This is a genomic window from Thermococcus argininiproducens (assembly GCF_023746595.1).
In the GTDB taxonomy this organism is placed as follows: Archaea; Methanobacteriota_B; Thermococci; order Thermococcales; family Thermococcaceae; genus Thermococcus_A; species Thermococcus_A argininiproducens.
In genome coordinates this window covers 57,672-115,030 of record NZ_CP080572.1, presented here as the reverse complement: position 1 = coordinate 115,030, position 57,359 = coordinate 57,672, and the positions used below count along the sequence as shown (strand labels likewise).

Below are 57,359 nucleotides of genomic sequence, written 5' to 3'. Positions count from 1 at the left end.
GGTTTTTGGGAGGCTATAAGGGCCTTAGGACAACGCTTGGAAGAGGGGGGAGCGATTATACTGCAACGATCTTGGGCTCGCTCTTGGAAGCAAGGGCCGTTTTGATAATGAGCGACGTCAGAGGAATATACACTGCTGATCCAAGGATAGTTAAGGATGCCAAGCTTCTTCCGTTTGTATCATATGAAGAAGCTTTGAATGCTTCAGCGCTTGGAATGAGAGCTTTGCACGAGAAGTCTATCTGCCCCGTAATGGGTAGACTGCCGGTAATCCTTGGGAAAACAGATAGTTATCGCCTGGGGACGTTTGTCTCAGATATCAGTGCTGAAGTTCCAATATTGACCTACAAGCCTGTTAATGAAAATTTTGCGTGTATAGGGGTTGTGGGCCTTAGAGAAGTGAACTTCAACGCTCCGATCTATAAAAAAGGTAAGAATTGGATTTCCTTTCTAGTGAAGAGAGAAGAACTTGAGAATAGCTTAAATGATTTACACGAGGTGATCTTTAAATGAAAGTATCTGCTCCTGCTACGATAGCAAACTTTGGACCAGGATTCGATGTTTTTGGCCTTTGTCTGGAAAAACCAATGGACGTGATTGAGGTCAAATTAGCCGATGAGGTTGAGGTGAAGGTTGAGGGTTATGAGGTTCCAGAGGATCCGAGTAGGAATGTTGCCTCTGTTTCGGCTTTATCTCTATTAGGGGAAGTTGGAGTTGAGAGTGGCTTTAAAATGAAGATTAAGAAAGGAATAAGACCAACGAGTGGGCTTGGCAGTTCTGGAGCCTCTGCTTTAGGTGGCGCCTTAGCAATCGCAAAGCTCTTAGGGGTAGAGGATAAGGAGACAATTCTAAGGGCAGCTTTGGAAGGAGAAAAAGTGGCTTCTGGAACTCCTCATGGAGATAATGTAGTTCCTGCCCTATTTGGGGGATTTGTAGTTCTGAACTCTCTGTTCCCCCTTAATGTGGTTAAAATTGATGTAAAGCTCAAACTAGTTGTAGTGCTACCTGAAGTGAAGGTGAGTACTAAAAAAGCAAGGGAACTCTTACCAAAATACGTACCGTTGCGTGATGCCGTCAAAAATTTAGCCCTTGCCAGTTCTTTGGTGTTAGCTTTGGAAGAGGGGGATATAGAAGAGGCAGGGAGATTATTGGATGATTATCTGGCAATTCCATATAGGAAACCCCTGATCGCATGGTTCGATAAAGTTAGAAGGGCGGCACTGGAGAATGGGGCTTATGGGCTATCAATTTCTGGTTCTGGGCCCGCGGTATTTGCCCTTGGAGATAATCTTAAAGAAATTGGAAAGGCTGTTGTAGAAGCCTTTGAAGAGGAGGGTATTAAAGCTGAATACTTTATAAGCGGAGTTGGAGGAGGAGCAGAATGATTTTGCGGTGTATAGAATGTGGAAGAGAATATAGTTCAGAAGAAGTCAGATACAGGTGTGAATGTGGTGGTCTGCTTGAAGTCCTCGTAGATCTAGGGGAAGTTGAGAACATCTTCGATGGCAAAAATATAACGCTCTGGAAATACAAGAGCTTCATTCCGGTTGAAAAAAGGGTCTCACTTAACGAAGGTGGAACACCCATCTACCGCTTAGAGAACCTGCAAACTGAGCTTGGGATGAAAGAAGTCTACGTGAAAAACGAAGGTGCCAATCCAACGGGCTCTTTTAAGGATAGGGGGATGACTGTGGGAGTTAGCAAAGCCCTAGAGCTTGGCATGGATAAGGTGATCTGTGCCTCTACAGGCAATACCTCAGCATCTTTAGCGGCCTATGCTGCCAAATCAAACATAAAAGCCTATGTTTTAGTCCCAAGCGGAAAAATTGCATTAGGAAAGCTTGCACAGGCAATAGTTTATGGTGCGAAAGTGGTTCCGGTTAGAGGGAACTTTGATGATGCGCTAAAGGTCGTGGTGGAGGCCAGCAGTGAGTTGGGCGTTTACATGCTCAATTCCATAAACCCCTTCCGGTTAGAGGGCCAAAAGACCATAGCTTTTGAAATCTTCGATCAGCTTGGGTTTGTTCCTGATAAGGTTATCCTGCCCGTGGGAAATGCGGGAAACATCTCGGCAATTTGGAAAGGATTTAAAGAGCTTTACGAAGCTGGTTTTATAGATAAACTCCCTCAAATGATTGGAATCCAGGCGGAGGGAGCATCACCTCTGGCTAGAGCGTGGAAGGAGAGGAGGGAGTTCAAACCCCTTGAGAAGCCCGAGACAGTTGCAACTGCTATAAGAATTGGAAATCCAGCCAACTGGCCAAAAGCCTGGCGGGCCGTTGAAGAGTCTAGAGGGGTTTTGGAGAGTGTGAGTGATGAAGAGATACTGAAAGCCCAGAAAATGCTTGCATCGAAGGAAGGAATATTTGTTGAGCCAGCATCTGCTTCCTCTCTTGCCGGGTTAATGAAGCTAAGGAATGAAATCGAAGAAGATGAGAGCGTGGTTCTGATAACGACGGGACACGGGCTAAAGGATCCTAACATAATTCTTGAGGGCTTTGAGCTTCCAGAACCAATAGAGCCAAGCTTAGAGGCATTCAAGGAGGTTCTTTAATGGAGATAGCAATTTTAGGAGCAACGGGATTGGTGGGCCAGAGCTTTATAAGACTCCTGGAGAACCATCCTTGGTTTGATGTGAAATACCTCATAGCTTCCCAGAGATCGAGAGGGAAGAGGTTTAGAGAACTCGCTACGTGGGAGGTATCTGAGGAGATAGGAGAGATGAGGATAGAAAGCCTGGAAGAGTTTGATGGAAATGCAGATTTAGTCTTCTCGGCCCTTCCCTCTTCAATTGCTGGAAAAGTTGAAAAAAAGCTTGCAGAGAAAATTCCAGTATTTTCCAATGCCTCCTCACACCGATATGAAGAAGATGTTCCTATTTTAGTTCCTGAGATAAACGGGGAACACCTAAGTTTGGTTGAAGTGCAGAGGGAAAAGCGTGGCTGGGAGGGGTTCATAATCACGAATCCGAACTGTTCTACGGCCATACTCGTGTTATCTGTTAAAGCACTCTCGGGCTTTGGGTTAAAGAAAGTTAACGTTGCAACCATGCAGGCAATCTCAGGAGCGGGTTTTAAAGGGTTAAGTGCAGTACAGATTTTTGATAATGTCATACCCTACATAGAGGGAGAAGAGAAGAAAATTGAGAATGAATCGAGGAAAATACTGGGAAGATTTGAAAAAGATAGGATAACTCCAGCAAGGCTCAAAATCTCGGCCTTGACCGTGAGGGTTCCGGTTTTACATGGACACACAGAAGCTGTTTTCATAGAACTTGAGGAAGATGCCGAAGTTGAGGAGCTTAAAAAAGTATTAGGTTGCTTTGACCCATTGAAAGAGCTGAAACTGCCCTCATATGCAAAGCCGATTGTCTATGAAGAAATCCCACAGCCGAGGCTTCATAGGGATTTGGGCAATGGTATGACGGTTACGGTTGGAAGATTGGAAAGAATTGGTGAAGGGGAGTTTAAATATGTCACTTTAGGACACAATCTTATTAGGGGAGCCGCTGGGGGTTCAATTTTAAATGCCGAGCTAGCTTATAGAAAAGGAATTTTGTAAAGGGAGGGTGTGAAATGGAGATCAAAACTCATACGGCTCTTCATGTCCTTAAAGGGGCCGTTGTGAGGGTTTTGGGTGAAGGGGCCAAGTGGACGGCAAGCGTTCATGTAGATGGTAATCATGGGAGATTAACGGTTAAGTTCAACAGAAAGCCTACGAAAGAGGAGATTACAATGATCGAAGGGCTTGCTAATAGGAAAATCAAAGAAAATGTTCCAATTAAAGTATATGAGCTCCCAAGAGAAGAGGCAGAAAGCAGATTTGGGGAGGATATGTATGACCTCTTTCCAATTCCATCTGAAGTGAGAACGCTCAAGATAGTTGTTATTGAGGGATGGAACGTGAATGCTTGCAACAAAGACCATACAAAAACAACCGGAGAAATTGGGGAGATAAAGATCAGGAAAGTTAGGTTTAGGAAAAGCAAAGAGCTTTTGGAGATAAGCTTCGATGTAGTCTAAGGTACTATGTGATGTTTCCTGCATCTTGCTTCATAGGCCTCCATTCCACCCACGAGTATTCTAGGTGAGTCACGGGGAGCTGGTTTTCCATTTATGAGTCTTTGGGTTCTTGTGGCCTCTCCTCCACAAACACTGCATATTGCTGTTAGATACACTATGTTATCCGCCATTGCCAGTAGTTCTTTCGTAACCTCAAAAGCGTCCCCTTTGAAATCTAAGTTAAGTCCAGAAGCGATGACATAAATGCCCTCATCGGCCAGTTTGTTGAGAATTCCTACTATTGACATAGGGAAGAACTGCACTTCATCGACGCCTATAACCTCAAAGCCTTCTTCTTTAGTTTTCCGGTATATCATCTCAACTCCTTCTTCCGTTGTCGGCACAACAAAAGCTTCGTAGCTTAGTCCGTTATGGGCCACGACTTTATCTTCACTGTAGCGATTATCTATAGATGGCTTGAAAAGGGCCGCTTTTCTTTTTGCAAATATTTGCCTTTCAATCCTCTTAATGAGCTCGCTTGTTTTTCCGGCAAACATGGGACCTGTGATAACTTCTAAGAACCCTTCTGGATGCATGAGCTTTCACCATTTTCAAATTAATGGAAGGTAATAAATGGCTTTTGGGAGTAATGTTCGAATAAGAGACAAAAAGAAGAGAGAAAATCCGTCAAACTGGAGTGACATGGCCCCACTTTTCGAGGGCCCTTGCTAGCTCTTTGTGAGTCTTTGCGTACTCATCCAGTGAGATTCCTTGGATGATGGCATCCAATGCCTGTCTAACTGCTTTGGCTCCAGCAGCTGGCCCATCTGGGTGTCCCAATGTACCTCCACCCAATTGGAGGACTATATCAGTTCCAAGGGCTTCTATGACTGCAGGCAAGTTTCCAGGGTGAAGTCCACCGGAACTTGTTGGGAATGCTGGCTTAATGTGGTAGAACTTCTGCTCCAAGTGGAATACATCATTATCTTCCGGTTTATAGTGCTTCTCCCTTAAGATTCTGGCATTTTGTATAACATCCCACTTTCCACCCTCGAGCTTTCCAGCCCCAGCAGTTCCAACGTGAAGCTGATCAAGGCCGATTATCCTGTAGAGTTTTGCAAGGACGAACATTGATATTCCGTGGTAGGGGTTTCTTGTGAAGGTGGCATGCATGGCTCTGTGGGCGTGTAAAGCGATGTCATAGTCTTCTGCTAGATCTCGTATATATTCTAAGTTGCCCCATCCGACTATTACAACATCGACCATTGCGTGGGGCAGGCCGTATTCGGCTAGAATCTCAAGTCTGTTTTCCATTTCCCTGATATCAGCGGTTATGTTTGCGAACCATGTTTTCTTTTCTCCAGTTTCTGATTCCACTTTGTCTATAACTCTTGCCATTACGTCAGCCCTTTCTTCAAAGCGGTTGTACCAGGGGCCAGTCAGGTTTTCGTCGTCTTTCATATAATCTGCCCCTGCAGATAGAAGTTCATAAGATAGTTTTTCTAGCTCTTCGGGGGAGTAGCCAACCTTTGGTTTGGGGACTACACCATAAATGGGCCTGTCTCTGATTTCAAGTATTTCTCTTACTCCTTCGATACCCTTATTGGGTCCGCTAAAGTCTCGGAGCACTATTTCCGGTAGGTAAAGGTCTTCGAGCCTTAATCCCTTTACTCTCTTCATCCCAAAGACATTACCTGCTATTGATGCAAGAAGGCCGGGGAGGTTCCATTCTTCAAAGGCATGGGCCGGATAGGCTATTTTCACTATCCAGCTTCCGTCTTCCATGTCATGGAAATCATAGGCCTTTGCTGAGAGATCGCTCCATCTTTCCTCTTCATACCATTGGTAAAGAGTAGTCCATGTCCCGGTGGAGCTTTCGGCTGCCACAGCACCGGCGGCTTGTTCTATAGTGTAGCCATCTGCAGGAGTCACTCTGAAAACAGCTACAATATCTCTTTTGAAGTTGGGCTCGTAGGTCTTGTCGACATAGTAGTCGTATATCTTATCAAACTTCTCTGGCATTTTTACCACCTCGATACTTTATAGAATAGAATTTGCAGAGGATAATATAACCATTGCGGGACATATATGTGGAAAAGAAAAATAGTAAAGGGGACCCTATTCCACTCCAATATAGGCCGCTCTGCCCCATGATTCATTCTTGCTAAACTGCTACATACTTTGCAATGTTTTTCTGGATCTGTATGGTCAATAATGCTAAACATCAAATCAAAGGGTGATAAATATAAAAGAAATCAGCAACTGTGGGGATTCCTCTATTTTCGAACTGTAGAGACCAAACCCTATAAAATTTCTCACTCTCTTTATCCACTGGTGAGATGTTTTAACTGTCCCCAAATGTATGGTGACTATCCGAGTATTTGCCTAAAAGGGCCTCTTTTCCGAAAGGTTTATATATAACTTCTTTCATAAAATAAAATGCAAATACCAATTTACACAACTTTAGGAGGTGTTGGGTATGGCTGAGTTGCCAATTGCCCCAATTGATAGGTTGATTAGAAAGGCTGGTGCACCAAGAGTTAGTGAAGAGGCTGCAAAGGTTATGGCCGAGCACCTTGAGGAGAAGGCTATGGAGATCGCTAAGAAGGCCGTTGACCTTGCAAAGCACGCCGGCAGAAAGACAGTCAAAGCAGAGGACATCAAACTCGCTATCAAAGCTTGATAGCCTTTCTTTCTTTTGTCTTTTCTACAATTTGGGCAAATATTTTAAAACCCTCTTCTGAGTTTTTATCATGCATGGGATAGCTATTAGAATGACACGCCGCAATCACAATGCTTTTGTGCATCTCTTGGGAGCTTTAGAAGCCCAGGGTTTCGATATTGGCGAGCTTCTGATAACAAAAGATTTTGCCGAGATTTTAAAGGCAAGGCCCAAAGTAGTTCTTTACTCTTTCTTCACTGAAGAGATATGGGACGTTCAGGAAGAAGTTAAAATCCTAAAAGAAAATACCAATGCTCTTTTAGTTGCTGGTGGTTATCACGCAACTGCAATGCCAAAGCACACCTTAAATCATCTGGGTTTTGACATAGCGGCCATTGGTGAGGGAGAGGAGATCATATTTCAGCTCTTGAGTCTGCTAAAGAGGAGCGATTTTAGACTGACGAGAGATTTGTTAAATATTCAAGGGTTGGCTTTCTATTTAAACGATGAGTTTACTTTTACAGGCTTTGCTAGGGTTGATGACTTCACAAAGTTCCCTCCGTTTGCCGAAAGTTCCCGCTTAATAGCTCCAATAGAAATAAGTCGGGGATGTCCCTTTGGTTGCTATTACTGTCAGACTCCCTACGTCAAAGGCTTTAGAATGCGCCACAGGCCGATAGATCAGATAGTGAAGTACTCCAAGAGAATGAAAGACATGCGCTACATAACTCCAAACGCCTTCGCCTACGGATCTCCTGGAGCTATTTTAAACCTGAACAAACTTGAAGCCCTCTTAAAGGCCCTTCAACCCCTCAGGGAAGAAGGAAGGAGATTGTTCTACGGAACTTTCCCAAGTGAGGTAAGGCCGGAATTCATCAAACCTGAAACGCTAGAGCTTCTCTTGAAGTATGCCGACAATAGGAGACTGGCCATAGGAGCCCAAAGTGGGGATGATGATATGCTTAGAGCAATGCATCGCGTGCATACAACGGAACATGTAAAACAGGCTGTCGAATACATGCTTGAATACGACATAGAGCCAGTGGTGGACTTTATAGTGGGCCTTCCAAACGAGAACGAGGAAAGCCAGAGAAAGAGTATTGAGTTCATGAAATGGATAATGCGCAAAGGAGGAAAAGTGAGAGCCCATTACTTCATGCCCCTGCCGGGAACGCCCTGGGCTAGATGCAAGCCTTCTCCATTAAGCGAGGAGATGAAGAAGTTTCTTGGGAGGATGGCAGCCAAAGGATACATCGAAGGTTCGTGGGGAGTCCAAATTGAACTATCAAAGAAACTTCAGAGGCTTATAGAGGAGTTTTATGAGGTGAGTCCAAGCTATGTAGGTGAAGTTAAGAAAATCTGCTGAGAAAATGATTTAATCTTTTGTGACAATTAAATATCATGCTGATTGGACTCATAAGCGACATCCATTCAAACCTAGAGGCCCTAGAGGCAGTCTGGAGAGAGGTTAAAAAAGCAGATGTGATTTTTTGCATGGGCGATTTGGTCGGTTATGGGGCCAACCCAAACGAAGTTGTGGACTTTTTTAAAGAGCAAATGGAGAAGAGGGAAATTCTATGCGTTAGGGGAAACCATGATAATGCAATTGCTTTTGGTATAAGTTGGGGATTTAACCCCTATGCAAGAGAGGCAATAAGATGGCATGAGAAAGTTATGACCATTGAGAACCTTGAATTTATCCGGAAACTCCCTGTAAGGCAGTTATTTGACGTTGATGGCGAGAGTTTTCTTATAATCCACGGTTCCCCACGGGCCCCTCTGGATGAATATGTATTTCCCTGGTACCCTGATAGTGAATTTTTAGAGATTTTGAAATATTTTAAGCAGAGAAACCTTATTTTGGGCCATACACACATGCAGATGCTTAAGGAGATTGGAAATAGGAGAATAATAAACCCCGGTGGAGTGGGCCAACCGAGGGATGGGGACTGGAGGGCGGCCTATGCTTTCATAGACACTGATAGTAATGAGATTATCTTTGAGAGGGTGGAGTATGACATTGATGAGGCTGTAAAAAAGATAATTGATGCGGGCCTTCCAAAGTTTTTGGCCTACAGGCTTTATGAGGGTTATTGAAAATTTTTCGATACTTGTTCGGAAGCCTTATTTTTTGGTTTTCTCTTTTTTGAGTGTTTGTTTTTGGATTTAGGGTATTCTGGGTAATTTGGAAGTCTTTAGTTACCATTTGTTACTATCACCCAAATGGTTACAAGAATTCTAAATTTTTGTAACGAATTTTTTTCGAAATTCTGAGTGGAGGGTTCTTGAGACTTCTTTAATACTTTCTCCTAGTGGAAAATGAATCTTTTCACTTTTAAGATTTTATAATGCATTTAATTTTAATTTGGAATTCCATATGTTCTCTGGAAGTCTCGTGAACAATATCGTACCTTAAAATTTTCCAAATTTTTGAGGGGGTTAATTCGCTTGGGGTTTAATGTAGGCTCCTGAATTAAAGGCTCGTGGGGACCCAATTATTGACCCTTTGGAGAAAACCTTATATAATTCAAGTATTCTAATAGTTTTATAGGGGATTTAGAGGAAAATTCGCCCCTGTTCCAATAAGACTTTAGAAGAATTGAAAGATTAGTGCGGAGGGAATGAATAAGGCCCAAAAGCTAGGTTCCAATAAGACTTTAGAAGAATTGAAAGATCAGAATGTGAGCTTTCAGCAAATCTGAAATTTTCGTTCCAATAAGACTTTAGAAGAATTGAAAGCTAAGTGGGATTAATGCACTCATGATCCCGAGATAAAGTTCCAATAAGACTTTAGAAGAATTGAAAGATTCATTATCAATAAGCTCTATGACCACGAAGGGAGGGTTCCAATAAGACTTTAGAAGAATTGAAAGAAGAAAGTTGATAAGGCCAAACTTATCGAGTTGGCCAGGTTCCAATAAGACTTTAGAAGAATTGAAAGTCACATACCTAGCTCCCATTTTTGCTATTTCTAAAAGTTCCAATAAGACTTTAGAAGAATTGAAAGGCTTCTAGTTCAGAATGCTGATACTCTTTTATCTCAAAGTTCCAATAAGACTTTAGAAGAATTGAAAGTTGTATGTTTGCTGTACCCTTATGTAGATATACGTTCCAATAAGACTTTAGAAGAATTGAAAGATAAGGAATATACAAGACTGAAGTAGTAATTTTGCTCTTCGTTCCAATAAGACTTTAGAAGAATTGAAAGTCGTTAACAGTCATTTTAGTAAAATCTAATTTGTCTTGTTCCAATAAGACTTTAGAAGAATTGAAAGCAGGTATTTCTTTGATGGTCTCAGCCAATTCGTAACCGTTCCAATAAGACTTTAGAAGAATTGAAAGAAAATTAGTGCTACTTCAGATTTTTTGAATTCGTCGTTCCAATAAGACTTTAGAAGAATTGAAAGAAGCTTTGAGCCAAACTCATCGCTCAAAGCCCAATAGTTCCAATAAGACTTTAGAAGAATTGAAAGATTCATTATCAATAAGCTCTATGACCACGAAGGGAGGGTTCCAATAAGACTTTAGAAGAATTGAAAGAAGAAAGTTGATAAGGCCAAACTTATCGAGTTGGCCAGGTTCCAATAAGACTTTAGAAGAATTGAAAGTCACATACCTAGCTCCCATTTTTGCTATTTCTAAAAGTTCCAATAAGACTTTAGAAGAATTGAAAGGCTTCTAGTTCAGAATGCTGATACTCTTTTATCTCAAAGTTCCAATAAGACTTTAGAAGAATTGAAAGCACGACTCCACTGTAATATACTATTAATGAGAAGTATGTATAAGCCTTGAATTCTATCTCTTTTTCACCAAATTTTTAAATAATTAATGCAAAAGTTAGAATGGTGAGTTGGGTGGCTACAAAAGTAAAAAACTCGGAAGGTGTTAGACTTCTCATTAATGAAGTTGCAAAGGCTGTTGGCGTTTCGCCTAAAGAGCTTATTGAGTATTATGAATGGAAAGCCAACTTAAAGAAGATTAAGACCAAGAAGATAAGTAAGAAGGATGCATTAGAATTCCTTAAGTCTCAGGAAGGAAAGAGAAAGATTAGTGAAGGAGAGGCCGTTAGGATTTATTACGAGGCTGAGGAGGAAATCAAGAGATGGAGAGAAATCGAAAGAAAGCTCAAAAAACTCGGTTTAGAGTAGTCATTGATACCTCTGTTTTAATTGCTGGTGCGATTTCTACTAGAGGATATGCTTTTGATCTTCTAAAACTATTAGTTGAAGGCAATGTTGTTAATTATGCTTCTCTAAAAACACTTCGTGAGTATAAAGCTAAAATACAATCTAAGAAGGTTCTCAAACATTTATCCATGGATGAAGCCATGAGATACCTTGAAATCATGCTAACATTTTCTAAGAGGATCCCCGTCAAAAAGAGCTTCCAACGGAGTAAACGCATTAAGGAGCTTGTGAAAGATGAAAATGATATTCCGTTTCTTGATGTTGTTTACAATGCTAAAGCTGGGTTCTTGATAACTTACGATAGAAAACACTTGCTTAAAATCAGGGATAAAACAAGAAAATTCAGGCTGAATTCCCATGAGTTCTACATCTTAACACCAAAAGAATTCATCGAGGAATTTTTATAACGCAGGCAAACAGAAAAAGAAACGTTAATAGGGGTCTGGAAGTTTTCTAACTTCTTTTGTATCACATTTTCGCTGATCCCACTTTGTCTAAATAGCGCACTGAACCAGTATTAACACTTTTCCAAGGCCTTTTGGCTTGCCTTTTTTAGGGGTATTCCTTTGGATCTGCGGTATCTTTTGAAGGACTCTCTTGTCCCAGTAATAATATAGTTAAAATATCCTCATTTATTGGGTTCTTTTTCCGTTTTATATGCTTTCTCTAAGATTTAAAATAAAACCCATCTCCTGCAGTTAGAGGCTTTTTCAAACCATTTTCGTAAACCTTAAATATATTGAGAGGGTAATGTCACTTTGAGCTATCCTCTTAATGGAGGTATGAGCTTGAGGTTCCTGATTCGCTTTGCTCCTGAGAATTCGGAGTTTAAGGTGCCTTACAATCATCAGCATTACCTTCAAGGCCTCATTTATCGAAGGATTCAAAGCGTAAATCCCGAGTTGAGCCTTGCCCTTCACAGGCCAAAAGTGCCTAAACTTTTCACGTACTCTCTTTTTATGGCTGAAAACAGAAGATTTATCGATGGTTTACCCTATTTCATTGGAGCTGGAAAAGCGTTCTTTTATTTCTCGACACCCATTCCAGAGATAGCAGAGGCTTTTATTGGCGGTCTTCTCCAAAACCCAGAAGTAATTCTATGGAGGGAGAAGTTTTATGCGGAGACTGTCAGAGCACTTCCCGAGCCGAGTTCATATAGTGGAAAGACTTACTCGACGCTTTCTCCCATAGCAGTGACAACATTAAAGCCCTCGTTTGGAAAGCTGAAGATTTATGATTTGGGCCCAATGGAGGATAAGTTTTATGAAAACTTGAAGGAGAATCTAAAGGAAAAATACGTTCTTCTTTATGGAAAAAATCCCCCTGATGAGTTTGAGATCAAAGTGCTCAAGGCGAAACCAAAAAAGTTTGAAGTCAAGCCGGGGATATATCAAAGAGCATGGCATCTTGTTTTCAAGGCTTATGGGGATGAGGAGCTTCTGAAAGTTGGTTATCAAGCAGGTTTTGGTGAAAAGAACTCGATAGGATTTGGGATGGTGAAAGTTGATGGGAGGAGAGAGAAATGAGGGAAGAAATCACATTAGAAAAGATCGAGAAATTAATTGATAAACGAGTTCACTGGGTTGGTAAGATTTCACAAAATGGGAAATCGAGGAAGGTACCATTGAATTTCGATGGATTACTAAACGCTGTTCTTGCTGGAGCGATACCGAATCTGGCTCATCGATTTAAAGATGCAAATACACCAAAGGAAGCCATAGAAATAATCCTGAATTATTTGATGACAACAAAGAATATAAGCTCTTCTCATTTTCCCACACTACTCCAAAAGAGTGAAGCTCCCAATTATCAGTTTTACGACTACAAACTAGGTTCAGATGAAAAAACTAGAAAAGACGTACTATATTGGCTTTTGACTTTCTATTATGTTGACTTAACAAAGTTTGAGGGAAGAAGGCTAAAACAACGTGTTATCATCGGTATTAGGACAAATAATCCAGGAATTGAAAAAATAATTAGAGATTACACCTTACGAGGGGGAATTTTTGATTTTGAGATTAAGACAGGTAGAATTGAAGAGGAATATTTTGATAAAAAGATCACGTATTATTTACCCCCTCGTCCATCGGCAGCATATTTCACTCTCTTACTTTTGCTTAGTACCATCTTAAACACAATGCAATTCGAAGATCAGGATAAACTTTTTGAAAATTTATCATTTGAGGCATTAATTTTAAGCAATAGCGGAGGAAACAAATGGTCTGCAGTATATCATCCAATCGGCAATCTTTCGCGATTATATGACTTGTTTTTCGAAGAGCTGGAATATCCAAAGCCAAAATTTATAACATTCTTAGAGTCCCTTGTACCACCATCTCTTCAAAATAAGAATATTGTAGATTCTTACTATTCATTACTTTCTGATTTAGCATTTTCAATACTTGTTGAAGGTTATTTAAACGTAAATAAGCTTTCAAAAGTAATAGGGGAGAAGATATCCCTAGAATTAAGAGCAAAAAGAGAGAACAAAACATACAAGCTTAGAAAGATTTATTACGTGAATTATGTCCAAACAAAATTTTTTGGAGGTGAAACTGTGAATGAGGATTTTGAAAAATTGAAAAAACAGATAAAAGCAATAGCTTTGAAAATTGGGGAACTAGCAAAAAAAGGAGAAACCCAAAAAAGCCTCTTAAAGAGAATAATAATGGACATAAAAAATGAAGAAGTTCCAGTATACTTTGTTGAAACTCTTGTCTCATACTTACCAAGGCTAGAGAGAGAAGGAATAAAAATTACACTGCCTGAAAAGCTTGTTACCTTGCCAATAAGAGAATTTTTGATTTTAAAGAATGAATTTGTTGTTACACTATGGAATTCGTATGCTGGAGGTAGTAACAAAACTAATGGGGGGTGAAAAACATGAGAAAAATCGTTATTGGGCTATTAACTCGTGTCTCTGGGAATGTAAATGCAAATGAAGTTGATGGGGACAGAATAAGGATAAAGAAGTTAGTATCTACAAGTGGAGAAGTCTATCCGTTTGTCTCTGCAAGAGCTGTCAAAAGAGGAATAAGAGAAAAGCTTGCAGAATGGGGATTTGAAGTTGATCCATTTAGAATTGGAGAAGGTAACAAACTTGCTGATAGTGGTGACCCAATAAAATATGTAGATAACGACTTATTTGGGTATCTTTATATCAAAGGAAATCAACAAAAACCAAGACAAGCCCCGGTTTCATTGTCTCCAGTAATTGCAGTAGAACACACGCCAATACAAATTGACTTTGGAGGCAGATTTCCAAAGAAGGTAGGTAGTGTGAATCCAACACCATTTGAGACAGAAGTTGCCGACTTTATTGGTCTTATGAAAATTGTAATTACAGAAAGAGTGGGAATATTTGCTGAAAATGAAAAGACTGACCAAGTTAAAAAATGGGATGAATACACTAAAGAAGGCAGGATAACAAAGCAAGATAATACGTATATCCTTCCTGACGAAGAAAGGATAAAACGGGTAAGTGCATTATTAGAAATTTTGCTAAATGAAGGCTGGGCATATCCTAGAAGAACAAACTACTTCGCTATGGCAGAGCACATCTCAACAATTATCTATGCCGGAGAAAGATTGTATCCTGTTTGGAAAGCATCTGAAGAATATCAATTCAAAAAAGAGCTTGTGCCTTACCAAATTAATGAAAAAAAGGAATTTTTAGAAACATATGAATTGAAAAAAGGCTTAGTTCCTAAAAAAGATATTGAAAAACTGGCAACTTGGCTGGTGAGTGGAGTATGGAAAAAGGGTTAACAGTTGATGTTTTATTTGACTTGGCACACTTTAGGGTTCACACAACCATGAAAAGCAGGACATCCTACTTAATACCATTACCAACAACAGTCCTTGGGTTCTTCTTTTCTATTCTTGGAAAAAGTAGAGAGGCGTACATTAGGGAGAGAGAACAATTTAAAGCAGGTGCTAAGCTGCTTAGCATAAATGGAATTGCAAGGGAAAATGCACAGTTATTAAAGTTAAAGAGAGGAAGAGAAGATAGGACTACTGAAGAACTTATGCTTTTAGTAAAGCCAAAATACCGCTTTGCAATTTGGGGTAAGCAGAAACTCATTAATAATCTCTATGAGCGAATTCAAACTTTTGATTTTGAGTTTGTACCATACGGTGGAATAAGTGAGTTCATTATCTCAGAAATTGAAAACCCTCAGCTGTATGATGAGTATGAAGAAAAAGACACTATAAAAGATTCCTATGTGCCTCAATCATTATTAAACTCACTGAGAATATTAGACAACGGAATCGTTTACAATCTCCCTTATGTGTATTCAGGTGAACCTAAATTCGTTATTATGGGATGGAATGTTGAATTAAACCTAAAACAAAAGATTTCGACTATAGATGGAGTTCCATTATATCCACCATTTATGGTGATTTAATGATAAATGAAAAGATGTTGCTAAATTTAGGATTGGATATACTCTCAAAAACATCACATAAAAACGAGCAACAAGAAAAATCATTAAAGCAACATATTGAGGAAATTATTAGAGTTTCTAAGATTCTGGCACAGAAGCATAGGCTACAAGATCATGAAAAAATATTAAAAACATTGGCATGGTGGCATGATTTAGGGAAGTTGAATCCAAGATGGGACATAACTAAAAAGAAAAAACCACCTCATTCTGCGCTTTCAGCTTATCTGTTTTTAAGATATTCTAACATTAAAGATCCTAAAATATTTTATTTCATCTTAAGGCATCATTCCCATTTAACTCCAATTCTTTCACATCCAAATTACCTAGCTAAAAATGTCCTTGGAAGAATACAGTTCCCTATTGACTACAATAGTGTATTTCGTTTAATTTATCAAGAAACGAAACAACTTAATGAATTCATTGAAAGGAACAAAAGAGAAAATGTGATTTATGTGGATCTCTTTGGAATTTTTAAGACCACAGACATTGTTTCAGCAATGTTTGAAAGTGAAAACGAAATTATTAAAGAGAAACCTTCTTTTAGGGAAACAGATATTAAACAAGGATTACAAAGATATGTAAAAGATAAAGGGTTACAATTTAATGAGAAAAAGTGGGAGCTATTCCTGAATATGGCAAACTCTGGTGAACATATCTTATTCTCAGCTCCTACTGGATGGGGAAAAACGTTTGCCTCTTTAACAATAGCCTCTACCAAAACTCCAACTCATATAATCTATGTTCTTCCGACAATAACATCAATAAGGAAAATGAAAGAAACAATTAAAAAAATCCTGAAAATGAAGGTTGAGGATAATTATTATTTTGCCGATGTTGAAAAAGTAACAAAACAGAAAGATTATGAAAGAAGTGTTGATTGGGAACTTTTTATTTCAAGATCATTTATGAGTCCTGTTACTTTAACAACGCTTGATCAGATAATCTTAACTTTCCTTCACGTAGGGAAATATTTCCTCAAAAGATTTCACTTTAGAAATTCAATATTTATCTTCGATGAGTTTCATCTTTATCCGATAAGTGGACTCTACATCCTCCTGAATTTCATACAGAAATATAACCAAGAGTTCAACTACAATATCAAAACAGTGTTTATGTCAGCTACTGTGCACCCAGCGTTAGAAAACTTGGTTAGCTTCTATATATCTCCGACTTCATTTGATTTTACTGAAGAATATAAAAGAAGAAGGAGATATATATATTCTATTAGTGAAGAAGATATTACTGATCCTACTACTCTCGAGAAAATAGCAGAAAGAACACAGGATGGAAATGTATTAGTTGTATGTAACACAGTAGAAAAAGCCATCAAAATCTATCTTTTACTAAAACATCACTATAAGATCAGGGAGATACTTATCCTACACTCAAGATTTACATACAAGGACAGAAAAGAAAAAGAAATCCAATTAGAAAAGTTCTCAAGGATGTCTAAAGGTTTTGTTTTTGTTTCTACACAGGTTGCTGAAGTAAGCCTTGATATGTCTTTTGATTATCTATTCACAGAACTTGCGCCACTATCTTCCTTAATTCAGAGGTTCGGAAGAGTTAATAGGTATTCAACTTTCACAAATAATGAAAATGTAAAAATCCTAAAACCGTCCGAACTAGATGATAGAAGACGTTATCCTTACAATTTAGATGAATTAAGCTTAGCGAAAACCATTTTAGAGGAGTTTGATGGAAATATTAAAACAGAATTTGAACTAATAGAGCAGTTTAAAGAGAGTTCATTAAAACTAGATAAAACCAAGTTAAAAGAGATTGACAAATACATTCAAAAATGGGATAATGATACAAGATACTTTTTCTCAATAGATTTAAACGATAAAGAGCTAGATAAAATCCTTAATTTCAGGGAAACAAACACAATCCTAGTCATTCCAGAATGTTTTATTGACAAGATTGCCGATATACTGGCTAGCAGTAGTAAGTACAGACTTCAAAAAATAAAGGAATACCTTACTCCAATCCCAATATGGTGGTTATTTTCCGAGGATAGTTTTCCAAGTACGTATCACAACTTCCCAACACTGTCTAGTTCAAGATTTCTCTATTCGAATGAAGTTGGTTACTTTGATTCCAAAAGGTTATCTGAATTTATTGATGAGATTAACGTCTGTGAGAAAGAGGAAATAGTGTAGATTAGAATGTAGTAATAGAAATTACAGTTGTTGGTGTTCCAATAACAAGTGTAACGCAAGTTATAGCCAAAACTATAATGAAAATTACAGTTTCATTTGTTATAAATCAATTTATAATACTCATTGGTGATTAATATGGATCCCTATCTCCCAGACGAACTTCTCATCCGCGGCACAGAAATAAACTACCTCTTCATCTGCAAAACAAAGCTCTGGTACTTTTCCCACGGAGTCACAATGGAGCAGGAGAGCGAATGGGTAGATCTAGGAAAATTCCTCCATGAAAAAAGCTACTTTGGTGAAGAGAAGAACATTAAGATCGGCCCAATTGCCATTGATTTCATCAAGAAGGGGGATATCATTGAGATCCATGAAATCAAAAAGGGAAGGTCAATGGAAAAGGCCCACGAAATGCAGGCTCTTTATTACCTCTACTACCTCAAAAGGCTGGGCATTAAAGCAAAAGCCATTCTCAACTATCCAAAGCTTAGGGAAACAAAAGAAATAATACTCAATGGTCATGAAGAGGACGTGGAAAGGGCTATAAAAGAAGTTGAAGAGATAAAGTCTCTTTCTATACCTCCAACTCCGGTAAAATCAAAGAAATGTAAAAAGTGCGCTTATTACGAACTATGTTGGGTGTGATACAATGAGAAAGCGCTCCTTAACTTTACTCTCGGATGGAACCCTCTCCCGAAGGGAAAATACACTCTACTTTGAGAACGCTCAGGGGAGAAGGCCGCTGGCAATTGAGGGTATTTACGACATCTACGTTTACGGCCATGTGAACATAACCTCGCAGGCCCTTCACTTTCTGGCCCAAAAGGGGATAGCAATTCATTTCTTCAACCATTATGGTCACTATGATGGGAGTTTTTATCCAAAGGAGAGTCTCCATTCTGGAGATCTGCTCATTAAACAGGCGAAACACTACCTTGATAAAGAAAAAAGGCTTAAACTGGCAAAACTCTTTGTTGTCGGCGCGGGCAGGAACATGGAGCAGAATCTGAAGCGCTGGAAAGTGAAAGTATCTTTTGATGGACTTTTGAAGGAGCTTGAGGAGGTTGAAAAGATAACCGATATAATGAACGTTGAAGCAAGAATAAGACAGAAATACTACGCTCTCTGGGATAGTGTTCTCCCAAAGGGGTTTAAAATTATAAAAAGAACTAGAAGGCCTCCCCAGAATGAAATGAATGCACTGATAAGCTTTCTCAATTCTAGGCTTTATGCGACAATAGTTAGTGAGCTCTACAACACACAGCTAAGCCCGACCATTAGCTATTTACATGAACCCGGTGAGAGGAGGTTTTCTCTTGCCCTCGATCTTAGTGAGATTTTCAAGCCGATAATTGCTGACCGCGTGGCCAATAGGCTTGTTAGGCAAGGTGTAATTAAGAAGGAACATTTCAGGGATGATCTAAATGGAGTTTTGCTCAACGATGATGGCAAGAGGATTGTTTTGAGAGCAATCAACGAGGAAATGAGAAAAAGCGTGAGGCATCCAAAACTAAAGAAAAACGTCACCAAGCAAAGGCTAATAAGACTTGAGGCATATAAATTAATTAAGCACCTCGTTGGGGGTCAAGAGTATGAGCCGCTGGTGGCGTGGTTTTAGGGGGTGGGGAACATAGAGGAGTTTGGAAAGCGATTGGAAAACCTTCTTAAGTATGGGAATATCAGGGGACCTAAAAGGACCATCAGAGTGACTTCTGTTTCTTTTTGTCCTTTGAGGGCAGCTTTAACCACTCGGTACGACGTTAGGTTTTTTGGAGAGAAAAATAAGGAAAAGATACTAGGCCAGGTACTTCACATGGGCCTTTTAGGGCTTATCAAGGATTCATGGCCATATTTGCAGGGCGATATTGAGGCTAATCCTGAGATAGAAAAAGAAGTCTCATACGACTTGGGAGAAGGATGGCTTTTAACTGGTAGGATTGATCTTGTAATAGGAGAACACGTGTTCGAGTTTAAGTTCTTTAGTGAGTTCTCTTACGAAAAAATACCTGAAAACCTTAGTGATGTTGAAGAGGATAGTGTGTTGAACGCGTATACAGAGCAGCTAAATGCGTATCTAAACATGCTTCCTGATGCAGAATTTGGACACCTATGGATATTTCGACATAATGAGCTAATTCCATGGAAAAAGCTAGAAATTAAAAAAGATTCAAAGGCATTTAAGGCGTTTTTGAAGAGAGCCAGAGGCATCATTGAGCTCATTGAATCCATAGAGAATGGAGAATTCCCCAAAGACCCGAAACTACGCTTTAACTGGGAATGTAAAAGGTGTATTTTTAGGTCAATATGTGCTAAATAATTCCTCCACCGGATTCTTCTCTATTCCAATACTCTTTCTTTTTGGCCTTGATCTTAACTTGTAAATGATCACGGAGTCTTCATCCTCATCAATAAGCTCTTTAATTCCTTTTTTAATTCTCTCGTATTCGGCTAGTGTAACTTCCCCTTCAAAGACGCTATTTTGAACCCAGATTAAATGCTGTCTCAAAAACTTCTTCACTTTATTTACTCGAGAAACGTTCACATCGTAAACTACGATGATATACATAACGGGTACACCATTGAAATTATAATTCTTGTCATTTTTAGTCTTTTTGTTGGTTAAACCTTTAGTCTAGCAACCTTGGGTTAAAAACTCTTCATTAGTTTTTAACTTTTGGTTTTGAAAAGGTATAAATGCCCTTTTTTCGATTCTGGAATAGGTGGGAGTAGTGAAAACTTATCATATTCACGTTGAGGGGATAGTTCAGGGAGTCGGTTTCAGACCCTTCATCTACAGAATCGCTCATGAACACGGTTTGAGAGGCTATGTTAAAAATCTTGGTGATGCGGGAGTTGAAATTGTTGTTGAGGGTAAAGAGGAGAATATAAGAGCATTTTTGAAAGATCTCAAGGATAAGGCACCTCCTCTGGCAAGGGTAGAGAAGATAAAAACAAAAGAGCTTCCGCTTCAGGGTTTTGACAGATTCTACATTGAGAAAAGTTCCAATGGCGGTGGAGGAGGGGATTCGGTTATACCTCCTGATGTTAGCATATGTGATGATTGTCTTAGAGAGCTTTTTGATCCGGCGGATAAAAGGTACATGTATCCATTTATAGTGTGCACCAACTGCGGGCCCAGGTTTACTATAATAGAAGATCTGCCCTATGACAGGATTAATACAACAATGAGAGAATTTGATATGTGTGATTACTGTGAGAGCGAGTATAAGGATCCGTTGAATAGAAGATATCACGCTGAGCCTGTTTGCTGTCCTGTATGTGGCCCAAGCTATCGTCTCTACACCAACGAAGGGGAAGAGCTAACAGGTGATCCCCTAAAAAGGGCTGCAGAATTAATAGACAAAGGCTACATAGTGGCCATAAAGGGGATTGGTGGGATACACATAGCGTGCGATGCCGCAAATGAGGAAGTTGTAAGAGAACTCAGGAAGAGAATTCTCAGGCCCGAACAGCCATTTGCAATAATGGCAAGGGATTTGGAAACAGTTGAGGAATTTGCCATAGTAAATGAAGTTGAAAAGCAAGAACTTTTAGGGTATAGAAAGCCAATAGTGGCTCTAAGGAAAAAAGAACCGTTCCCATTGCCGGAGTCTCTGGCTCCTGGACTCCCAACAATCGGAGTCATGCTACCATATGCGGGTACACATTACATACTTTTCCACTACTCAAAGAGCCCGGTTTATGTTATGACATCTGCAAATTATCCCGGAATGCCAATGGTCATAGATAACGAGAGGGCATTTAAAGAACTGAAAGAGTTGGCCGATTACTTCCTTCTTCACAATAGGAAAATACTCAACAGAACCGATGATAGCGTGATAAGATTTGTTGATGGAAGGAGGGCTGTAATAAGAAGGAGCAGGGGGTTTGTACCCCTTCCAGTAGAGATTCCCTTTGAATATAATGGGATAGCAGTTGGTGCAGAGCTTATGAATGCCTTTGGTATTGCAAAGAACTCCAAAGTTTATCCAAGCCAATACATTGGAAATACGTCAAAGGTGGAAGTTCTGGAGTTTATGAGAGACGCGGTGACACACTTCAAGAAGATTCTCAGAGTTAAAAACTTAGATCTGGTAGTCGCCGATCTTCATCCCCTTTACAACACCACAAAGCTCGCCATGGAAATGGCGGAAGAGGAGGGGGTGGAGTTCCTCCAGGTTCAGCACCATTATGCCCACGTTGCCTCTGTGATGGCCGAGAATAAACTTGATGGAGTTGTAGGCATAGCTCTGGATGGAGTTGGTTATGGAAGTGATGGGCACACTTGGGGAGGGGAAGTCGTCTACCTCAGCTATGAAGATGTTGAAAGATTGGCACACATAAGCTATTATCCTCTTCCTGGTGGTGACTTAGCCAGCTATTATCCACTAAGGGCTTTAGTGGGTATTTTAAACAAGATGTACAGTGTGGAAGAGATAGAAGAGTTAGTCAGAAAATGCTGCCCAAGGGCCATTGAGAACTTAAGGTATGGAAAAGTTGAGTTCAATGTTATCCTAAATCAGCTAGCCAGAGATATAAACGTTAGCTATGCCTCCTCTACGGGAAGGGTTCTTGATGCATTCGCCGTTCTTCTTAACGTTGCTTATAGAAGGACTTACGAGGGAGAACCTGCGATGAAGCTTGAAGGCGTTGCATTTAGAGGAAAGAATGACTTAGGATTCAGTATTCCAGTTGAGGGAGAGGAACTCAAGATTGAAGAACTCTTTAGACAGGTTTTAGAAAGCAAAGCAAACCCCGCGGATATTGCGTATTCCATTCACCTGGCTCTGGGAAGGACCTTTGGGGAAGTAACGGTTGAGAAGGCCAAGGAGTTTGGTATTAAAAACGTGGCTCTCAGCGGTGGAGTGGCTTACAATGAACTGATTGTTAAGACAATTAGAAAGATTGTGGAAAGCAACGGTCTCAGGTTTTACACAACTCACGAGGTGCCAAGAGGAGACAATGGCATAAACGTTGGACAGGCTTTCCTTGGAGGTCTTTATCTTGAGGGATATCTAACCAGAGAGGATCTTATCCTTTAACTTTTTTCATTTGAATTTTAGGTATACTGTGGTGTTTTCGAGGGAGTGCGGGAGTTTGTAAACACTCAAAAACTTTGTACTGTTTTCGTAATCCTTGTATGGGTTATCGAGGCCACAATACCAGATAAAGATTTTAATGGATGTGCTGTTGGTGGGAGGGATATCAATCCAGATTGTTGTGGAGTTTTTGACCCAATAATAAATGGGTTGAGTGCCGTTTTCATCTAGGGTTGCATACACATACCCCCGTTTGCCCCAGAGCGGAACTGTTTCTGGGTCTATTAAAATCTCTGCGGAGTATTCTTTGTTTGCTTCTGGGAGGGATAAACTAACAGGAAGTTTGCATATATAAAGTCTCCCTTCTCCAAGTTGTTGGGGAATTATCTGGATATAGGTATAGGAAAGGACAAGAGAACATACCAGGAAAAGCATGAAAATTATAAAGGGAAGCATGGCCCGTTTCATAGTTTTCCCACTATGTGTTGCCCCTTTCTGCTATTATAAACCTTGTGACAAGGTTTTGGTTTAAGTAGCTAAACAAATTTTGGAATGTTTATTAATGTAAATCGTGTATTCTTTACTATTATTAGTTAGATAACTTTTTAAAGGGAGACCTTTAGTCCCTTTTGCTGAATAACGCTGGGGAGGTGGCAGAATGAGGGAGGTAAGATTGATTGGGGGAAATAAGAAAGTTTTGGCCCTGTTATCAGCTCTTACATTTTTGTTAGTAAACGCCGCTCTGGCAGTTCCAGTGATAAACCTAAACGTCCAGAACATTGGTGAAGGTTCTGCCCCTGTGACCTCTCCTGTGGATAATGGGAACATTAAATTCTTGCTTAACAGCACAAACCCTGACTATATAACCGGAGTGGAGGTCTCATTTGATAAGGATGTTTCAGCGGGCTCAACAATTTATGTAAAGCTCTATGATAATTCGAGTAATCTACTTGCAGTTGGAAGTTATACTCCAAGTGTTGATCTCCCAATGGGAACATCTCTGCCAATAAATTTTCCAACTCAGGTTCAAATAAGCCAAGTGGAAAACGTTGCAGTTGTTGTTCAAGGGCCATGAATTCATTATCTCTTTTAATTTTTTGAGGTGCGGAAAATGAGGCAGTTCTTGGAAACCCTCTTAGGTTACATTTTATTTTTTGCGTTGATATTGTTTGTTCTTCTTCACTTGCTTGGATTTAAGAGTGTGATAGTTTTAACGGATTCTATGGAACCTATGATAAAGCCCTTTTCCTTGGTAATAGTGTCTCCAAGAAACGACATTAAGATTGGTGATGTTATTCTTTACGAGGTGGAGCTTTCAAAAAAGAAATACAAAGTGCTCCATAGGGTGGTGGATATAAAAGAGATGGGGAAAGGAGTTATTTACATAACAAAGGGAGATAACAGAGAGCATGCCGATGCCTGGTATGTGAACAAGGAGAACATCATAGGAAAGCTCTTCATTTCTCTTCCATATGTTGGATATGCTTCCTATTATGGCGTACACTTGTTGGGTTTGATTTATCCTCTGGTTTCCACGTATTTATTTTACAGAGTGCTTCTCCGGATATTGACTGAAAGTGAGGCTTAAAATGGCCCTCAAAAATGCCTCTTTCAGAAAGTATTTAAACCGTCTGTTGGTTATAAAGACCAGGCAAAGTGTAAGGAGAATCACACTTGAGAGGGTGATAACTCATGAAAATTAAGCTGGAACATGGAGCTGGTGGAGAATTAATGGGAGAGCTTATTAAAGAGGTCATTTTAAAGAATGTAACCTTGAATTCGGCAGGCGGAATTGGGTTAGAGGCTTTGGATGATGGAGCAACGATTCCTTTTGGAGATAAACATTTAGTATTCACCATAGATGGTCACACAGTTAAGCCCTTATTTTTCCCTGGCGGAGACGTGGGAAGATTAGCGGTAAGTGGCACGGTGAATGACTTAGCCGTCATGGGGGCAAAGCCCTTGGCTTTAGGGAATTCAATGATAATTCAGGAAGGATTCGATGGCGAGGATTTTGAGAGGATCTTGAAATCAATGGATAAGACTGCTCAAGAGGTACCTGTTCCGATAGTGACTGGGGATACAAAAGTCGTGGAGGATAAAGTTGGAATATTCGTGATAACTGCTGGGATTGGGATAGCTGAAAGACCAATAAGTGATTCAGGGGCAAAAGTGGGAGATGTTGTTTTGGTAAGCGGCACTGTGGGAGATCACGGGATAGCTTTAATGAGCCATAGAGAGGGCATAGGATTTGAGACAGAGCTGAAAAGTGACGTGGCACCAATATGGGAGGTTATAAAGAGCGTTGCGAAAATTATAGGGTGGGAGCATATCCATGCAATGAAGGATCCCACAAGAGGCGGGTTAAGTAATGCCCTAAATGAAATAGCAAGAAAGAGCAATGTTGGGATTCTCGTAAGGGAGAGTGATATCCCAGTAAAACCCGAAGTAAGGGCTGCAAGTGATATGCTTGGTATAAACCCCTACGAAGTGGCAAACGAGGGGAAAGTGGTAATGATAGTTGACAGGGAATTCGCTGAAGATGCCTTAGAGGCCATGAGAAAGACCAAACTTGGAAGGGAAGCGGCCATAATAGGCGAAGTAACTGACCAGTATGTTGGAAAAGTCCTTCTTGAGACAGGCATTGGTGGAAAGAGATTTTTAGAGCCCCCTGTTGGGGATCCGGTGCCTAGAGTTTGCTGATTTTGAATTTGTTGTCTTCCTCTAGAGCTTTTATTTTATTATTTGGGCGTTTGGTAGTGTGCATTGAGACTTGATTTTTCAGAGCTGACATCCTCCCCGCAGTGAACGGCGAGGCCTGAAAAAGAAAAAGTCAGTCTCGAATACATGTCTAATCTTTTTCAAGGATTTTTCCTTCTTCTATTAACCTCTTCTTAGCAATTTCACAATATTTTGATTCTATTTCAACACCTATTCCCTTTCTTCCTAGTAGAGTAGCAGCTACTAATGTTGTCCCACTGCCCATAAATGGATCTAAGACAGTATCTCCGACGTAACTAAAAAGTTTTATACACCGTTTAGGCAATTCAAGAGGAAATGGGGCTGGATGTTTTACTCGTTTGGGGTTTTCTCCGGAAAATTCCCATAAGCCAAGTGTCCACTCTATGAACTCTTTCTTGGAGATATCTGATCTTCCCCCATGCATTTTTTTCCAAGTTTCTTTGTACATCACCACTATCATTTCAACGGGAGCTATGACGTAAGGTGCCGAAGCTTTTGCAAAGCTACCCCACGCTGTTCTACGGGATATGTTACTCTCATTCCAAACAATAGTCGTCATGTACTTCCAACCTACCTTCTTTGCAAGGGTAACTATATCAGCATAGACACTTTGGAACCCTTCATTACTCCTCCCCCTGCTCTTATCGAGTGGAATATTCAGGCACATTCTCCCATCGGGTTTCATGAGATCCAAAGCCTTACTTAACCATTTTTGAGTAAATTCTAAATACACTTCATAGGGTATATTATCTTTGTAGGACTCATAACTGATATCTACATTGTACGGTGGAGAAGTTATCAACAAATCAACGCTATTTTCAGGAATTAGATCAGTAGTTAGAAAGTCGTCTTTGATTATAACAATGCCTTTTTCACTATTTTTAAAGAATATCCTCCCATTATCCCTTTTCACTAACATTACCTATCACGCTCCTATTTTAGTTAGTACATGCATTTCCCTCTTTCTCCTTTTAATTTATCTTTTGGCACTGTTACTAGCTTTTCTTGTTTAGATTGGATATTTAAAACGGAGTGGAAAAGGTGAGTTTCCAAAGTAATGGAATTCATCCTTCTCACTTATCAGGGATGTTGCTCGGATAATCTGCGTATTTCTCCCAGAGCTATATGGATTTAAGGCTATATTGATTTTGGAAGTTTATTTTTGATTCTCTTAAGCTTCCAGTTAAAGTTAAACAGAATCATTTAGACAATAAGGTTTAAAAAATAATTGAAGTGATGTGTACATGTCAGGGAGTGTCAGTACACATGGAAAGCGTGTAAAAGCGTCTAATAGTACAAAAAGAACTTGGAAAAGGCTTCATGAAAGGCATCAGATAATAATTGATGGTGAAGTGTGGGCACTTGCTAAGGAGAAATTCGCTAACGTGAGCCGAATTTATATATGATTGTAATTGGTATTGGGGGTGCCGGGGTAGCCTAGCCAGGGAAGGCGGTGGACTCGAGATCCACTGGGCTTTGTCCCGCCGGGGTTCAAATCCCCGCCCCGGCGCCAACGCCGAGTGACTTTTTCTACTTTTAAGGGTGAGGCTTTCAAAAGAAAAGGGGAAAATAGGCACTTCATGTGATTATTGTAACTCCATCTTTCTCTACTATTACCGTATGTTCTGCTTGAGAAACAAGGCCTCCTCTTATTTCCTTTAAGATGGGATAAGCGTACAAGGCACCGGCTTTTTCCAGCTGGATCAGTGCCAGTTTGAGTTGTGTCTCTGGCATAAGCTTTTGTACCCATCTGTAAGCAAATGGTAAAGTTGAGAAATTATTTTTAACATGTTTCAAGAGATTCCTTGCTTGTGGTAGTCTTACTGGTCTATCCCTAATATACATATATATTAAAATAGGTGGTGTTTCGATAACCTGTCCTGCACCTGTAGTTGCGAATGGTTCAATGGCTACAATGTCTCCCTCTTTTAGTACATAATTGTCGTGAGGTCTGTAAATGTTTGGAATTGAAATTCCTGTATGGAGCTTGTACCTTTCTATAACGTGACCGCTCAGATTGACTATTGGATTAAACCCATACCTCCTGATGGTCTCCTCAATAACTTTCCCAATTTCACTTATTCTTATACCGGCCTTGATAACGCTTATTGCATTCTCCAGTGCCTCTTTTGAAGCTTCGATAAGGTCATCATCATCCATCCCTACTCTTACAGTGAATGCAGTATCTGCAATGTAACCGTCCACATGAATTCCTAAATCGACTTTAAGGTAGTCTCCCTCATTTAATGATGTTTTATCGCCTACATAGGGAGTATAATGGGCTGCGATCTCATTGATCGAGAGATTACATGGAAAAGCGGGTTTTCCACCAAGTTCAATTATTCTTTTTTCTACGAATTCAGCAATTTCATAAAGAGAAGCTCCCGGTTTTATTAGACCTAAAACTTCTTTTTTAACCTGCTTGGCAATTTTCCCCGCTTTAACTAGTTTCTCAATTTTTTCTTCCACCATTACCACCTGACTTAAATTTTAAGTTCATTTTTAAAAGACTTCGCCCTAGGCCTCTCGAAAATTTTTTAATTCCCTTTTCTCCTTAACCTATGTGGTGACTCAATGCTAGAAGTCAGAAAATACATCAATATTGCAGATGATATCTTTGTAATAAGAAACTTAATTGGAGCACTTCTTCAAGGTATTGGCGTTGCCTATCTGATTCCGGTTTTGATTACATGGATTTATGTAGAAGAAATAAGGTACGTCTATTACTTTGTCCTTCCTGGACTTGCGTGCATCCTATTTGGTGCGTGGCTTGCAAGGCATTCGGAACATGTAGAAGATGTCAACTTAAGACAGGCCATGATATCAGCAGCGTTTGTTTGGCTTTTTGCATCTCTTGTAAGTGTGGTTCCCTTCATGAGGATAGCTGGCATGAGTTTTATAGATTCCTACTTTGAGAGCATGTCTGCTTGGACTGGTACAGGGTTAACAATGATGCGCAACTTGGAGAGTTATCCACGTATAATACTCTTTTGGAGAGCTTGGATGCAGTGGTTGGGCGGAATTGGTATTGTCCTCGTTGCTCTTACTATTCTCATTCGTCCAGGGGTTGCAGCTGCAAGACTTTACAAAGCCGAGGCAAGGACAGAAAGGATTCTTCCTAACTTGGCAAATACCTCGAAAATAATATTCCAAATTTATGCTGTCATAACACTCTTAGGGGTCTATCTCTATTATATAAATGGAATGGGCCTTTTTGACTCTGTAATACACTCAATGGTGGGAGTTGGAACAGGTGGTATGAGTTCCCACGATCTCAGCATAGGTTTCTTCAACAGTTTAAGCATAGAGGCCATAACTATCTTCTTAATGATTATGGGTGCCACAAACTTCACGGTTCACTATAAGATGTTTAAGGAGAAATCTCTTGTTCCATTTTTCAGGGATATTCAGGTTAAATACATGTTTTTCTTTTTGAGTCCTGTTGTGGCTTTAATAGGATATGCTCTGACTACTCAAAATGGTTTTTCAATAGCTAGTTCGTTTAGGGAAGCAATTTTCCATGCTGTTTCTGCAGTTACTTGTACTGGGTTTTCCATCACCGATTTGAGCAAATATCCAGAGCTGGCTAAACTCCTTATAGGTTTTCTCATGGTCGTGGGTGGAGGTGCTGGAAGTACCGCTGGTGGTATAAAGCTTATCCGTATAACATTAACTTTCCAAACCTTAAAATGGACTATACAGCAGGCAATACTTCCAAAAGGCGCAGTTATAAAGAGAAAAATTGGGGAGTACATATTCACAGAAGAAGATCTCCAGGAAGTTTTGGGTTTTACAATGACTTACATTGCCCTCCTTCTTGTAGGTACAGTGTGGACAATGGTTAGGCTTGGTGCAAGTTTAGCAGATGCTTTCTTTGAGGTTGCCTCAGCTCAGGGAAATGTTGGGTTGAGTGTGGGAATAACCTCAACAACCTTGCCCCTTGACATGAAGATACTCCTCATTCTTCACATGTGGATTGGAAGGCTTGAAATATTCTCAACTCTGGTCTTTATATTCGGATTGGCCCTTATGCTACCAAGAGTGGCGGAGAGGAAGTAAGGATGATAAGAGTAGAAGAGCTAAGTTTCAAATATGCTGGGGCCAAAGATTACTCTCTCAAAGATATAAACCTGAAGATTAAGAAAGGGGAATTTTTGGGTATCCTTGGGGCAAGTGGAAGTGGAAAGTCCACTCTATGTTTGACATTTAACGGAATAATTCCTCACTCCATAAAGGGAGAATTTAGTGGAAACGTTTTTGTGAAGGGATATAATACCAAGGAAGCCAGCGTTGCTGAGCTTTCAAAGCTGGTAGGACTAGTTCTCCAAAATCCAGACTCACAGCTTTTCAACATGACAGTTGAAGAGGAGGTTGCATTTGCCCTTGAAAACTTGGGCCTTGACGTGGAAGAAATACGGAGAAGAATTTATTGGGCATTGAAGATTACGGGCCTTGAGGGCCTTGAGAAAGAGTTTCCACCAAATTTAAGTGGAGGCCAAAAGCAGAGGCTTGTAATAGCAAGTGTTCTAGCAATGCGGCCGGAAATACTCGTTTTGGATGAGCCTACTTCTCAACTAGATCCACTTGGCAGAGAACAAGTTTTGAGTCTCATAACTCTTCTTAATAAAGAGCAGGGCATCACTATAATTCTCGTAGAGCATAATACAGAATATCTTTTTGACTTTGCCGATAGAATAATTGTTCTCGATAAGGGTGAACTTGTCATGGAAGGTAAACCAAGGGATGTGTTTGAGGAAGCAGAGTTTTTAAGAAGTCTTGGGATTAGAATTCCCACAAGTATAAAAATAGGGGCAGAACTAAAGAAGAAAGGATTTTTGGAAAGAGCAGCCCTTAATGATAGAGAATTGATAAAAGCCATTAAGATCCTTCTGAGAGATTGAGCTTTTCCATTAGAAGCTCTAGGTAGGATTTTCTCTCAAACCGTTCAATCCCAAGGGACTTTAAAATGCTTAACAGTCTTTTAACTTCTTTTTCCACTTCTTTCTCATCTTTTGCTAACTTTTCTATCTCCACAAACTTTCCTAGTCCTTCTATTTCGTCTAAGGTTATGGTAACACCTTTTTCAATGTAGTATTTCTCTCTGGTCTTTTTTACAGTTAGAACCTCTTTGAATCCTAGGGCATGAAGAAGTTCAATGTATGTCTCGACATTATCTATGTTTACCTCGATCTCCTTTCTTGTCTTCGATAATTCATCGATTTTTGGTCCTTTATATGTAAGCAAAGCTTCGAAATGACCATTAAATCGTTTAATTCTCACTCTAAGTGCTTCATCAGTTTTGGAAAAATCCCTACATGGGTGATTAAAGTAAATATCCTCATGAATTTCCTTTCTCATAAACTCAAAGGTTGCTCTCACTCTTTCAAATATCTTCTCGTTAGCATATCCTTTAAGTTCGATTTCTATCATTTTTTCACCCCAGGTTTCTTTTTAATGTATTTAAGCACTTTTCACAGTAGTCTTTTCCTTTGTAGTCGGTATCAATAATTGAATTTGAAAAATGCATGACACATTTTGGATTGAGGCAGTGTTCAAGGCCAAATACATGACCCATCTCGTGCATTGCTTCTTTTATTGCCCTTTCTTTTAAGAGCTTTCCATCACGTTCCCCGTAAAATGTTGGTTTTAGACGAGCAAGGGATATTATAGCTGACTTAAGATAGGGATTTGCAAGGCCAAAAATAAAGTTCATTCCCTCTTCATATAAATCAGCATCTGTAATTCCAAGCCCTGCAGATAATCTTTTAATGCCTTTAATCTCAGCTACTTTCATTAAAAAGAACCTTCCTAAGAACTGTTCTCTTGTAGAATTGTAAGAGAAGAATAAGTCTTTTATTGTAGTCTCTGGAAGTATTTCTACGTTGAAGCCAAATTGGGAGTAAAAACCTTCAAGATGCTTTCTAATGCTCTCCAAAATCTCCCCTTCAATTTCTTTCCTTACAAGGGGGATTAGGCCAATTTTCACTTTTCACCCTCCAGAAAAGATTTAAGAAACTCCATGCTTTCCTCTATAAATTGGAGGTATTCAGGCATGTTTCGGAACGCCATATCATCACTAATAAGGTCATAATCATAAATCAACACTTCTCTTAGCTGGATCAGGAATTCAAGATTTTCTTTGAGAGCATCTTTAATGATCCCTTCTTTATGCAAGGTTTCTACAATCTCCTTATAGCCTATTGAAGGGCCGAGATCCAGTGCAATGGCCATCTCATTAAGGCTGTCTAGAATATTCTGAATCGCAAATTCTAGTCTCTTATATATCCCGTCCTTGGACAAGCCCATCTCTAGAAATTCTTCAGGATTTTGCGGAAGGGCGCTTTTTATGAGGTTAAGGCTTTTTTCAGCCAGTTCAACTCTGTATTTAATCTCCCCTTTTTTCAACAAACAACACCAAAAATAATAGGGGTTAAGAAAAGATAAGGTTTTAGGTCATGGAATAAGGTTCATAGGTTTGAGTTCCTCAAGGAAGTGCTTTGCCAGTTTTATTGTATTGTCCACATCTCTTGCGTCTGTTAGTTCAACTTGAGAGTGCATGTATTTTATTGGAATTGAGAGAACGGCTGTTGCAACACCTTCCCTGTTTATCTGCATTATATTTGCGTCTGTTCCTGTGGGTCTTGGACTCGGCTCTACTTGGAGTGGGATCTCATACTTTTTAGCAACTTCTTCAGCAAAAGCCCTTACTTTCGGGTTTATATTCGGCCCAACGTCCATTACAGGACCTTTTCCGAGTTCTGCTACTAACTTACCTTTGTCTCCTGGCTGTTTTGCAAAGGTTACATCCATGGCTATTCCTATTTCTGGGTCAATTGCATAACTTGCTACTCTTGCTCCCCTTAAGCCCACTTCCTCTTGAACACTTGCTACAAAATATATGTCCGCCTGGTGCTCTTCTAAGGCTTTTGCTGTTTCGATCATCGCATAAAGGCAGATTCTATCATCAAGATAAGGTGTGGCAAAGCGATTCTCGCTTAACCTTGTGAAGGCAGGGGCGAATTCCATGATTGTTCCAACTCTAATCCCCATTTTTTCAACGTCTTCTTTTGAATCAGCACCTACATCTACAACTATGGTGTCCCAATCGGCAGCTTTGTTTCTCTCTTCTGGCTTTGTCAGGTGAGGAGGAATGTGTCCAACAACTCCATAGATCTCTCCATTCTCAGTGAAAATTCTAACTCTCTGAGCTACGAGGGTTCTTGGATCAACCCCTCCAACTCTAACTACATGTAAATAACCTTTCTCATCTATGTGATTGACCATTAATCCTATTTTATCCATGTGAGCAGCTACCATAACTTTTGGGCCTTCTCCTTTTTTGTGAGCTATGACATTCCCGAGCTTGTCTACAGTTACTTCGTCTACGTAATCTTTTAATGACTCTATGACAAGATCTCTTATTCCCATAAATTCGTATCCAGAAACTCCAGGTGCCTCGATAATTTTTTGCATTAATTCCCAATCAACCATGTTGACCACCTCATCCCCGTTTAGATGCTTATCTTAATGATGTTTTTTCTTTTAAAAATCTTTCCAAAAAAGAGGATTAAAGAATGACCTGCAAAAACGCTTCTTCGTTGGGTTCTAGCTTTTCTATTTCCCAAATTATTTTGCCGTCTTTAATGGTTACCTTTCCCTTTGTTGCTCTGGCTTCTACAGCATCTATTTCCCTTTCGTATCTAAAGTTCTGTATCTCTCTGAGTCTTGGGGCCTTTATTTTAACAAAGTAATACTTGTCTAGTTGTTCTTCGAATTTCAATGGTCTAAATAATGCCACATATGAGGTGCCTCCAAATAGGAGTGCAGAAAGTATTAAAATCAGAGGCAGGTTCCCATAATCTTTTGGCTGTGGTGGGGGAACTGGTGTCGTCGTTTGATTTGTTGGAAGAGGGGTAGTGGTTGGAGAGGGAGTTTCAGTCTCTGGAGGTTTGGGTTTCTCAACGGTTATTATGGATTCTGCTCCGATATATGCGTCACTTTCTGCCTTTATTCTAATACTTCCGAATCCAGTTTCGTTTAGATTTATCAAAGCAGTTCCATTCTCATCGGTAGCTGCATATGACTTTCCTAGAGGTCCTATCGCTTCTACACTCACTTTAGGAATTCCTACTCCAGAGGAGTCTCTCACATAGACTAAGAGCGTTTCGTTTCTTTGCTCGTAATCTACGAACAATTTCTTGACTTCTACGAAGGTCTCGACTATTCTTCCATCTAAATTCAGTGTTATCCGATAAGTGCCAGGCTCCTTTGCTTCCATGAATGCAATTCCATAAGAGTTTGTTTTTAGGGGAGTCCCCTCTATAGTTACGGGAATACCCTCTACACCATTCCCATTTTCATCCACTATTTTAACGTAAATTATTCCTTTCTCGAATTTGGTTTCATAGCTGAGTGCTCGTTGGTATACAAGAAAGCTCTTTGTAACCGTTTTTGAGAGTCCTCTGAATGTGCTTCTCATTATCACGGTATAGTTTCCTACACTAGGCCTCGGTATAAAAATTGGGTATTCCCATTTGTTCCTTGGTGGGTCAGGGTAAAGGAAAATATTGCGTAGTGTTCTTTGGGCAATTAAGTTATTGTTTCTGTATATTTCATAAGATACGTCTCCAAAAATAACTCCGTTGGATGAAGAGGATACTAGGAGGGTTATAGTAACATCTTGGCCGAATAAATATTTTTCCTGGACATCTATATCCACAGAATAGCTTATTTGGGTTAGTACTCTCAGGGATATGGGAACTTCAAGAAAAGTAACTCCACTTCTCACAATCACCTTCAAATCGTAAACCCCTGCTCTCACGTCTTGGACGTAGATAGAGAGAGTTTCTTCTAGACTTTCTCCTGGTTTGAGTTCTTTTATGTATTTCTGGCTGTAAAGAAGGCCTTGGACAAGAGGGCCCGAAATGTACACAGTTATGTTTTCGGCAGTTTCATTCCCCACGTTTATCAATGTGATTGGAACAGACACAGTCTCTCCAGGTCTTGCTTCAAAATATTCTTGTGGAACTTGAAGAAGAAGGGGCATCTGGGCGCTTGTGGGTGAATATGTTGAGAGCAGAAAAATAGTCAAGAGAATAATTATAACCTTTCTACCCACTTTTAATCACCTCAACTAAGGACTTCTGTTTGCCAATTACCTCATCAAAAGTTTTAGCGTCATGTTTTGCTATCTGTAGACTTATTTTATAGTTCTTTCCGCTCTTTTTTAAGTCGTCAGCATCAAAGAAGTACCATCCATTGTTTATGAACTTGACTGCAATAATTCCCCTTCCACCAAATGTGCTTGAAAAACTCTTAACCTTCATCAGATCTTCTTCACTCAAATACAGTTTGTCGCTTCTTGTAGTCTTTACTTCTATGCACAAGTATGTTTTGCCGTTCCCGGCAACTATATCCACTTTTTTACTTCCCGCAGATCTAACAACAGCAAACCCCTCTTTTTCCAGCATTTTTATGAGCTCCCTCTCAGCACTGGCACCTTTCCGGTATCTCATTAATATTCCACCACATGTTCTTTAGGGTGTGAAAGTTTATAAGTTGTTTTGCCCAGCCATTACTGGTGGTAATCATGGTGGTTTATGAGCTAAATGGAAAGAGGCCTAAAATTCATGAGACGGCATTTGTGGATGATAATGCCTATATAATCGGAGATGTAATTTTAGAAGAAAAAACAAGCGTCTGGCCATCAGCAGTACTCAGGGGAGATATAGAGCAGATATATATCGGGAAAGGCTCTAACATCCAGGATAATGTAAGTGTTCACACTTCCCCCGAAAACCCCACAATACTTGGGGAATATGTTACAATAGGCCACAATGCAGTTATTCACGGTGCAAAAATCGGAAACTATGTTATCGTCGGCATGGGAGCAATAGTTCTGGATGGAGCAAAGATTGGAAATCATGTCATAATAGGGGCCGGCGCGCTGATTCCACCAGGAAAAGAGATTCCAGATTACAGCCTTGTTGTTGGAGTTCCTGGAAAAGTTGTAAGGCAGCTCACTGAAAAAGAAATTGAGATGACCAAGAAAAACGCTGAAATTTATATGGAGCTTGCTGAAATGCATATTCAAAAGAGAAAAAGAGTTGAGTGAAGAAAGATGCTCTATAGAATTGTCTCTTTCATTCCCCATATTTTATTTAAGCCGGTGTATGATCTGTATGAGTCTTACCTATTTGAGAAAGTCAAGTCTAGACCTGAGAAGATTCCAAAACATGTTGCGATCATAATGGATGGGAATAGGAGATGGGCTAGGCTCTTAGATAAGCCTCCGTGGTATGGTCATCTTTTTGGATCTCAAAAGTTAGAGGAGATCCTTGAATGGTGCCGTGATTTGGGTATAAGAACATTGACAGTATACGCTTTCTCTACTGAGAACTTTAAGAGGAGTAAGGAAGAGGTCAAGATGCTGATGGATCTTTTTGAGAAGAAATTTAGAGAGCTAGTTCATGATGAAAGAGTTCATAAATATGGGATAAGGGTTAATGTTCTCGGAAGAAAAGAATTGTTGCCTAAAAATGTTCGAGAGGCAGCTGAGGAGGCAGAGAGGGCCACGAGAAAATATAATAATTATACCTTGAATATCGCCGTTGCATATGGGGGAAGAAGTGAGATAGTCGATGCTGTGAAACGGATTGTTGATGATATTCAGGCTGGAAAACTTGAAAAGAATGAGATAACTGAGGAGCTGTTGAAAAGGTATCTTTATGTACCCAACATGTCCGATCCCGATATAGTTATCAGGACGGGTGGTGAGGTTAGGATAAGCAACTTCTTGATTTATCAGATCGCATATAGCGAGCTTTTCTTTGTCGATGTGTACTTTCCGGAGTTTAGAAAGATTGATTTCCTGAGAATAATTAGGGAATACCAGAAGAGAAGTAGAAGATTTGGGAAGTGAGCATGGAAAGATTTATAACTAAATTTTTGAAGTGAGAGATGAACTAACGATCAACATTTTTAGGTGGTGCGATATGGGAAAGAGGGAAGAGATGATTAAGGAGATTAAGGGGTTGATGCTTCAGCCTGAAAGAATTAGAAATATGGGTATTGCCGCTCACATTGACCACGGTAAGACAACATTGAGTGATAATCTTTTGGCTGGAGCAGGAATGATTAGTGAGGAACTCGCAGGAAAGCAACTCGTGCTTGATTTTGATGAACAGGAACAAGCAAGAGGTATTACAATCAACGCAGCTAACGTTTCAATGATTCACGAATATGAGGGACAAAAATACCTCATTAACCTCATTGATACCCCGGGTCACGTTGACTTTGGTGGTGACGTTACAAGAGCAATGAGAGCCATAGATGGTGCAATAATTGTAGTTGACGCTGTTGAGGGTGTTATGCCACAAACAGAGACAGTTCTTAGACAGGCCCTTAGAGAATACGTTAAACCTGTGTTGTTCATAAATAAGGTTGATAGACTCATTAAAGAGCTTAAACTCACTCCTCAGCAAATGCAGGAGAGGTTTGTTAAGGTTATTACAGATGTAAACCGTTTAATTAGGAAATACGCTCCCCAGGAATTCAGAGATAAATGGTTAGTAAACGTTAATGATGGTAGCGTTGCCTTTGGTTCTGCTTACTATAACTGGGCCCTTAGCGTCCCATACATGAAGAAAACCGGAGTCTCCTTTAAGGACATTATCGATCTAACAAACGCTGGCGACTTGAAAACATTGAGAAAGAAGGCCCCACTCCACGTTGTGGTATTGGACATGGTAGTTAGGCACCTTCCAAACCCAATAGAGGCTCAGAGATACAGAATCCCACACCTCTGGAGAGGCGAGGTAGAAAGCGAGATCGGGCAATCAATGGCTAAGTGTGATCCAAAAGGGAAGGTGGTAATGGTTGTTACAAAGATCATTATTGACAAACACGCTGGTGAAGTGGCTACAGGTAGAGTTTGGAGTGGTACTGTAAAGACAGGTCAAGAAGTTCACCTTATAACTGCAAAGAGAAAGGCAAGAATTCAGCAAGTTGGTATCTATATGGGGCCAGAGAGAGTTAACATGGAAGCTGTTCCAGCGGGTAACATTGTTGCGGTTACTGGTTTAAGGGATGCTATGGCCGGTGAGACGGTCTCAGAAGAGCAAATTGAGCCATTCGAAGCACTTCACTACACAAGTGAGCCTGTTGTTACAGTGGCTATCGAAGCCAAGAATGTTAAGGATCTACCAAGGCTTATAGAGGCCCTTAGACAGCTCGCTAAAGAAGATCCAACACTCCACGTTAAGATTGATGAAGAGACTGGACAACACCTTCTCAGCGGTATGGGTGAGCTTCACCTTGAGGTTAAATTAGTCCACCTCAAAGAACAGTGGGGTGTTGACGTTGACGTTTCAGAGCCAATCGTCGTTTACAGAGAGAGCATCACAAAGGTCAGCCCAATAGTTGAAGGAAAGTCACCAAACAAGCACAACAGATTCTATATTGTTGTTGAACCAATGCCTGATAACATCTACCAAGCAATTAAAGAGGGTGAGATTCCTGAGGGAAGACCAAAAGATACAAAGGCTGTTGCAAAGAAGCTTGCTGAACTTGGAATGGATTATGATATTGCAAGAGGTATCGTTGACATTTACAACGGAAACATGTTCCTTGACAACACAAAGGGTCTCCAGTACCTTAACGAGGTAATGGATCTTCTTGTCGATGGTTTCCACCAAGCAATGGATGAAGGACCACTTGCTAAAGAACCTGTGATGAAGGTCATAGTAAGGCTTGTGGATGCTAAGATTCACGAAGATAACGTCCACAGAGGTCCAGCCCAGATTTATCCAGCAATTAGAACTGCTATACACTGTGCAATGATGAAGTCCAACCCAGTTCTTTACGAACCATACCAGAAGGTCATCATAAACGTTCCATACGAATACATGGGTTCAGTTAGCAGAGAAATGAACCAGAGAAGAGGACAACTTATTGACATGAGACAAGAGGGTGAAGTAATGATCATTATCTCAGAGGCTCCAGTAGCTGAGATGTTTGGATTCGCTGGGGCTATTAGAGGTGCAACAAGCGGTAGGGCACTATGGAGTACAGAACACGCAGGCTTCAAGAGAGTTCCAAATGAGCTTGCTATAAACATCATAAGGCAGATAAGGCAAAGAAAAGGTCTTGATCCAAAACCACCAACTGAGAAAGACATCTGTCCACAACAATGAACTTCTCTGTCCTTTGAATTTTATTTTCTTACTTTACTGCTTCAGTTCTTCTTTGGTATTTTACCTAGGATTAGCAAAATGTCATAAAATTTTGACAAGTCTATTTATAAATAACTTGATTTTCATTCTATATTATCCCTAATATTTTTCACAAAATTACCAATTCTCCAAGATTTTTTGCATAAAATACATATAGGTCCTTGATAGTTGTCATATTGGTGATGATCATGAACGCAGTTCAACTAATAAGTAGGGATATTGAAAGCGCCATTAAAGTACAGACGAAAGTGATGGACTACATGACTGATTTCTTTGTTAAAAAGGGGTTTAAATGGCTCTTACCGGTTATGCTAAGCTCCATAACTGATCCTCTATGGCCCGATCCAGCAGCTAGTAAGATGAGGGCTCCAGAGATTGAAGCATATGGAACAAAGTTAAAGCTAATGCACAGCATGATTCTCCATAAACAGTTTGCTATGGCAATGGGCCTGGAAAGAATATTTGTCCTTTCTCCCAACATAAGACTTGAAGAGAGAGATAGGGACGATGGGAGACACGCGTATGAGTTTACTCAAATTGACTTTGAGATAGCTCATGCAACCATGGATGATGTTATGAGTCTTATAGAAGAACTAATAGTAGGGCTCTTTAAGGAAGCAAGAACCTGGGAAGAACTTGCTGAAAGAGGCTTGCCTAAAGTTAAAGCACCATTTAAGCGCTTTACTATGGCTGAGATTGAAGAAAAATTCGGCGACGATGAGAAGGCGAGCAAAGCTATGAGCGAGCCGTTCTGGATAACGGACATATCCAGGGAATTTTACGATAGAGAGGATCCTGCAAAACCGGGTCACTTTAGGAACTATGATTTGATACTACCTGAAGGTTATGGAGAAGTTTCAAGCGGTGGAGAAAGGGAATGGGAATATGAAGTGATACTGAGAAAGTTAAAAGAAAGTGGATTGAGCTTGGAAGCATTTAAGCCTTATCTCGAAGTTGCAAGGGCTGGGAAGTTAAAGCCTTCAGCAGGAGCCGGCATTGGTGTGGAGAGGCTTGTTAGGTATTTAGTAGGGGCAAAGCATATAGCGGAAGTCCAACCTTTTCCAAGAGTTCCAGGAATTCCTGCGGTCATTTAAAGACGTTTCCAAATTTATTTAAGTGTACTCTTTCCCACATTATTTCCTCTTTACTGTGTTCGGGTTTTCTTTCTGCAGGATAACCTATTCCAATTACACATAGAATCCTAACATGTTTTGGAATTCCTAAAAGCTCTCTTATGTACTCTTCAGCACTTTTTTCTTTGTTGTGTTGTCTTTCCAGAACATGTCCCCAGCAAGCTCCTAGATCTAATGCTGTGGCCGCTAGCTGTATGTGTTCTGCTGCAATACTCGCATCAAAAACCCATGCTGAACTTATGTTTTCATCTCCGCAAACAACTATTGCCAAAGGAGCTGTTTCAAGAAACTTGAGGGCACTCCTAGCTTGAGAGAGTTTTATTATAAGATCCCTATCATCTACAACAATAAAGTGCCATGGTCTTCTGTTTCGTGAGCTTGGAGAATAAAAGGCCGCTTCAAGAATTTTCTCCACCATCTCTTTTGGCACTTTTTTGTCTTGATACTCTCTTATACTTCTCCGTTTTTTAACTGTTTCAAAAAACTCCATGGTATCACCTAAAACAATATTTAAAAAAGAAGATTAAGATTTTTCGCTTAAATATTCATGTATACTTTTTGCAGCCTTTCTTCCATCGCCCATTGCTAAAATTACTGTGGCTTCGCCTCTAATGGCATCCCCACCAGCAAAAACCCCAGGAATCGAGGTCATTAACTTATCGTCAACCACTATTCTTCCCCATCTGTCTACTAGAAGATCTGGCACACTTTGAATGAATGTCTTGTTTGGAGTTTGACCAATTGCGATCACTGCATTGTCTATTTCCATGATAAAGGTTTCTCCAGTGGGTATGGGTCTTCTCCTTCCAGTTTCATCTGGTTCTCCAAGTTTCATCTTTTCAAGTTCTATGGCCTTAAGATTACCATGTTCGTCCCCAATAAAGCGCTTTGGTGAAACGAGGAACATGAACTTTACTCCTTCCTCTTCTGCGTGGTGTATCTCCTCTATACGTGCTGTCATCTCCTTCTTTGTCCTTCTGTAAAGAATCCAAACCTCTGCTCCAAGTCTTAATGCTGAACGCGCGGCATCCATCGCAGTGTTCCCTCCGCCAATAACTGCAAATTTCTTGCCTACCTTAACTGGGGTGTCATACTCTGGAAAAGCATAAGCCTTCATGAGGTTAACTCTTGTAAGGAACTCGTTTGCAGAATAAATACCATTTAAGTTAATTCCTTCCCATTTTACAAACTTTGGAGTCCCAGCTCCAGTCCCTATAAATATTGCATCGTACTCCTCCCTCAGCTCTTCGAATGTAACGGTTTTTCCAACGAGTGTATCGGTTTCAATTTTCACCCCGAGCTTCCTTAAGTTTTCAAGTTCTCTTCTCACGATCTCCTTTGGAAGCCTAAACTCTGGAATGCCATATATTGTAACTCCTCCCGGTTCATGAAGTGCTTCAAAAATTGTTACTTCGTATCCCATCCTAGCTAGTTCAGCAGCACAAGTCAATCCAGCTGGTCCAGCCCCGATAATGGCAACTTTCTTTCCATTGTGTTGTATTCCTTTTATCTGCTCCTCCAAAAGCTCTTCGTCAATTCCGTGCTGCCTTGCATAGTCTGCTACAAATCTTTCAAGTTTTCCAATATTTATTGGATCTCCGATTTTACCCATTGTACAAACGCCCTCACATTGATCCTCTTGGGGACAAACTCTACCTGTAATAGCTGGCAGAGAATTGTTTCTCCATATGACCTCTAGAGCACCTCTTATGTCTTCTTCAATTATTTTCGTGATAAAAGCAGGAATATCAATGTAAACAGGACATCCTTGGATACAAGGAGCGGGCTTACATTGGAGACATCTTTCAGCCTCTTTTTTAGCCAGTTCAAATGTATAACCTAAGTTAACTTCATTAAAGTCCTTATTTCTTTCTTCAGGAGGTCTTTCTGGGGTTGGGACTCTTTCTTTTATAATTTTTCTTGGCATTTAAATCATCCCCCTCTCACGTTTCCACTTTTCAAAAGAGATCTTTTCTAAATCTTTGTAATAGTCAAGTCTTCTCATGAGTTCATCAAAGTCTACCTCATGTCCATCAAATTCTGGCCCGTCTACACATGCGAATTTTATCTCTCCTCCAGCGGTAACCCTACACACGCCACACATTCCTGTTGCATCCACCATTATTGGGTTTAAGCTAACTATGGTCTTGATTCCATAGGGTTTTGTTAATTCTGCTACAAATTTCATCATGATTGTAGGGCCTACTGCATGAACAATGTCGATTTTTCTTCCCTCATCAATAAGCTTCTGTAGGGCATGAGTAGTAAACCCCTTCATTCCATAGCTGCCATCGTTTGTGGTCACTATTACCTCATCACTCACTGACTTTAGCTTCTCTTCCCAAAAAACTAGCTCCTTATTTCTGAAACCTAGAATAGATATAACATAATTGCCTGCTTCCTTCATAGCTCTTGCTACAGGGTAAATTTCTGCGACTCCAACTCCACCACCAATCATGACAACAGTGCCGAAGTTATCTATGTGGCTTGGTTTGCCCAAGGGTCCTAAAATATCCAGAAGATATTGGCCAGCTTCGTATGTGCCAAGTTCATACGTGCTTTTTCCAACTTCTTGGGCAACGATTGTTATTGTTCCCCTCTCAATATTTTTATCAGCTATAGTTAGCGGGATCCGCTCCCCTCTTTCATGAAGTCTGATTACTACAAACTGCCCTGGTTTTGCATGTTTGGCTATTTTAGGCGCCTCTATTTCAAAAAGATTGATATGGGGCGCTAATTTTTCCTTGTGAACTATCTTGAACACAAGACATCACCACAATTACTTTTGAGGTTTACTAATATAAACCTTTTCCAAATAGAGACACTGGTGCTCATAATTATACTAACCAGTTATAAAATATCATTAATCCTCATTAGTGTGCCTCAAAGTATATGTTTGTAACGTTTGGTTAGTCACCATCTGTTTAAAAAATCCTTAAATCGGGTCTTTACAAACATAAAATTGAATAATAGCTTTGGGTGGTTATCTTGCGGTACGTAAAGTTACCCGAGGAAAATTTTGAAGAATTCTTTAATTCGCTGAAGAAATGGGGCATCGTCTATGCTCCAGTAAAAAAAGAGAATATCTATTCATTCCAAAAAGTTCAGAATGTTTCAGAAATAGCCTTGGATTATACAAGGACTATGCTTCCGCCGAAAAAATTCTTTGTAAGACCAAAAGACGAGATGCTTAAGCTCAAAGAGGGCCACTGGGAAGAGGCCAATGGCACAGAGCCTATAGTCCTCTTTGGCGTTCATTCTTGTGATATACATGGCTTAGAAATTTTGGACAAAGTGTACCTGAGTGATCCAGTGGATCCGTACTACAAAAAAAGACGGGAGAATTCAATAATAATAGGTATAAGCTGTATGCCTGATGAATACTGCTTCTGCAAGAGCCTTGGAACAGATTTCGCCATGCACGGGTTCGACTTGTTTTTACATGAACTTCCTGATGGCTGGCTTGTCAGGGTTGGGAGTGTAAAGGGACATGAGATTGCATGGGGAACTGAAGAACTCTTTGAGGAGTTAACTGAAGAAGACATGAAGAATTTTAGAGAATTTGAGGAAAAAAGGGCTAATTCGTTCCAGAAACACCTTAACAAAGAAGGACTTGAAGACATGCTTGACCTAGCATACAACAGTCCTGTGTGGAAGAAATACGAGAGAATTTGTCTTGGGTGTGGGAACTGTAATATGGTTTGTCCGACATGCAGGTGTTACGAAGTCTGTGACCTCTGGATGAATGCATATGAAGCAGTAAGAGTTAGACGCTATGATTCCTGTTTCATGGAGAGTCATGGTTTGGTGGCAGGAGGACATAATTTCAGACCAACCCGCTTAGATCGCTTTAGACATCGTTACTACTGTAAGAGTTACTTTGACCCATCTGCGGGCTTTAATTGCGTTGGTTGTGGACGATGTGATGAATTCTGTCCAGCAAAAATAGAACACGTTAAAGTTCTTGATGAGGTAAGGGAGGGATTGCAATGAGCTTCCAAACACATGATGCAAGGATTTTAGAGGTAAAAGAGCTAACTTCAAGAGAGAAACTCTTCACCCTCCGTTTCCTTGATCCTGAGATTAACAGGAAGTTCAAATATAAGCCAGGGCAATTTGTAGTGGTTGACATCAGAGGATTTGGAGAGTTCCCAATAAGCCTTTGCTCAACTCCCACAAGAGAAGGATATTTCCAGCTTTGTGTTAGACGAGTAGGGAGAATGACCAAATACATGCACAATTTGAAAGAGGGAGATATAGTTGGAATAAGAGGTCCATATGGTAACGGGTTTCCAATGGAGAAAATGGAAGGAAGCACGTTAATCTTAGTAGCGGGCGGTCTAGGAATGGCGCCACTAAGGTCAGTACTTTGGTATGCCCTTGATAGTGGAAAATATGAAAAAATATACCTATTCTATGGTACCAAGGCCTACGAGGACATTCTCTTTAGGGATGAGATAATTCATCTGCTGAAACATGGGGAGGACATGAACTGTCACGTGAAACTTGCCTATGAGGTAGAAAGTCCATCATGCATATACCTAGAGAAAGGCTACTCACCAAGAGTTTGCAAGGGAGTTGTTACTGATCTCTTCAGAGGAGAGAGTTTTGATGTAAACAACACATATGCTTTGATATGTGGTCCTCCAGTGATGTATAAGTTTGTTATCAAGGAACTCTTAGACAGGAAGCTATCTCCGGGGAGAATCTACATGACTCTTGAGCGGAGAATGAGATGTGGAGTTGGAAAATGTGGGCACTGTATCGTTGGAACAAGTACCTCAATTAAGTACGTGTGCAAAGATGGTCCTGTATTCACGTATTGGGATGCACTTTCGACAAGGGGGCTGATATGATGCTCAAATTGGGTGTTTTTGAGCTAACTGATTGTGGTGGATGTGCACTAAATATTCTCTTCCTCTATGAAAAGCTCTTTGACTTGCTTGAGTTCTATGAAATAAAAGAGTTTCACATGGCATCGAGTTTTAAGGAGCATGACACTCTGGACGTTGCTTTGGTTACAGGAACTGTATCTACTCAAAGGGATCTAAACCTTCTCCATTATGCAAGGAACCATTCTAAGTACCTCATTGCCTTGGGGACGTGTGCTACTCATGGGGATGTTCAGGCCAGTGTGGAAGGAAAAATAAGAGAGAAACTTGAGAAAGTTTATGGGACTAAAGCAAATCCGATGAGGGCCTTAGACTCAACTCCAATTGTTCAGCATGTTGCAGTAGATTATGCACTACCAGGTTGTCCTTATGATAAGGACGAGATTTACCAAATTCTCATGAATCTGGCCAAAGGTGTTGAACCACCAACAAAGGATTATCCTGTATGTATAGAGTGTAAACTGAATGAATACGAATGTGTTCTTATAAAAAGAGGTACCCCTTGTCTGGGACCCATAACTCTCGGAGGTTGTAACGCTGTGTGCATAAAGTCCAAGGTGGGCTGCATTGGTTGTAGAGGACCACTACCCAAAGAAGCAAATCCAGCAGGTGAATTTGAGATTCTCAAGGAGCTCGGTTATGGAGAAGAATACATTCGGAGAAAGTTTAAGACTTTTGCAAGGGGTGAGCTCAGATGGTAAGCATTGAAATAGATGCATTCACAAGGGTTGAAGGAAACGGAGGGGCAGAAGTTATCATTGAAAATGGAGAAGTAAAAGACGTCAAAGTTAAAATATTCGAGGGGCCGAGGTTCTTTGAACTCCTTACCTTGGGAAGATACTATTGGGATGTCCCTGACTTAGAAGCAAGAATATGTGCGATTTGTTACCTCTCACATTCTGTTGCTTCAGTACTTGGCATAGAGAGAGCATTTGGCGTCAAGGTTTCAAAAGAGATAGAGCTTTTGAGAGAACTGGGGCTTCTTGGAGAACTTTTGGAAAGTAATGCTTTGCATCTATACCTACTAGTGGCTCCTGATCTCTTTGGTTATTCGGATGCAATACGAATGGCAACTAAACATGGGGAAATTGTCAAAGAAGGCTTAGCGATTAAAGCCTTTGGTAATTATATCCGAGAGATCATTGGTGGAAGGGAGATACACGGAATTAACGTTAAGCCAGGAGGGTTTGGAAGATACCCCACTGTAGAGGAATTAGAGAGGATGGAAAGGCAAAGTGAGGCTTTATTGAGGCTTGCAAGAAGAGGAGTGGGAATATTCGCTGGTCAAGAGGCACTTGGAGCTAAACCTGTACATTACATTGCAGTTAATGGATATCTTTATGGAGATAAGCTCATAGCATCAGATAAAGACACTTTTGACTACTTTGAACACATTGAGGAGAAAGCCTTATCGTATAGTTTTGCAAAGCAGAGTAGGTACAAAGGCGAAATTTTCATGGTTGGTGCACTTCCAAGAGTCCTACTAAAGTCAGAAATGTTGACTCCAATGGCAAAACATCTCTATGAAGAGTACAAAGAGAAACTTGCTCAGGGTTATGTAAGTTTAAATAACTTAGCTCAAGCAATTGAGCTTGTTTATGCACTAGAAAGAACCAAGGAGATAACTAGAGAACTCTTAGACAAAGGTATCGATGGGGAAAATGTGCCCATTGAGCCTCAAGAAGGAGAGGGAATTGGCTATGTTGAAGCGCCTAGGGGAGTTCTGATACACCACTATAAAATTGATGAAAAGGGGAACATTGCATATTCAAATATTATTACCCCTACAGCATTCAACCACGCTATAATGGAACTCAGCCTTTATGAGGAGGCCAAAAGAAGGTATGGAACTTCAGATGAAAGCACATTTTTGCAGAAATTAGAGGAGACAGTAAGAGCTTTTGACCCATGTATTTCTTGTTCTGTACATGTTGTTAGACTTTAGCACTTTTTTTCTTTACAAAAACTTTATATTTTTCAGTTCTGAAATTTGTAATAGGTGATATTTTGGAGTCCCTAAAGGACATCTTTAAACTCATTGATGAAGTGAAATTTGGGGAGACTGTACTTATCGAGTATTATCGCTCTTTTATTCCAGAACTAACAACCCTGGGTCTTCTATATTATGCAAGAGAGAAGGGGTTACCTGTTATCATTGATGATAATTTTGATGCCCTTCATGTTATTCAAAAGCATCTTGAATTTGTGGGTATTAAAGAAGACTTTAAAGATGCATTTGTTATAAAAACTGGTGGGAAGAGAGAAGTGGGAAACGTTGTTACAAGGATTAAATTCGTAAGTGAACCCGCCATCTATATAAAGAACTATGAAGATACGGGAAGAGCTATCTTTTCAAAGTTTGAGAGATCCATAAATATTGTTCTTGGTATTGAGAGATTATTTGCATTTGTTAGTTCTGTTCCAGAGTTTTATGCATTGCTCTTATCTGTACAATCCTTCTTAGGCAATGAACGAAGGAAAGCTTTCTACTTAATCAACAAGGATGTAGCATCTTCAAGTGAGTTCAATCCCCTCCCAGAACTAAGGCGCATAGCAACTACAGTGATTGAAGTAGAACCAACACCTACAAGCGGTATTTTTACTTTCAGAAAATCTACGACTTTGGAGCTATTGGGAAGGAGTATTGAAATTCCTATAGAGGTGGTAGGATGGAGATAACAAAAGAAGCAATCTTTAACCTGATAGATAGAACACCCTTTGGTGATCTGGTTCTTATAGAGGATGAAACCTCATATGGTAGTTTAATGACTTCGTACTTGCTGACAAGATACGCTCGTGAGAGAGGGTTGAAAATCCTTGTTGACGATGTTTTGGACTCTCTCTTCGTAGTAAAAAAGCATCTGGAGTTTTTTGGAATAAGAGATGATTTCTCAGATGTACTTACTATAAAAACTGGTGGGAAAAAGAATATCGGGAAAGTTATTACAAGAATCCCTTTAGAGACCGAGCCAGTAGTATACCTAAGTCGTTATGAAAGCGCTGCTCGGGCGGTTTATTCTCAAGGGAAATACATAAATCTTGTTCTTGGTCTCGAGAGACTGTTTGCATTTATGCAGAGTCCCTTTGAGTTTTACACAGTTATGAACTCTATTCAGGGGTTTTTAGGAAACAAAAGTAGAAAAGCATTTTATATAATAGATAAAAATGTAGCATCAACATTTAAGTTTAACCTAATCCCCGAGTTGGAGAGAATAGCGACAACTGTCCTTTATATACAAGGAGGGTACGGAAAGGGAAAAATACGGTTTGTGAAGACTCCTTTTGTAGAATGGTTGAATGAGAAATTTGAAATTACATTAGATGAACTCCTGAAGTGGTAGTGATGAGAATTCTTGAGAGGTTCTTTAAAAGAGAAAGAGTTGAGATATTCTCTAGAAAGCCTGTCGGGAGATTCAAAGTAGAGGAAGTTCTCAATATATTAGGAAAGCAAGTTATTATTGGAGAGGTTCTTGAAGGAGTTATATATCCGGGATATAAGCTCAAAGGGAGGGGAGTCGCTTTAATAAGAGAGATCCAAAAAGATAGGAAGAAAGTGGATTTTGCTCTTGAATATGACCGTGTTGGGCTCGTTTTAGAAGGCACACTTGGTGTTGAAGGAGAAGAAATCCTAGAGGTTTACCAGGCCTAAGGTCTTTTAAACCCTTTTCGGAAACTCTCTCTTGGTGATGGTGATGATAATATTTGATAATCATTTTCACGTGGATCCGTTTAAGGGCCTCTTTTTGGAAGCAGTCAAGCAATTTCATCGAGCTGGGGGAACGCATCTGAATGTAATCTACAAGACAGCTCATGACTATGGATTTGCAGGAGTTAAAGCGGAGGATTTCATAAAAGCCATGGATTTTCACTTAGAGCTTGTAAAAAAAATCAACAAAGAAAGCCCTGTGAAAGCTTTTGCAGTAGTTGGCGTCCATCCAGCTGAATTTGTATATCTCGCCGAAAAGAAGGGCCTTGAGTATGCTAAGAATGAGGTTATGAAAGCCCTCGAATATGCCCAAAAACTCTGTTTTGAGAGAAAGGCCATAGCGATTGGGGAAATAGGAAGGCCACACTATGAAGTTAGCGAAGAAATATGGGAAGCAAGCATAGAGCTCATGAAATATGGGATGAGCCTAGCAAAGGAGGCCGATTGCGCTGTTCAACTCCACACAGAAAGCTTCAATGAGAAGAAGTTTAGGGAGCTTGGGCAGATTGTTAGAGAAGTTGGAATAAGGCCATATAAAGTTGTGAAGCACTATTCTCCTCCCCTTATTAAGGTGGCTGAAGAAGAGGGTGTCTTCCCGTCTATACTAGCAAGCAAAAAAACTCTAATGGAAGCTCTCATGCAAGGGAGCAGATTCTTGATGGAAACGGATTACATAGACGATAGGAGAAGACCTGGGGCAGTTCTTGGACCTAAAACTGTACCAAAGAGAACTTTAGCCTTTCTTCAGCAGGGGTTAATGAATGAAGATACTGCATACAAGATCCACGTGGAAAATCCAAAAAAGGTTTATGGAATAGACCTCGAGGAGTAATCCTCTAACTTTCAGCTTTCATTTCTGCTGATTTCGCTTTTCTGATTCGTCTGCTATATATTAACCCTTCGGGAGAAGGGAAAATTATAAATACCCGGAGGGAGAAGGGAAATGGAGCTTCGGGATTATTTAATGCCCGGTGAATATATAGTAAGTGTTGTTGATGGGCATTATGAAATGAACTCAGAAAAATACAATAGGATCGCTATTACAAACAAAAGGATACTTATTTATAACGAGAAGCCTAAACTGGGCATCTTGAGAGGTGGTAAGGGAGATATTAAGTCAGTAAGGTCATGGCATTTTGGCACCATTGATCATGTGGAAATTAATCTAAAGGAACGTGTTCCTTTAGCAATGGTTTTTAAGCATCAACCGGCAGTGTGGATAAGACTCAAAAATAGAGAATCAGTATTAATCTGGATAAGTAAGTGGGATGCGCTTAATGATTTTAATAAACTACAGTCTGCTTTTGAATCTGCTGCAAAAAAGATTGAAGAGGTGAAATTTTTGGAGAGGTACAAATATTATTTCTAAATCCTTATTCTTTTCACAACCCTAACCTTTCCAGGCTTCCCAACATCTCCCTCAATCTCAAAGACCTTTCCAAAGAACTGCTCCACAACCCAGATGTTAGTGATCAAATGCTTTGTGATCTCACTCACCCATATTTCTCCTCCAGCAAAGGCCAAAAACGGTATGAGTTGATCTCCCAAGAATTTCTCTACTGCGTACCTTGGTTTTAACTGCTCTAATAGTTCTCTTGCTGCCTCTTTACCTACAACCTCCGCGGGCTTTCCTCTCTCTCCTAAAGCATCCCCACCCAACCGAAGGACATCTGTGTTTGCCCAGATAACAATTCCACTGCCAGGGCCGAAGTGGGGATCTTCCCCTTGTTCATAGTACTCCTCGTTGATTTTCACTGGTACGGATGGATAAGCTCTCTCGAGAATCTCTTTTGCAGCTTTTGCTTGTCTTACAGCTACGTGAGAAGGCAATCTTACTGCATGGCTTATTCCTCCAAAGGCGAGAATTTTGTTAAAAGTTTTTGCTATTAGGCGTCTTTTTGTTTCCCACGGAGACACTTTTCCCGTGACAAGTCCTCTTCCTCGTGGATAGTGTCCACGTCTCTTTATTTCTATTTTTGCTTTTATTCCAAGCTTGTCGAGAGCATAAAGGGTCACATATTTCAAATAATCAACAGGAGGAGACCATGCAACATCAGTCCCCCCTGTTATCTCAAAAGTAACTTCCTCTTCAGCGAAAACCATAGCTGGGAGAAGAGCCTGAAGAACGAGACTTATACTGCCGGCGGTCTTTATGGGTACCTTAATATGTTTTGCTCTGATGCTCTTTGGATAAAATTCAAGCTCGGTTGAGCTTTCTTTGGCTCCCTTTACTTTCGCATCGGATAGTTCTTTTAGTCCTAAGATTCCATATAGATGTTGAGGTCTTAAGCCAGGCTTAGAGCGCTTTGCTCGGATATTGATAATCTTTATCGGTTCTCCCGTGATTACTGAGAGGGCAATAGCAGTTCTGAGAATTTGCCCCCCACCTTCCCCATAACTTCCATCAATGACTTTCATTTATCTTCACCAAGAAATAATGAGAGAGCTTCCTTTAAAAGTTCTATTGGCTCTTTTTCTGGCCTTTTGCTTTGAAGCCTGTTGAAGAGCTTAACAAGTGTTATAATGCCTTTAAAAGTTCTGTACTTGGTAGGGATTTCCTCCAGGATTTCTAAGGGGATTTCAAGGCCAATTTCTTTTTCTAGGATCTCCTTCATCTCCTTGTTTTCTAGAGAGGGTAGTTTTATTTTGATCGGGAGCATTATGCCATCGTATTTTGTGGGATTTTTGGTGTCTACAATTATCGTAAATCTCTCTTTTATTTTCGCAACTTTTCCTTTGAGTTTTAGGAAACCCTTTTCCTTAATCCTGGAGAGCTTTTCCAATAACTCTAGAGGCGGCTCTTGTAGGATTAGAAATCCTTTGCATGCTTTGAGAAATAGTGGAGCATTGTATATACTATCGTTTAGTGGTTGGAATTCAAAGTCTTCCATCGAATCAATGTATCCATCCCATACTATAACCGGGGGTTTTATGAGAATTTCTCCTTTGTTCTTTGCTATGACTTCATGAAGATCTTCATCAAAGATTTTTACAGTAAAATTCCCTATCTTTATGCTCTCAGGTATCTTAACGGCGCCTTTGGTCACACTTTTCAAAATCTTTGAAATAGGAAGTTCTGCATAATTTATTATTAATGCATCCTCCATAAGCTCAAGAGGCTTAAGCTTCTCTTTGATACTCTCGGGAAGGTTAATTTCATCTAGATCAACTCTCAACGGTTCTTCTTTTAACTCCATTCCCACTGTCTTTTCCGTCCTTGCCTTAATTTCTTCTAAAAGGTCTTGACTTACTGAGGTTATCTGGTAAATCTCTCTTTTTCCTTGAAGATACAAAACTCCATTTGAGAGCAATCTCAACCCAAAACGAGCAAGAAACGCTGAAAGCTCGCTCTCAGTCCTTGTGCTTATTATTTCCTTTCCTTCAACGCTTTCGTATCCTTGGTCCACGACTACAAAATCTGCTGGGTGTATGCCTTTCTCATAAAGGAATTGTTCTAACAATTCTTTTGCAAGATCTTTATTTTCTGCGTAAACTTTGATGAATTCAACTATCTCATTCTTTCTAACTCCAATAAGGACGACACCATTATACCTCTCTTTAGGGGTTAGGAGGTCAGTTTCCATGATTTCCCTTAGGTTTTTCTTTCTTATATCCTTTTTCAAAGGCTCATGAAGCCTAGAGGTTCACCACTCTCAAGATCTATTATTTTTATCTCCCTCTTTCGCGTGTCTAAAAATGCCACACTCTTTATTCCACTTACATAGCCGCACACTTCGCCTGGATTGAGAACTATGCTTCTACCAGTTTCCCTAATTTCATATTTGTGAGTATGTCCTCTAATGACTACATCATAAAGCTGGCTTTTGACGAATGCTTCTACAATTTTTTCATCTGTACCGTGGAGAACGATAATTCTAAGACCGTCTGCGTCTATTTCTAGGATCTCATCTTTTACACCAATTGTGTTTTTTAGTCCTTCTCTTTCACCATCATTGTTGCCAAAAACACCTTTTAATGGTGCATTAAGTTTGGAAAACTCTTTTTTAACAAATGGGGCAATATAGTCGCCTGCATGTAGCACTAAATCCACACCTGCATTGTTAAAAACCTCAATAGCTTTTGAAATTGCCGGGAGGTTGTCATGAGTGTCACTCATTATGCCTATCAACATGTTATCACCTCTGATATACTCAAAAACTATGGGTTTATATTTTTATCCTGTTTAAAAACTCTTTCCACCTTTCGGAGAGATTGTTTCTGCATAGGCTAAAGCTTAAGAACATCACAGTATCAACATTTTATTGCACGATGTGGGTGAGATAGGATGTTAATAGGGAAAGCCCTTATTCCAGTTAAGGTACTAAGATCATTTGGGACGTGGAAAAGTGGAGATACTATCTTAATAGAAGACTGGAAAGCGAAGGAACTCTGGGAAAATGGGATAGTAGAGATTATTGATGAAAGTGAAAAAATAATTCGTGAGCTTGATCAAGTAATTGCTGAAGAGAAAGCCAATGAACCAATAGTACCGATTCCAGAGGGCCTCTATTCAAGGGCTGAATTTTATATATATTACTTGGAAAACTATGTTAAGAATAAAGTGGAAATCGATATAGATGTCATTAATGCAAAGGTGACAAAACTTTCCAATCTTAAGAAGAAGTATCAACACCTGAAAAAACTCCGATTTAAAAAAATATTAACTGCCATAATGTTTCGTCCTGCGAGTTTGGAGATTTTAAGTAGACTTTCACCTGAAGAAAGAAAAATATATCTTCAAATTTCTCAAATAAGAAATGAATGGTTGGGGGAGAGCTAATGGATAGGCAGGATATGATTGAGAGATTTGTAAAGTTCCTAAAGGAATACGCAGATGACGAGGGTAATCAAATATATTTGAACAAAATTAGAGATATTCTCACAGTTATTCCTAGAAGATCTATAGGTATCAGTTGGGAGCATTTAAACGCGTTTGATCCAGAACTTGCTGAAGAACTTCTTGAGTCCCCGGAAGAGGTTATTTTGGCTGCTGAAGATGCAATCCAAGTAATTCTTCAAGAGGAATTCTTTAGGAAGGAACCATTTAAGATCCATGCTCGCTTTTTTGAGTTACCAAAAACTTATCTAGTGAAGGAACTCGGGAGTGAGCATATAAATAAGCTTATCCAAGTGGAGGGTATAATAACAAGAATAACTGAGGTAAAGCCGTTCGTTTCTAGAGCAGTTTATATATGCAAAGACTGTGGGCAGGAAATGATCAGATTGCAAAAACCTTTTGCCACCCTCATAAAACCAAACAAATGTGAGGCGTGCGGAAGTAGAAATCTTGAACTTGATGTGGATAAAAGCACTTTTCTGAACTTCCAAAGTTTTAGGCTTCAGGACAGACCAGAAAGCCTTAAAGGTGGCCAAATGCCACGTTTTGTAGATGTTATCCTCTTAGATGATCTTGTTGATATTGCTCTTCCAGGTGATAGAGTTATAATTACAGGTGTTATGAGGGTTGTTCTTGAACAAAAAGATAAGAGGCCCATATTTAGAAAGATAATTGAGGCAAATTACATAGAACAGCTTAGCAAGGAAATAGAGGAGCTTGAGATAACTCCCGAGGATGAACAGAAGATCAAGGAACTTGCAAAAAGGAAGGATGTTGTTGATGTCATAGTTGATTCCATCGCCCCTGCAATATATGGAATGAAAAAGGAAAAGCTGGGTATAGCGCTCGCATTATTTGGAGGGACAACAAGACAACTCCCTGATGGGACGAGATTGAGAGGAGAAAGCCACGTTTTACTTGTAGGAGATCCTGGAGTGGCCAAGTGTGTTGATTACAATACTCAAGTTGTTCTCGGAGATGGTAAACTAAAGAAGATTGGAGATATTGTAGAAGAAGCAATAAAGAATGCCGAAGAGAATGGGAAGTTAGGTAGAGTGGATGATGGTGTTTATGCTCCAATAGATCTTGAACTTTATGCCCTCAATTCCAAGACACTCAAAGTAGAAAAAGTTAAGGCTGATATAGCATGGAAAAGGAATGCTCCTGAAAGAATGTTTAAGATCAGAACAGCAACCGGGAGAGAGATAAATGTTACTCCAACTCATCCATTTTTTGTCTTTGAAGATGGTGAGTTTAAGACTAGAAAGGCAAAAGAACTTAAACCCGGCGACTTTATCGCAACTCCTAGTAGGTTGCCTATTGAAGGTGTTAAAATTAGACTCTGGGACATCAATATAGAAACACCGAAAACTGGTAAGAAAAGGTTAATGCTCCCTGAATTTGCTGATGAGAAGTTTTGGTATGTTGTAGGACTGCTTACGGGAGAAGGGTATGCACAAAAAAGGAACGGCAGTGCAACTATTTTCTTTAAAAACAATGAAGAAGAGCTGATAAACGTTGTCTATAACTATCTTAAAGAAATTGGGTTGAATCCAAGGATTAGAATACCTTCTATTGGAGAAATGTCTAAAGAAGTCTACGTAAATAGTGTGGAGTTATATCAGTTGCTTGAACATTTTGAGATTGTTGGTAACTCCTCAACCAAAAAAGTACCACCCCAATTATTTGGTGCCAGGATCTTGGATATAAAGGCGTTTCTTAGAGGATATTTTGATGCAGAGGCGACTGTTGATAAAAATAGAGCAAAGATTGCTGTGGTTTCAGCTTCAAATGAGCTTTTAAGGGGTGTTCAATCTCTCTTATTAAGGTTTGGAGTCATTTCTCAACTCCACGAAACAAAGAATATTGCCACGAATGGGAAGATGCAGGAAGCTAAAAAGTATTATCGCCTGTTTATAACGGGAGAGGATGTTTTAAGGTTTAAAATGAGTATTGGATTTGGGAACAAGAAAAAGTCAGATCTCCTTGAGAAAGTTACCTCTGGGAGAAACTTCAATACCAACATTGATATTATTCCAGGTGTTTCAAAATTACTAAAAGACTTTAGAATCCTCGCAGGATTAACTCAGGGAGAGATGGGAATCAACCGCTCAACGTATCTCCATTATGAGCGTGGAGATAGGTTACCAAGCAAAGAAAAACTTAAGCGCATAGTGGAAACTTTGGAAGAAAGATTGTCAAATGAACTGGATAGATTTAAGACACTTAAACTCCTTGCTGGATCGGATATATTCTGGGACAAAGTTGTTGAAATTGAAGAATACAAACCAAAATATCCTTGGGTTTATGATTTACAAGTTCCTGAGCACCATAACTTTATTGCGAATGATATTTTTGTACATAATAGTCAGCTTCTGCGTTATGTGTCTAATTTAGCGCCAAGGGCCATTTACACAAGTGGGAAGAGCTCAAGTGCGGCCGGTTTGTGTGTTGGACCAGAGTCTTTGATAGTAACTAGCAGTGGGATTCAGAGAATAGGTACCTTAACGGAAAGGTGGATGAGGAGTGTTGGAAGTATTCAGTACTCGGAGAGCGTTGAATATGCCCCATATATTGATGAAAGTATCTCTCTGGAGGAGGGGAAACTCAAAGATTCTCCTATGAGTAAAATATGGAAACTTAAAGCTCCAAGAGAGCTTGTGAGATTGAGAACGATAACCGGAAAAACCTTAGAACTAACCCCTGAGACAAAATTGATGACAATTGAGGACGGTCAGATAACATGGAAAGAAGCTGGGAAGCTCAAGATCGGGGAGTATGTGGCAGCGGTTAGGACTATTAAGGTAAGTGAAAAAGAAGTGTACACTCTAGAACTCCTCACAGACTTGGATGACTTGATTATTTATGGAATTAAAGGAACTGTCAAACGCCTCATAGAAAGAGCAATCTCTAAGAAGGGAATCACTAAGAGAGAGCTTGCTAGGGAACTAGGAACCAACGAAGATGTGCTATATTACAATTGGATAAACCCCAATGCAAGAGGCAATATAAGAATGAAACACTTAAAGAAACTGGTAGAGTTAGCTGAAGCTTGCTGGGAAGAGATTATCCCATTAGAAGTCTCACTTCAAAGGGGGACGAAAATAAAACTCCCGCACAAACTAGATGAGAAGCTAGCGTATTTCGTAGGATTGGTTGCCGGTGATGGTGATGTTTCAAAAGCAGGATGGGGTGTCTCAATAAGATTTTCCAATCATAATAAGCACATGAGATACAGATTCATAGAACTCACAAGGGAGTTATTTGGCATTGAAGCAGTTGAGCATCTTCAAGAAGAGAGGGTGCCTGCCGTCAGATTCCATTCCAAGATAGTTGCTCACCTTATTGAAAAGCTTGGAGTGCCCCTTTCGCCCAAATCCCCAAATCTAGATCTTCCCAACGAATTCTTCAGAGCATCTAAGAATGTTCTAGCGGCTTATATTAGGGGGTTGTTTGACTGTGATGGTACAATCGTGATACGACAAAGGGGCTCATCTTATCTGGAATTCGACACAACAAGCGAGAAACTTGCTAGAAAGCTCCAGCTGGCCTTATTGCGGTTTGGAATAATCTCTCACCTAAGAAAGAGAAGAAAGGCAGGTACGACAACAACGGTAAACGGACATAGAGTAACTTCAAGACATGATCGCTGGGAACTTAAGATATATGGTGAAAACATCATCAGATTTGCCGCTAGAATAGGCTTTGAACACCCAGAAAAGGCAGAAAAGCTCAGCATCTTAGTGGACAAAATGAAGCTTGCAAAGACAGACACAAACGTGGATGTTGTACCAAACATAGGGAAGCTCATTAAAATGGTCAGGAGGTTCTATAGGCTTAGCATAGAAAAGACATATGGTTCAGGCTTTGGGGGACTTGTTGAAAAAGAAAAGAGGCATTTATCAAGAAGACTTCTCCAGAGAGTTGTTAAAACCCTGAAAGAGGCATCTCTAGGTGATATCTCCGTTGAGCTTCCAGAAGATATCAGAAAGAAGATTGGAATCACTATAAGTCCAGAGGATTTAGGAATTGAAAAGAGAGAATTCTATGAACTTTTCAGGAGAAATCGGCCAAAACGAGTGTCATATAACCTTTTGATTAAAGCTGCTAGGATTCTTGAGGGACGAAATAAGGAATTGTATCATGAACTTATTTGGTTCTTGAGTGAATTGTATGAAGAAGAACTAAGGATCAGGGAGATTCTGAAATTCCTTGAGGAACTCTCGAACTCCGATCTCCTTTGGGAAAAGGTCGTAAGTGTTGAAGAGTTTGAGTCACCATACAGATATGTTTATGACCTTACTGTAGAGGGCTCTCAC

The 57,359-nt window shown here is 39.9% G+C and carries 58 protein-coding genes, 1 tRNA gene and 1 CRISPR repeat array (2 of these 60 cut by a window edge); of the genes, 41 read left to right on the top strand and 18 right to left on the bottom strand.

Annotated elements, in window-relative coordinates:
• The 5 genes in view from K1720_RS00580 to K1720_RS00560 are tightly spaced (at most 14 nt apart) and all read left to right on the top strand, a layout consistent with a single transcriptional unit that may run on beyond the window.
• Positions 1-512 carry the 3' portion of an aspartate kinase gene (locus K1720_RS00580; protein WP_251949285.1) on the top strand. It extends 544 nt beyond the left edge of the window, so 512 of the gene's 1,056 nt are visible here — the last part of the coding sequence; the start codon falls outside the window, past its left edge; its stop codon occupies positions 510-512.
• Complete coding sequence (locus K1720_RS00575) at positions 509-1,384, top strand: homoserine kinase (protein ID WP_251949284.1); 876 nt, start codon at positions 509-511, stop codon at positions 1,382-1,384. Before K1720_RS00580 ends, K1720_RS00575 begins: the two co-directional genes overlap by 4 nt.
• The gene (thrC, locus tag K1720_RS00570) at positions 1,381-2,553 is read left to right on the top strand and encodes a threonine synthase (protein WP_251949283.1); all 1,173 of its coding nucleotides are present in this window, start codon (positions 1,381-1,383) and stop codon (positions 2,551-2,553) included. The genes K1720_RS00575 and thrC overlap by 4 nt, the downstream gene beginning before the upstream one ends.
• The gene (gene asd / locus K1720_RS00565) at positions 2,553-3,560 is read left to right on the top strand and encodes an aspartate-semialdehyde dehydrogenase (protein ID WP_251949282.1); all 1,008 of its coding nucleotides are present in this window, start codon (positions 2,553-2,555) and stop codon (positions 3,558-3,560) included. The genes thrC and asd overlap by 1 nt, the downstream gene beginning before the upstream one ends.
• A 14-nt stretch (positions 3,561-3,574) precedes the next feature.
• Positions 3,575-4,021, top strand: a complete 447-nt coding sequence (locus K1720_RS00560; protein WP_251949281.1) for an alanyl-tRNA editing protein — start codon at positions 3,575-3,577, stop codon at positions 4,019-4,021.
• On the opposite strand, the gene K1720_RS00555 is transcribed toward K1720_RS00560, so the two are convergent.
• Together K1720_RS00555 and rbcL are read right to left on the bottom strand one after the other, a co-directional pair.
• Positions 4,018-4,596, bottom strand: coding sequence for a thymidine kinase (locus K1720_RS00555; RefSeq protein ID WP_251949280.1), 579 nt, complete (start codon positions 4,594-4,596; stop codon positions 4,018-4,020). The genes K1720_RS00560 and K1720_RS00555 overlap by 4 nt on opposite strands.
• 91 nt (positions 4,597-4,687) lie before the next feature.
• Entirely contained in the window at positions 4,688-6,022 is a 1,335-nt protein-coding gene (gene rbcL, locus K1720_RS00550; RefSeq protein WP_251949279.1) for a type III ribulose-bisphosphate carboxylase, read from the bottom strand.
• 457 nt (positions 6,023-6,479) lie between these two features.
• Between rbcL and hpkB the strand changes: the two genes are divergently transcribed.
• The 13 genes from hpkB (at position 6,480) to K1720_RS00485 (ending at position 19,776) form a co-directional block, all read left to right on the top strand.
• Complete coding sequence (hpkB, locus tag K1720_RS00545; protein WP_167888887.1) at positions 6,480-6,683, top strand: archaeal histone HpkB; 204 nt, start codon at positions 6,480-6,482, stop codon at positions 6,681-6,683.
• A 70-nt stretch (positions 6,684-6,753) separates the two neighbouring features.
• Complete coding sequence (locus tag K1720_RS00540) at positions 6,754-8,028, top strand: TIGR04013 family B12-binding domain/radical SAM domain-containing protein (protein ID WP_251949278.1); 1,275 nt, start codon at positions 6,754-6,756, stop codon at positions 8,026-8,028.
• 35 nt (positions 8,029-8,063) lie between these two features.
• Complete coding sequence (locus tag K1720_RS00535; protein WP_251949277.1) at positions 8,064-8,759, top strand: metallophosphoesterase family protein; 696 nt, start codon at positions 8,064-8,066, stop codon at positions 8,757-8,759.
• A gap of 479 nt (positions 8,760-9,238) precedes the next feature.
• Positions 9,239-10,404: a CRISPR direct-repeat array (repeat unit 30 nt; unit sequence GTTCCAATAAGACTTTAGAAGAATTGAAAG).
• Between the two features lie 100 nt (positions 10,405-10,504).
• Complete coding sequence (locus K1720_RS00530) at positions 10,505-10,810, top strand: hypothetical protein (RefSeq protein WP_251949276.1); 306 nt, start codon at positions 10,505-10,507, stop codon at positions 10,808-10,810.
• Positions 10,765-11,256, top strand: a complete 492-nt coding sequence (locus K1720_RS00525; protein WP_251949275.1) for a putative toxin-antitoxin system toxin component, PIN family — start codon at positions 10,765-10,767, stop codon at positions 11,254-11,256. The genes K1720_RS00530 and K1720_RS00525 overlap by 46 nt, the downstream gene beginning before the upstream one ends.
• 381 nt (positions 11,257-11,637) lie before the next feature.
• The gene (gene cas6, locus K1720_RS00520; protein WP_251950779.1) at positions 11,638-12,375 is read left to right on the top strand and encodes a CRISPR-associated endoribonuclease Cas6; all 738 of its coding nucleotides are present in this window, start codon (positions 11,638-11,640) and stop codon (positions 12,373-12,375) included.
• The gene (locus K1720_RS00515) at positions 12,372-13,727 is read left to right on the top strand and encodes a hypothetical protein (protein WP_251949274.1); all 1,356 of its coding nucleotides are present in this window, start codon (positions 12,372-12,374) and stop codon (positions 13,725-13,727) included. The genes cas6 and K1720_RS00515 overlap by 4 nt, the downstream gene beginning before the upstream one ends.
• A 5-nt stretch (positions 13,728-13,732) precedes the next feature.
• Positions 13,733-14,617: a type I-B CRISPR-associated protein Cas7/Cst2/DevR gene (gene cas7i, locus K1720_RS00510; RefSeq protein WP_251949273.1), complete on the top strand. Its 885-nt coding sequence runs from the start codon at positions 13,733-13,735 to the stop codon at positions 14,615-14,617.
• A complete protein-coding gene (gene cas5 / locus K1720_RS00505; protein ID WP_251949272.1) occupies positions 14,602-15,258 on the top strand; it encodes a CRISPR-associated protein Cas5 in 657 nt (218 codons plus the stop codon). Before cas7i ends, cas5 begins: the two co-directional genes overlap by 16 nt.
• Positions 15,258-17,459, top strand: coding sequence for a CRISPR-associated helicase Cas3' (cas3, locus tag K1720_RS00500; protein ID WP_251949271.1), 2,202 nt, complete (start codon positions 15,258-15,260; stop codon positions 17,457-17,459). Before cas5 ends, cas3 begins: the two co-directional genes overlap by 1 nt.
• Positions 17,460-17,594: 135 nt before the next feature.
• Positions 17,595-18,104, top strand: coding sequence for a CRISPR-associated protein Cas4 (gene cas4 / locus K1720_RS00495; RefSeq protein ID WP_251949270.1), 510 nt, complete (start codon positions 17,595-17,597; stop codon positions 18,102-18,104).
• Positions 18,105-18,108: 4 nt separating this feature from the next.
• Positions 18,109-19,077 (top strand): type I-B CRISPR-associated endonuclease Cas1b, encoded by a 969-nt coding sequence (gene cas1b / locus K1720_RS00490; RefSeq protein WP_251949269.1) that lies wholly within the window; start codon positions 18,109-18,111, stop codon positions 19,075-19,077.
• Positions 19,078-19,080: 3 nt separating this feature from the next.
• Entirely contained in the window at positions 19,081-19,776 is a 696-nt protein-coding gene (locus tag K1720_RS00485; protein WP_251949268.1) for a PD-(D/E)XK nuclease family protein, read from the top strand.
• Here K1720_RS00485 and cas2 read toward each other — a convergent pair.
• Positions 19,759-20,025 carry a CRISPR-associated endonuclease Cas2 gene (gene cas2, locus K1720_RS00480; protein WP_251949267.1) on the bottom strand — a complete coding sequence of 89 codons (267 nt, stop codon included), beginning with the start codon at positions 20,023-20,025 and terminating at the stop codon, positions 19,759-19,761. The two genes, K1720_RS00485 and cas2, sit on opposite strands and share 18 nt — an antisense overlap.
• A gap of 163 nt (positions 20,026-20,188) precedes the next feature.
• Between cas2 and hypF the strand changes: the two genes are divergently transcribed.
• Positions 20,189-22,501, top strand: a complete 2,313-nt coding sequence (gene hypF / locus K1720_RS00475; RefSeq protein ID WP_251949266.1) for a carbamoyltransferase HypF — start codon at positions 20,189-20,191, stop codon at positions 22,499-22,501.
• 6 nt (positions 22,502-22,507) lie between these two features.
• Here hypF and K1720_RS00470 read toward each other — a convergent pair whose 3' ends face one another.
• Positions 22,508-22,966 (bottom strand): hypothetical protein, encoded by a 459-nt coding sequence (locus tag K1720_RS00470; RefSeq protein ID WP_251949265.1) that lies wholly within the window; start codon positions 22,964-22,966, stop codon positions 22,508-22,510.
• A 190-nt stretch (positions 22,967-23,156) separates the two neighbouring features.
• On the opposite strand from K1720_RS00470, the gene K1720_RS00465 reads away from it, so the two are divergent.
• The 3 genes from K1720_RS00465 (at position 23,157) to hypE (ending at position 25,201) form a co-directional block, all read left to right on the top strand.
• Entirely contained in the window at positions 23,157-23,573 is a 417-nt protein-coding gene (locus tag K1720_RS00465; RefSeq protein WP_251949264.1) for a hypothetical protein, read from the top strand.
• 36 nt (positions 23,574-23,609) lie between these two features.
• Positions 23,610-24,086 (top strand): signal peptidase I, encoded by a 477-nt coding sequence (locus K1720_RS00460; protein WP_251949263.1) that lies wholly within the window; start codon positions 23,610-23,612, stop codon positions 24,084-24,086.
• 104 nt (positions 24,087-24,190) lie between these two features.
• Positions 24,191-25,201: a hydrogenase expression/formation protein HypE gene (gene hypE / locus K1720_RS00455; RefSeq protein WP_251949262.1), complete on the top strand. Its 1,011-nt coding sequence runs from the start codon at positions 24,191-24,193 to the stop codon at positions 25,199-25,201.
• A gap of 148 nt (positions 25,202-25,349) precedes the next feature.
• Here hypE and K1720_RS00450 read toward each other — a convergent pair whose 3' ends face one another.
• Positions 25,350-26,153, bottom strand: a complete 804-nt coding sequence (locus K1720_RS00450; protein ID WP_251949261.1) for a DNA-methyltransferase — start codon at positions 26,151-26,153, stop codon at positions 25,350-25,352.
• Between the two features lie 331 nt (positions 26,154-26,484).
• On the opposite strand from K1720_RS00450, the gene K1720_RS00445 reads away from it, so the two are divergent.
• Both K1720_RS00445 and K1720_RS00440 read left to right on the top strand, forming a co-directional pair.
• A complete protein-coding gene (locus K1720_RS00445; protein WP_251949260.1) occupies positions 26,485-26,646 on the top strand; it encodes a hypothetical protein in 162 nt (53 codons plus the stop codon).
• Between the two features lie 20 nt (positions 26,647-26,666).
• Positions 26,667-26,753: transfer RNA gene (locus tag K1720_RS00440), tRNA-Ser, on the top strand.
• Between the two features lie 65 nt (positions 26,754-26,818).
• On the opposite strand, the gene map is transcribed toward K1720_RS00440, so the two are convergent.
• On the bottom strand, positions 26,819-27,712 hold the full coding sequence (gene map, locus K1720_RS00435; RefSeq protein ID WP_423837334.1) for a type II methionyl aminopeptidase: 894 nt from the start codon (positions 27,710-27,712) through the stop codon (positions 26,819-26,821).
• 102 nt (positions 27,713-27,814) lie between these two features.
• On the opposite strand from map, the gene K1720_RS00430 reads away from it, so the two are divergent.
• A complete protein-coding gene (locus K1720_RS00430) occupies positions 27,815-29,299 on the top strand; it encodes a TrkH family potassium uptake protein (protein ID WP_251949259.1) in 1,485 nt (494 codons plus the stop codon).
• 2 nt (positions 29,300-29,301) lie between these two features.
• Positions 29,302-30,141, top strand: a complete 840-nt coding sequence (locus K1720_RS00425; RefSeq protein ID WP_251949258.1) for an energy-coupling factor ABC transporter ATP-binding protein — start codon at positions 29,302-29,304, stop codon at positions 30,139-30,141.
• On the opposite strand, the gene cyaB is transcribed toward K1720_RS00425, so the two are convergent.
• From cyaB to hjc, 6 genes are all read right to left on the bottom strand, one after another.
• On the bottom strand, positions 30,119-30,670 hold the full coding sequence (gene cyaB / locus K1720_RS00420) for a class IV adenylate cyclase (protein ID WP_251949257.1): 552 nt from the start codon (positions 30,668-30,670) through the stop codon (positions 30,119-30,121). The two genes, K1720_RS00425 and cyaB, sit on opposite strands and share 23 nt — an antisense overlap.
• 4 nt (positions 30,671-30,674) lie before the next feature.
• On the bottom strand, positions 30,675-31,226 hold the full coding sequence (locus K1720_RS00415) for an archaemetzincin family Zn-dependent metalloprotease (protein WP_251949256.1): 552 nt from the start codon (positions 31,224-31,226) through the stop codon (positions 30,675-30,677).
• On the bottom strand, positions 31,223-31,645 hold the full coding sequence (locus K1720_RS00410; protein WP_251949255.1) for a DUF86 domain-containing protein: 423 nt from the start codon (positions 31,643-31,645) through the stop codon (positions 31,223-31,225). The genes K1720_RS00415 and K1720_RS00410 overlap by 4 nt, the downstream gene beginning before the upstream one ends.
• Positions 31,646-31,693: 48 nt before the next feature.
• Entirely contained in the window at positions 31,694-32,731 is a 1,038-nt protein-coding gene (locus K1720_RS00405; protein ID WP_251949254.1) for a lysyl aminopeptidase, read from the bottom strand.
• Positions 32,732-32,807: 76 nt separating this feature from the next.
• The gene (locus K1720_RS00400) at positions 32,808-34,358 is read right to left on the bottom strand and encodes a COG1470 family protein (protein ID WP_251949253.1); all 1,551 of its coding nucleotides are present in this window, start codon (positions 34,356-34,358) and stop codon (positions 32,808-32,810) included.
• Positions 34,351-34,755, bottom strand: coding sequence for a Holliday junction resolvase Hjc (hjc, locus tag K1720_RS00395; protein ID WP_251949252.1), 405 nt, complete (start codon positions 34,753-34,755; stop codon positions 34,351-34,353). The genes K1720_RS00400 and hjc overlap by 8 nt, the downstream gene beginning before the upstream one ends.
• Positions 34,756-34,829: 74 nt before the next feature.
• Between hjc and K1720_RS00390 the strand changes: the two genes are divergently transcribed.
• From K1720_RS00390 to K1720_RS00375, 4 genes are all read left to right on the top strand, one after another.
• On the top strand, positions 34,830-35,354 hold the full coding sequence (locus K1720_RS00390; protein WP_251950775.1) for a gamma carbonic anhydrase family protein: 525 nt from the start codon (positions 34,830-34,832) through the stop codon (positions 35,352-35,354).
• Between the two features lie 6 nt (positions 35,355-35,360).
• Complete coding sequence (gene uppS / locus K1720_RS00385; RefSeq protein ID WP_251949251.1) at positions 35,361-36,161, top strand: polyprenyl diphosphate synthase; 801 nt, start codon at positions 35,361-35,363, stop codon at positions 36,159-36,161.
• A 73-nt stretch (positions 36,162-36,234) separates the two neighbouring features.
• Positions 36,235-38,433: an elongation factor EF-2 gene (locus tag K1720_RS00380; protein ID WP_251949250.1), complete on the top strand. Its 2,199-nt coding sequence runs from the start codon at positions 36,235-36,237 to the stop codon at positions 38,431-38,433.
• A 227-nt stretch (positions 38,434-38,660) separates the two neighbouring features.
• Positions 38,661-39,566: an asparagine synthetase A gene (locus K1720_RS00375; RefSeq protein WP_251949249.1), complete on the top strand. Its 906-nt coding sequence runs from the start codon at positions 38,661-38,663 to the stop codon at positions 39,564-39,566.
• Here K1720_RS00375 and K1720_RS00370 read toward each other — a convergent pair.
• The 3 genes from K1720_RS00370 to K1720_RS00360 are packed head-to-tail and all read right to left on the bottom strand — an operon-like array spanning position 39,559 to position 42,369.
• Positions 39,559-40,095 carry a nitroreductase family protein gene (locus K1720_RS00370; RefSeq protein WP_251949248.1) on the bottom strand — a complete coding sequence of 179 codons (537 nt, stop codon included), beginning with the start codon at positions 40,093-40,095 and terminating at the stop codon, positions 39,559-39,561. The genes K1720_RS00375 and K1720_RS00370 overlap by 8 nt on opposite strands.
• A 33-nt stretch (positions 40,096-40,128) precedes the next feature.
• The gene (gene gltA, locus K1720_RS00365) at positions 40,129-41,532 is read right to left on the bottom strand and encodes an NADPH-dependent glutamate synthase (protein WP_251949247.1); all 1,404 of its coding nucleotides are present in this window, start codon (positions 41,530-41,532) and stop codon (positions 40,129-40,131) included.
• Complete coding sequence (locus tag K1720_RS00360; protein WP_251949246.1) at positions 41,533-42,369, bottom strand: sulfide/dihydroorotate dehydrogenase-like FAD/NAD-binding protein; 837 nt, start codon at positions 42,367-42,369, stop codon at positions 41,533-41,535. It lies immediately after the preceding gene.
• Between the two features lie 224 nt (positions 42,370-42,593).
• Between K1720_RS00360 and shyB the strand changes: the two genes are divergently transcribed.
• From shyB to K1720_RS00315, 9 genes are all read left to right on the top strand, one after another.
• The gene (gene shyB, locus K1720_RS00355) at positions 42,594-43,598 is read left to right on the top strand and encodes an NAD(P)-dependent hydrogenase/sulfhydrogenase 2 subunit beta (RefSeq protein ID WP_251949245.1); all 1,005 of its coding nucleotides are present in this window, start codon (positions 42,594-42,596) and stop codon (positions 43,596-43,598) included.
• A complete protein-coding gene (shyC, locus tag K1720_RS00350; protein ID WP_251949244.1) occupies positions 43,595-44,461 on the top strand; it encodes an NAD(P)-dependent hydrogenase/sulfhydrogenase 2 subunit gamma in 867 nt (288 codons plus the stop codon). Before shyB ends, shyC begins: the two co-directional genes overlap by 4 nt.
• Positions 44,458-45,198, top strand: a complete 741-nt coding sequence (shyD, locus tag K1720_RS00345) for an NAD(P)-dependent hydrogenase/sulfhydrogenase 2 subunit delta (protein WP_251949243.1) — start codon at positions 44,458-44,460, stop codon at positions 45,196-45,198. Before shyC ends, shyD begins: the two co-directional genes overlap by 4 nt.
• Positions 45,192-46,442, top strand: coding sequence for an NAD(P)-dependent hydrogenase/sulfhydrogenase 2 subunit alpha (gene shyA, locus K1720_RS00340; RefSeq protein ID WP_251949242.1), 1,251 nt, complete (start codon positions 45,192-45,194; stop codon positions 46,440-46,442). Before shyD ends, shyA begins: the two co-directional genes overlap by 7 nt.
• A gap of 62 nt (positions 46,443-46,504) precedes the next feature.
• The gene (locus K1720_RS00335) at positions 46,505-47,176 is read left to right on the top strand and encodes a DUF257 family protein (RefSeq protein WP_251949241.1); all 672 of its coding nucleotides are present in this window, start codon (positions 46,505-46,507) and stop codon (positions 47,174-47,176) included.
• Positions 47,167-47,838: a DUF257 family protein gene (locus tag K1720_RS00330; RefSeq protein WP_251949240.1), complete on the top strand. Its 672-nt coding sequence runs from the start codon at positions 47,167-47,169 to the stop codon at positions 47,836-47,838. The genes K1720_RS00335 and K1720_RS00330 overlap by 10 nt, the downstream gene beginning before the upstream one ends.
• A gap of 2 nt (positions 47,839-47,840) precedes the next feature.
• The gene (gene pbp11 / locus K1720_RS00325) at positions 47,841-48,146 is read left to right on the top strand and encodes a tRNA-binding protein Pbp11 (RefSeq protein ID WP_251949239.1); all 306 of its coding nucleotides are present in this window, start codon (positions 47,841-47,843) and stop codon (positions 48,144-48,146) included.
• Positions 48,147-48,189: 43 nt separating this feature from the next.
• Complete coding sequence (locus K1720_RS00320) at positions 48,190-49,035, top strand: TatD family hydrolase (protein ID WP_251949238.1); 846 nt, start codon at positions 48,190-48,192, stop codon at positions 49,033-49,035.
• A 111-nt stretch (positions 49,036-49,146) separates the two neighbouring features.
• On the top strand, positions 49,147-49,572 hold the full coding sequence (locus tag K1720_RS00315; protein ID WP_251949237.1) for a hypothetical protein: 426 nt from the start codon (positions 49,147-49,149) through the stop codon (positions 49,570-49,572).
• On the opposite strand, the gene rtcA is transcribed toward K1720_RS00315, so the two are convergent.
• The 3 genes from rtcA to K1720_RS00300 are packed head-to-tail and all read right to left on the bottom strand — an operon-like array spanning position 49,569 to position 52,335.
• Positions 49,569-50,621 (bottom strand): RNA 3'-terminal phosphate cyclase, encoded by a 1,053-nt coding sequence (gene rtcA, locus K1720_RS00310; RefSeq protein ID WP_251949236.1) that lies wholly within the window; start codon positions 50,619-50,621, stop codon positions 49,569-49,571. The genes K1720_RS00315 and rtcA overlap by 4 nt on opposite strands.
• Positions 50,618-51,787: a hypothetical protein gene (locus tag K1720_RS00305; RefSeq protein ID WP_251949235.1), complete on the bottom strand. Its 1,170-nt coding sequence runs from the start codon at positions 51,785-51,787 to the stop codon at positions 50,618-50,620. Before K1720_RS00305 ends, rtcA begins: the two co-directional genes overlap by 4 nt.
• Before the next feature lie 35 nt (positions 51,788-51,822).
• Entirely contained in the window at positions 51,823-52,335 is a 513-nt protein-coding gene (locus tag K1720_RS00300) for a metallophosphoesterase (protein ID WP_251949234.1), read from the bottom strand.
• Positions 52,336-52,488: 153 nt separating this feature from the next.
• Between K1720_RS00300 and K1720_RS00295 the strand changes: the two genes are divergently transcribed.
• Complete coding sequence (locus tag K1720_RS00295; protein WP_251949233.1) at positions 52,489-52,983, top strand: hypothetical protein; 495 nt, start codon at positions 52,489-52,491, stop codon at positions 52,981-52,983.
• Positions 52,983-57,359: the 5' portion of an LAGLIDADG family homing endonuclease gene (locus K1720_RS00290; RefSeq protein WP_251949232.1), read on the top strand. The gene runs 3,828 nt beyond the window's last position; only the first 4,377 of its 8,205 coding nucleotides appear in the window; its start codon is at positions 52,983-52,985; its stop codon lies off the right edge, out of view. The genes K1720_RS00295 and K1720_RS00290 overlap by 1 nt, the downstream gene beginning before the upstream one ends.

What these genes read in the sequence shown, in the direction of transcription:
- K1720_RS00560 (WP_251949281.1), top strand. Translation starts at nt 3,575, where the DNA reads ATGGAGATCAAAACTCATACGGCTCTTCATGTCCTTAAAGGGGCCGTT.
- shyD (WP_251949243.1), top strand. Translation starts at nt 44,458, where the DNA reads ATGATGCTCAAATTGGGTGTTTTTGAGCTAACTGATTGTGGTGGATGT.
- cas4 (WP_251949270.1), top strand. Translation starts at nt 17,595, where the DNA reads ATGGATCCCTATCTCCCAGACGAACTTCTCATCCGCGGCACAGAAATA.
- hjc (WP_251949252.1), bottom strand. Translation starts at nt 34,755, where the DNA reads ATGAGATACCGGAAAGGTGCCAGTGCTGAGAGGGAGCTCATAAAAATG.
- uppS (WP_251949251.1), top strand. Translation starts at nt 35,361, where the DNA reads ATGCTCTATAGAATTGTCTCTTTCATTCCCCATATTTTATTTAAGCCG.
- K1720_RS00555 (WP_251949280.1), bottom strand. Translation starts at nt 4,596, where the DNA reads ATGCATCCAGAAGGGTTCTTAGAAGTTATCACAGGTCCCATGTTTGCC.
- asd (WP_251949282.1), top strand. Translation starts at nt 2,553, where the DNA reads ATGGAGATAGCAATTTTAGGAGCAACGGGATTGGTGGGCCAGAGCTTT.
- gltA (WP_251949247.1), bottom strand. Translation starts at nt 41,532, where the DNA reads ATGCCAAGAAAAATTATAAAAGAAAGAGTCCCAACCCCAGAAAGACCT.
- cas1b (WP_251949269.1), top strand. Translation starts at nt 18,109, where the DNA reads ATGAGAAAGCGCTCCTTAACTTTACTCTCGGATGGAACCCTCTCCCGA.
- cas7i (WP_251949273.1), top strand. Translation starts at nt 13,733, where the DNA reads ATGAGAAAAATCGTTATTGGGCTATTAACTCGTGTCTCTGGGAATGTA.
- K1720_RS00330 (WP_251949240.1), top strand. Translation starts at nt 47,167, where the DNA reads ATGGAGATAACAAAAGAAGCAATCTTTAACCTGATAGATAGAACACCC.
- K1720_RS00535 (WP_251949277.1), top strand. Translation starts at nt 8,064, where the DNA reads ATGCTGATTGGACTCATAAGCGACATCCATTCAAACCTAGAGGCCCTA.
- cyaB (WP_251949257.1), bottom strand. Translation starts at nt 30,670, where the DNA reads ATGATAGAAATCGAACTTAAAGGATATGCTAACGAGAAGATATTTGAA.
- K1720_RS00370 (WP_251949248.1), bottom strand. Translation starts at nt 40,095, where the DNA reads ATGGAGTTTTTTGAAACAGTTAAAAAACGGAGAAGTATAAGAGAGTAT.
- K1720_RS00445 (WP_251949260.1), top strand. Translation starts at nt 26,485, where the DNA reads ATGTCAGGGAGTGTCAGTACACATGGAAAGCGTGTAAAAGCGTCTAAT.
- cas5 (WP_251949272.1), top strand. Translation starts at nt 14,602, where the DNA reads ATGGAAAAAGGGTTAACAGTTGATGTTTTATTTGACTTGGCACACTTT.
- K1720_RS00540 (WP_251949278.1), top strand. Translation starts at nt 6,754, where the DNA reads ATGCATGGGATAGCTATTAGAATGACACGCCGCAATCACAATGCTTTT.
- shyA (WP_251949242.1), top strand. Translation starts at nt 45,192, where the DNA reads ATGGTAAGCATTGAAATAGATGCATTCACAAGGGTTGAAGGAAACGGA.
- K1720_RS00315 (WP_251949237.1), top strand. Translation starts at nt 49,147, where the DNA reads ATGGAGCTTCGGGATTATTTAATGCCCGGTGAATATATAGTAAGTGTT.
- K1720_RS00295 (WP_251949233.1), top strand. Translation starts at nt 52,489, where the DNA reads ATGTTAATAGGGAAAGCCCTTATTCCAGTTAAGGTACTAAGATCATTT.
- rbcL (WP_251949279.1), bottom strand. Translation starts at nt 6,022, where the DNA reads ATGCCAGAGAAGTTTGATAAGATATACGACTACTATGTCGACAAGACC.
- thrC (WP_251949283.1), top strand. Translation starts at nt 1,381, where the DNA reads ATGATTTTGCGGTGTATAGAATGTGGAAGAGAATATAGTTCAGAAGAA.
- K1720_RS00405 (WP_251949254.1), bottom strand. Translation starts at nt 32,731, where the DNA reads ATGGTTGATTGGGAATTAATGCAAAAAATTATCGAGGCACCTGGAGTT.
- K1720_RS00515 (WP_251949274.1), top strand. Translation starts at nt 12,372, where the DNA reads ATGAGGGAAGAAATCACATTAGAAAAGATCGAGAAATTAATTGATAAA.
- hpkB (WP_167888887.1), top strand. Translation starts at nt 6,480, where the DNA reads ATGGCTGAGTTGCCAATTGCCCCAATTGATAGGTTGATTAGAAAGGCT.
- K1720_RS00305 (WP_251949235.1), bottom strand. Translation starts at nt 51,787, where the DNA reads ATGGAAACTGACCTCCTAACCCCTAAAGAGAGGTATAATGGTGTCGTC.
- K1720_RS00425 (WP_251949258.1), top strand. Translation starts at nt 29,302, where the DNA reads ATGATAAGAGTAGAAGAGCTAAGTTTCAAATATGCTGGGGCCAAAGAT.
- K1720_RS00375 (WP_251949249.1), top strand. Translation starts at nt 38,661, where the DNA reads ATGAACGCAGTTCAACTAATAAGTAGGGATATTGAAAGCGCCATTAAA.
- K1720_RS00380 (WP_251949250.1), top strand. Translation starts at nt 36,235, where the DNA reads ATGGGAAAGAGGGAAGAGATGATTAAGGAGATTAAGGGGTTGATGCTT.
- K1720_RS00530 (WP_251949276.1), top strand. Translation starts at nt 10,505, where the DNA reads ATGGTGAGTTGGGTGGCTACAAAAGTAAAAAACTCGGAAGGTGTTAGA.
- pbp11 (WP_251949239.1), top strand. Translation starts at nt 47,841, where the DNA reads ATGAGAATTCTTGAGAGGTTCTTTAAAAGAGAAAGAGTTGAGATATTC.
- hypE (WP_251949262.1), top strand. Translation starts at nt 24,191, where the DNA reads ATGAAAATTAAGCTGGAACATGGAGCTGGTGGAGAATTAATGGGAGAG.
- K1720_RS00470 (WP_251949265.1), bottom strand. Translation starts at nt 22,966, where the DNA reads ATGAAACGGGCCATGCTTCCCTTTATAATTTTCATGCTTTTCCTGGTA.
- K1720_RS00430 (WP_251949259.1), top strand. Translation starts at nt 27,815, where the DNA reads ATGCTAGAAGTCAGAAAATACATCAATATTGCAGATGATATCTTTGTA.
- cas2 (WP_251949267.1), bottom strand. Translation starts at nt 20,025, where the DNA reads ATGTATATCATCGTAGTTTACGATGTGAACGTTTCTCGAGTAAATAAA.
- K1720_RS00460 (WP_251949263.1), top strand. Translation starts at nt 23,610, where the DNA reads ATGAGGCAGTTCTTGGAAACCCTCTTAGGTTACATTTTATTTTTTGCG.
- K1720_RS00465 (WP_251949264.1), top strand. Translation starts at nt 23,157, where the DNA reads ATGAGGGAGGTAAGATTGATTGGGGGAAATAAGAAAGTTTTGGCCCTG.
- cas3 (WP_251949271.1), top strand. Translation starts at nt 15,258, where the DNA reads ATGATAAATGAAAAGATGTTGCTAAATTTAGGATTGGATATACTCTCA.
- K1720_RS00320 (WP_251949238.1), top strand. Translation starts at nt 48,190, where the DNA reads ATGATAATATTTGATAATCATTTTCACGTGGATCCGTTTAAGGGCCTC.
- map (WP_423837334.1), bottom strand. Translation starts at nt 27,712, where the DNA reads ATGGTGGAAGAAAAAATTGAGAAACTAGTTAAAGCGGGGAAAATTGCC.
- K1720_RS00525 (WP_251949275.1), top strand. Translation starts at nt 10,765, where the DNA reads ATGGAGAGAAATCGAAAGAAAGCTCAAAAAACTCGGTTTAGAGTAGTC.
- rtcA (WP_251949236.1), bottom strand. Translation starts at nt 50,621, where the DNA reads ATGAAAGTCATTGATGGAAGTTATGGGGAAGGTGGGGGGCAAATTCTC.
- K1720_RS00390 (WP_251950775.1), top strand. Translation starts at nt 34,830, where the DNA reads ATGGTGGTTTATGAGCTAAATGGAAAGAGGCCTAAAATTCATGAGACG.
- shyC (WP_251949244.1), top strand. Translation starts at nt 43,595, where the DNA reads ATGAGCTTCCAAACACATGATGCAAGGATTTTAGAGGTAAAAGAGCTA.
- K1720_RS00300 (WP_251949234.1), bottom strand. Translation starts at nt 52,335, where the DNA reads ATGTTGATAGGCATAATGAGTGACACTCATGACAACCTCCCGGCAATT.
- K1720_RS00575 (WP_251949284.1), top strand. Translation starts at nt 509, where the DNA reads ATGAAAGTATCTGCTCCTGCTACGATAGCAAACTTTGGACCAGGATTC.